Raw genomic sequence first — 56,399 nt, 5'->3', positions numbered from 1 at the left:
GATTCAAGGCGTATGAATCAGAAGCTGGAAAAAGCCTTTGTGATAATTTCTCCCATTGTTGGCACCATGCGTTTAAACGGCAGGGATGAAGACAAAAAAGAAGTGGCTTATGCTGAAGCAAAAGCCGTGTTTGACACCCACCCTGACCTTGAAAAAATCTATGAAAATGACGTTGCAGTTCTGTATGTCAGCCACGACATCAGGACTCAAGACACAGATTTTTCAAATAAAATTCAGCAACTCATTGCGAGTTTACAACAATAGGCTCCCTAATATACGGAGCAACTATGCAGAATCCTCACAAAAATTAAAACCGACCTGTAGCTGGTTGAATTGGGGGCGCACGTTGCCAATTCACCAGCCATATAGTCGTGCAGGGGCATACACTGCGGAAAACGGCCTTTTCCCCAACCACCATCACAAGGGAAGCCGTGTATCGCATTCAGACGGATCATGGCTACTCAGAGCGCCGGGGCGAACTGAGTGATTCAGTTTAACCGCTGTTCTGCCAGGCGATTGCAATCTGAAGACCGTGACCTTGTTTTACGGCGGGGATGCTGGAATCGACAGAAGATCTGCGGAGTTTCGGTTCTCCGGCCCGCATGAATTATTGCGCTGGGCAGGGCTGGTGCAGAACCACAAGCGGGCAGGACGGATTTATCAGGAGAAAAACCTTTCGTTGCGTACCCGCTACCGGGTGAAGCATCCGGATTTTGACAATTGCCGATCTGTGGGATCGTTCAAGCCCGGCGCGACATATAATAGCTTTCCCGACATCACCCATCTGAACAGACAGTAGAGAATTTATTCCCCCAACCTGGCTACACTTGAAGAAATAACCACAGAGGCATTGCGCGTACTTAGCCTTTCTTTAAGATTTTCCCTTACTCTCACGCGGCTCTGCAGCAGCCTCAATGCCGTTTAAAAACGCAAAGTACTTGCCGTCTTCCTTGACCATGTGGTTCAGCACGAGGTCGTGTATTATGCATTGCAGCATTTGCACGGGGGACACAGGAGTTTCCGCATCCTGCTTGAGCAGGCCCGAGCACTTTTGCAGCAATTCTTTGTGCCGGGCCACATGCTCGTCAACCTCCGGGTATCCACTGCCGCGCAGCACCGCTTCTTCGTCATTAAAATGCTTTTCTACAATATGGTACACATCGTTAAACCGGGAATTGAGATCAAGAAGATCTCCCTCAGCGAGCACACGATCAAGCAGGCTGTTCACAATGGAAACCAGTTCCATGTGCTGCTCGTCCAGCTCCACATTGCCGGAAGCATACTCGCTGTTCCATAGCACTTTCAGCCCCAAGCTGTTCCCGTTGTGCATCTGGGCATACATCCCGTCCTCATCTGACCGGAATTTAACGCAGTTACGGCCTTCATGCTTTGCCAGATAGAGCTGTTCATCCGCGTGTTGCACAATCAGCTCTGGAGTTGTGGATTCCTGACAGGTGCAGGACACGACCCCAACACTGACCGTCACCACCCTGGCTACCTGTGACGCCGCATGGGGAATTCCGCACTGCATGACAGCCTTGCGTATGCGTTCGGCCAGGCTCACTGCGCCAAGAATGTCGGTTTCGGGCAACAGGCAGACAAATTCCTCTCCACCATACCGCGCGGCCATATCTGTGGGGCGGTTAAGGCATTGCGCCACGGTCTGAGCAACAGTCTGAAGGCATTCATCACCCTTCACATGGCCGTATGTGTCATTGTAATTTTTGAAAAAATCTATGTCCAACATGATGAGCGAAAGCCTTGCCCCGGAACGGATGTGGCGATTTCGCTCATAAGCGAGCATGGCGTCAAAATGCCGCCTGTTGGAAATTTTTGTCAGACCATCCTCGTTGCTCATGAGTTCGAGCTTGCGGTTGGATTCCGCAAGGGCGATCTCTGCAAGCTTTCGCTCCGTAATGTCTTCGTGCGCCACTACAACCATGCGCGGGCCGTCTCCGCAAAAAGGGTTGACCCTGCCCAAAAACCAGCGCTTTTGCTCTGGCGAATGGCAGCCATATTCCATGGAGAACGTTTCAAGCTTACATTCAAGAACATCCCTTATGCCCTGAGCAAATGAATTGGCTTCCAGAGCATTATCAACACACACGCCTTTGCAGACACGCAGATAATTTACCCCTTCGGAAACAAACTCCTGCGACATGCCATTTGCAACAGCAAAGTTGCGCCAGGCCTGATTGACCAACACAATCTCACCTTCGGCGTTGATGAGGGCGATATTGGCGGAAAGTCCGTCGAGCGTGGACTCCAGAAACTGCTTGGAAGAACGCAACTGGTCGGACAACTTCTGGCTCACCAGCATAATGAGCCCTATTGTCCAAAAGGTGCTGGTGGTCATAAGAAGAAAATACGTTGCAGCCAGAGGGGATGGGCTTGTGAACAAGGCCATTCCCGGCCCTCCCCACCAGGGAAGAACTGCGAAAATAAAAAGCCACAGCGTATTAAAAATAAATACATACTTTAAAAATTTGGCAGGCAGCGTATGCTTACAGTTGCCGCCAGCAACTGTAATAGCTGAAAACAGCGAGAGAATGGAGCAGGAGAAAGAAAGGAGTGTTCGCCGTAAAAAGATGCTGCCTTCAATAAATGCCAAATAGCTCAGCGCAATCAGTGACACAATCACAATAATCAGCACAGGCCGCAGCAAATTTTTATTTTCCACAAATTCGGCAAGGCCAATATATATGCACAAAAAGCAAAGCAAAAACGAAGCGGTATAAATAAAGATTGCAATGCTGGCGACTAAGTCGACTTCTCTGAACGAATTCATGAAAAATCCAAAAACCATCAGCACGCTGCCCGCTATCCACCACTGAACCCCCTGCCCGCCTTTGTTGATCCGATACTGGAGTATAAAGGCGACAAGCTGGGTACAACAGCACAAACCATAGCAAACAACTAATGTTTTTATATCAATAAAATCACTCATCTTGCTGGCACTCGCAGTTGAGGGATCACCCACTTTGGCGTGCTTACATCAACACAGGGCCGACTGATTGTAAACAGCATTATATGACGTGCATATGTGACGCACATGATATGGAGCACCCCTAGCCGAAGGAGGTCGGATGGTGGAGTTCTTCTCAACGACGGCCAGCCCCTTGTGCGCCTCGGCACACTTTCTCATAGTGACTTTCAGGCTTCTTCATGTTTCTATAAAAAGAATTCACCGTTATAGTCAGCAACCGGCCTCCTCCCGTATCGTTTGTTCTTCAGACAATATGGGCGGGTTTTGTTGATATTCAATGAACAGCTATGGCAAAATATGATGAAACCTATCGCGTTCTATTTGCCGCAATTTCATGTCATTCCAGAAAATGACATCTACGGTAAAAATTTTACGGAATGGTGCAACGTCCGAGGGGCCGTTCCTCTGTATGAAGGGCATGCCCAGCCGCATATTCCGCACGATATTTTGGGCTACTATGATCTTACTGATGAAAAGATCCTGACAAAGCAGCATCACATCGCCTGGGATAACAACGTTACGTCATTCTGCTACTATTACTACAACATGGCGGGGCGCACACTTTTGGATGCACCGCTGCACATCATCAACAAAAGCCACCTGATACGGAACGAATTTTGCCTCTGCTGGGCGCACGAATGCTGGTACGACAATACCCAGCCCCAGAGGATAAAACCGTTCATCGCACAAGAATATTCGCTGGAAAATGCCAGAAAGATTATCCGCGACCTCGCGCAGTATTTTGACAATCCGCGCCATATCAGAATAGACGGCAAGCCCTTGCTGCTGGTCTTTGCACCGGAGCGTAATCCCCTGATGTCTGTGTACAGCGAGGTATGGCGCGAAGAAGCGTGGACCATGGGACACACGGAACTTTGTCTGGCTGGCGTGGAATGTCACGTGGGGCAGCATCCCGCCAATCTGGGGTTTGACGTGATGGTGGAATTTGCCCCGAACCTGAACCCCATGAACATGCTCTCCACTGCAGGAGAAGAACCCCGCCGTTTTGATTATGCTGCCACCGTGCAAGACATGCTGCTGAAAGAAACCCCCGATTATACACGGCTGCGTTGCACCTTCCCCGGTTGGGACAACACACCCCGGCGCGGCAGACACGGACTATCCTTTGAGCATACCTCAGTGGATGTATTCATCGCTGCCCTGCGCGCCATGGCGCAACATACCCGCGCGTATCTGCCAGAAAACCTGCAATATGTTTTTATCAACGCCTGGAACGAATGGGGCGAGGGTTGCCATCTGGAACCGGATCAAAAAGACGGTTTTGCGTATCTGCACGCGGTGCGCGACGTGATGAACGAATTCAACTCCTAGGCTGCCTTGCCCATTGGGGTGGCGTTTTGCGACAGCAAGGGGTTTTGCGCAGTTCAAACACCCGCCCTTTCTATTGCAAGGTAAACCTCACTTTCCCCCCTTGCCTCATCCTTTTGGAATAAAAAACTAAATGGCGCGCAGATCGCTTTGCTTTCTAACACCCCACCCACTTGCGAACCGATGCGTAACCATTTTTTCAGGACCATACTTTACAAATATTCGTGCGCTGGGCAAATTAAAGCCCGTCAAAGAGCCTAACTATCCCTTATTGCCGGGACACCTCATGAATACTTACACACCGCTACGTTATGCCGCGACTATTTCAATTTTACTTGCTGTTCTTGCGATACAAGGATGCGGCGTCAGATCTATTTCGGATTCCGGGTATCAGGCGGAGGCGGGCAGATTGCGGCAATCAGGCAATTCTCTTTACAAAGGCGAGTTGACGGAATTCGAAGTATTGGGGATCAATCCTACCGCTTCGGTCTCACAGGAAGAAATCCAGCGCACGCTGGAAAACAGGCAACAGTTTTCCCTGCCCAAAGGCTCCTCTGTCATGCTTATCCAGTCAGGGGCCATCATGCCGGATGACAGCATGATCCAGGCATTGGAAGCGCATTACCGGATTGTGCCCTTTTCCGGCATTCCTGCGGGCCAGGGCGATGCCAGCCATGCAGCAGCGTTGCGCTTGGTTGCGGCAAAGGGCAATTGCCCAACAATACTGATCTATTGGGGAATTCTGGAAACTGCGCAAAAAGATATGAGCACAAAAGCGGTTTCGTGGGTTCCCATAGTTGGCGGCATGATTCCGGATGAGTCGCAGGAGATGCGGATCCGTCTGAAAATTGCTCTCATTGATGTTGCCACGGGTCAGTGGGAAGTTTTTTCACCCAAACCTCTTCAGGATACATCTGCCAGTGCGCGATACACACGCGCAACTTCAGACCAGCAACAAGTGGCTGTCCTTAAAGCCCGGGCATATGCAGAACTGGCTCACGCCATCGTAAAAAAATACGCTGAATAGCCTGTAAGCAATGCAGAGCCGCGCAGCCCGGCCAATGTACTGACTCTGCCAGCTAACTGGCCGCTTCCGGCCTGTATTGTTTTCTGATGTTCTGCTGGCACTGCAAGACAATAGCGTTTATTTCATCCTTGTGCCCTTCTATGGCATCAAACATTTGATCAGATATCTTTGCAGAGATACTTTTTCTGATTATCTCAAAGGCCGTATCAATAGGCAGGCTTTTGCGATATGGACGATCTTCCATCAATGCTGCAATCACATCTGAAAACGCCAGTATTTTTGAACCCACATCCAGATTCTCATCTTGCAGGGAATACGGATATCCAGATCCATCGACCTTCTCGTGATGATTTTTGGCCCAGAGCACAATTTCAGAAAACCACTCAGAAATGCTGAGGCTGCTTAGTATCTGCCCCGTATAATACGTATGCAGCTTGACCTGATCAAATTCATCATCAGTGAGCGGGCCTCCCTTTTCAATAAGGCCGGGGTCGATTCCGATTTTACCTATGTCGTGCAGATAGCCGCTGATCTTCAGCTTCAGGCAACGCTCGCGGGAAAAACCAAATATTTTGCCGAGTTCGCAAGCAAGATTGGCTACAGTGTAGGAATGCGAGGCCGTAAAATGGATTCGAAAATCAATGATGCGCGAAATAGTCAGGGCAAAATCGAGAACATTTTCAAGTGTAAGATCGAAATTCATCGACGAATCGACCAGCCTGAAAAGCTGATCAAGCTCGAGATTATTGATTTCTATCCAGAAGATATCCGGGGCTGATGCCTGCACAAAGGCCGCGAAAACATCAGGATGAAACGTAGTGGAAACGTTGTCCCTGATTTTTTCTATGACAGAGGCCTTTTGCTTGAGCACAAAAACATCTGGATTGATCAGCACGTCAACCCGGTCCGCAAGGTGAAGTATGTGACTGTCCAGCAGCACCTCGCCCTCATCCATATTCAGCGATGCATCATAGTGGATATGATGATATCTGATGATCCTGGCAACGTCCTTGAACGGGCCGAATGACGACAGCATTCTGTATCCCATTTCACAGTGCGGCCTTGGATTATGCACGTCAGCCTGAATGAGCGCATTACGTTCCTGAACAGACAAGGCTCCAACGTCATGGACAGCAGCTGCAATGATCAGTCTGAAGAGCTGATCAGAGTCAAGATCCATTTTTTTGCCAATATGGTAGGCAATGACGGCTGTACGCCTATGGTGCGACTTTAACAGGTAATTGCAGCTATCGATGGATTTAATGATCGGAACGGCCAATTCTTTCAGAGAAATAGCTTCCATGACAGGCACCCTTGCGTTAGAGGAAAGCAAAGATAGCTTTTTTTACTAAACCAAACAACTTATAGCAAGACATTTGATATTAAACCCAAAAGAGTCCAATCATTGTAACATATAACTAAATAATATTTATAGAATATTCAGACTTCCACAAACTGAACACACATTTGACAATGCACAAGTCAGATACTCATGCTATCAATACCACAGCATCTATGGATGTTGACAATCAATAGCCACTTACCAGACCACGACTACATGCCTTTCACATCCCCGATTTCTAGAGCCTCAAGCCTGAAAAATCTGGATTGCCAGCAGCATGGTATTGATAGCGCCGCACGCTTGGCATACACATCAGACACCCCAAGAATCCAGAGCCGAGGCCTTGCACTGCAGATAGTGCCACTATGCCTTTCGGCCTTTCCATTTCCCAGATACCGCACCAGGAGACGCCATGTTCCGTTATGTGCACACAAATATCATTGCAAAGGATGCAGTCAGGCTCATTGCCTTTTACAAGCAGACGCTGCATTGCTTGAGCATAGGGCAAACGCGTGACCTGCGAGGGCCGTGGCTTGACCGGCTCACCGGTTTGCCCAAGGCCCACATTACTGGCGAGCATCTGCTGCTGCCCGGCTACGACGACAGCCATCCAACGCTTGAAATTTTTTCATACGACAGTCTGCGCGACACCCTGCCGCCGGAGGTCAATCGCCCCGGCTTTGCGCACATTGCATTTGAAGTGGACGACGTGCACACAACCCTGGCAGAGATCATTGCCGCAGGTGGTGGACAGGTTGGAGAGGTTGTTACAGCCGCCTACCCCAACGACATGGAAGCGGTTTTTGTGTACGCGCGCGACCCTGAGGGCAACATCATTGAACTGCAAAGCTGGCGCAAGGTGGAGACAAATTCCTAGTCAGCATTTCCGCAGTTCGCCCAGCCAGACAAAAGCCCCTGCTACCCGACAATTTGGGGCAGCAGGGGCTTTTGCAAAAACAGGGTACCCGGCGTTAACTGGAGCGTAAGGTCGCTATAAGCTGTTCAAGTTTTTTAGTCTGCACCACAAGAGCTTCGACCGCCTCTGTTGACTGAGCCATGGCATTGTCCGTTTCAGAGGCGATAACACTGATGGAACTGACCGCACGGTTTATCTCTTCAGACGTAGCGGATTGCTGCTCAGCGGCGGTGGCAATGGAACGCACCTGATCCCCAGCAGATTCAACCATACCCACAATTTCGGCCAGGGCCTCACCAGAACGTTGAGCTAGCCCTGTGGCCAGGGTTACGCGCTCCACGGCGGCATCCATCTGCGCGGCAGCGGTATTGGTACCGCTTTGTATGCCACCAATTGCCGTGCGCACCTCGGTGGTGGCGTGGGCGGTTTTTTCCGCCAGTTTGCGCACTTCGTCCGCCACCACGGCAAAACCGCGCCCGGCTTCGCCAGCGCGCGCTGCCTCAATGGCGGCATTGAGCGCCAGAAGGTTGGTTTGGTCTGCGATATCCGAAATAACGCCCATGATGGCCCCTATGCCCTGCGCCTGCTCGCCCAGGCTGCGCATGCTGTCGGTCATCTGCCCGGCTTCATTGCGGATGCTCAGTACTGCGGCGCTGACTTCCTCCACCAGCCGGGCGCCGTCCTGCGCCTTAAGCTTGGCCTTTTCGGCATTTTCCGATGTAGCCGAGGCGCTTCTGGCAACCTCAAGAATCGTGGCGTTCATCTCTTCCACGGCATTGGCAGTGTCGCTCACTCGGGCACTCTGCTCGCGCGCGCCCTCGCTTGAATGCGCAATCTGCTGCGAAAGCTGCTGCGAGGCTGTGGCGATATTTTCCGCCACTTGCGAAACCTCAACGGCAGTCTGGGCAATGGCCGCGTTCTGCGATTCAATGCGCGTTTTCTGACCGTAAATTTCCGTCAGATCCGTCCAGAATGTAATGGAACCCAGCATGCGGCCATCCAGATCATAAAATGGCGTTGTCTGCACGGAAACACGCAATTGCTTTCCTGACTGCGCCGTATAGTCGAACTCACGGCTCAGAGCCTTGCGTTCCTTGATGGCCCGGTCAGACAGCGTTTCATGGTTGGCATCCCCCCATGAGAAAAGGCCTGAACGCTGACCCAGATATGTATCCTTGGGATCCGGCTTATCCAGCAAGCTGCACGCCTGCTCATTCAGCCAGGTTATCTTGAAATCGCTGCCCACGATGTAGCATGGCGTGGGTATGCCGTTGAGCACCCCCTGGGCAAAACCAAGGCGTTTTTTCAGCTCGTCCACCATCACGCACAGATGTTCGGCAAAGCGCCGCATCTCTGCACGGTACTTGCCAGAAAGCGTAGCCTTAAAATCCCCTTGGGCAACGGCCTCGGTGAAGTCAGATATGCGCTGCAGGGGGCCAAATACCAATTTTTTGCTAATAACACCCAGAACTATGTTCAGCAGAATAGCCGCACCCAAACCAATTATATACAGCACCCACCGTTGGTCTGCAGCTGGAGCGGTGAGTTCTGCATCGTAGGCGCTCATGCACACAAGCCACCCCGTAGCCGGAACTGTGGCCACAGACATGAACTTGTCTTCGCCTTTCCAAACATAGCTGAAGGTTCCGCTGCCTTTGGCAAGCGCATCCTGAATAAACTTTTCTTTGGAATAATCCTGAAGCAGCAGTTTTTTGTCCATGCTGTGGGAGATAAAACGGCCACTCTGGTCGATGGTAAAGCCGTATCCACGCCGTCCCAGCCGGATGGGATCAATGGTTTTTTCCGTAAAGTCCGTCCAGCGGGGGCACACGGCCACGGCGCCGAGCAACGCGCCGTCCTTGCCGCGCACAGCTTTGGCCGCCACGTAGATCAACACATCGCCCGAGGTGGCTTTCATGACGCTTTCGCTCAGGGCGACATCCTTGCCGCTGAATATCTGGCGGGCATAATCCCGATCAGCTCTGTTGCCGCCGGTAATATCAACATTGTCGGCATTTATCCCGGCAACAATACGTCCGTTGAGGTCAAAAGCAAAAAAAGACCAGTAACCCGGCAGGGATTTGACATACCCGCTCAAGAGAGTCTGGGCTTCTTGCGGTTGCCCTTCAAAGGCCTTGATCACCGCATTCTGGCGGGCAAGAATGGTGGCGACATCTACAGATTGCTGGATGTACATTTCTGCCGAGCGCGCCACAATTTTGCTGGTTTGGTCCAGAGCCTCGGTTTGCACACCGGCTACCATACGGTATGACGAAGTGGACACGTAGAGAACAAGCACCGCAATGATGCCAACAACCGCTGCCGTGATGGACAAGGTGCAGATAGTACTGATGCTGATCTGGCGCATTGCAAACTCCAATGGGCAGAGGTGGCCGAATTTCCCGTTTGCAGGGATCAGGCTATAGTCAAAAAAACTTCTTCATGAGTATTTTCTACCATCTTCACCCCTTAACGACAATACTTACCCAAACATTAGGGCAAAAACATCCAGACACAGAGGTCTAAGCCTTGATGGCTTGCGCACAAACACATTGACACCGAAAGATATTTACTAATAGATACCAGCTACAGAAACGCATCTCGGGCTTTCAGCCCTTTCCTCTGACAGCATTGGCCAGGACTTTTACGAAATGCAACACACTGAATTAAATTCCGCCGCGCAGGCGGCTCAAAAATCCGCTCGTTTACGTCGCAATCGCTATATTTTCACAAGTCTGCTCATCTTGGGCATCATGTCATGGTTTTGCGCCATGTCTCCTTGGGTGAGCGATGATTATTCTTTCTCTAGTATCTTTCCTGGCTGCACGGGCATGTGGGATATGCAGGTACAGGAATACTTTGAATGGAGTGGAAAATTTATCGGGCATTTCACATCGCGCATACTTCTGCGCGGCCCGGTCTGGCTGCACCCCTTGCTCACTTCCATCGCATTTCTGCTGCTTGTTACAGGTGGCTCCCTGCTGGCCTTGGGCGCGCAGTGGCGTGAACGCCTGAGCGCATGGCACATCGCTGTCATGGCCGGGCTTGTGTGGATTGCCCTACCTGCTTTTGGAACCGTTTTTTTCTGGCGCACTGGTACGGGCGATTACGGCTACAGCCTCATGTGGGGTGTTCTTTTTTTGGTGCCGTACCGCATCTGGGCCGACAAAGCAGACTTCCGTATGCCGGGCGGCCTGCTTTATGCGCTTGTGGGTGTTTTTGCTGGCTGGAGCAACGAGAATGTCGGAATGCTGGTTCTGCTTGCATCTCTGGGCGTGACGCTGTTTCGCTGGCGCACATCCCGCAGCGCGCCAGCGTGGGCACTCTCGGGCATTACTGGGGCAGCCTTTGGCTGGGGCATGATGATGGCCGCACCGGGCAATGCCGTGCGCCTCGCAGCCGTTGGCGGAGCGGAAAAAATTCCGCTGCTGTCCCAGCCTGCTTTTCTGCACTTTTTGGAATTTTTTGGCACGCAACAACTTGAAATGCTGCCCTATTTTCTTTCAGCCATGGTGTTTGCATGGCTGTTGCACCGCCGGGGACTTTTAAAGCCTGCCGTGTGGGTCCCGTCAGTAATTTTCTTTCTCATGGCCCAGGCCAGCCTGGCAGCCTTTGCCGCCAGCCCCTCAACACCCTACCGGGCCATGAGCGCCACCTTTTTTTTCACTGCGCTCTGCCCTTTTTCACTGCTTGCGGCTCTGAACCCCTCCAGCATCAGGGCCAAGGCGCTTCTTACCATTTTCTGCGCCCTGCTGCTCTCAAGCGTACTACTTGAGGCCCGCGTTTTTCTCATGGCGCAGCCGTTTATTGCCGCGCGCAACAGTAACAACTTGCGCAGCCTGGACTACCCGGGAACAGACAAGTATTTCTTTCCCGGCTACGACATCCGCGAGGTAAACCTTTTTTCAACGGATTGGCGTGATCTTGTACCCTGGAACGAGTCGCATACGTTGCGCGTATTTGAAGCGCCCGATGCCCGAGCGTTCGTGGCATGCAACATTGCATTTTTTGACAACCTGCCCCAGGGCAAAGTCCATGTGGCAGCCAGGAGACGCACCGCCACCACTGTAAGCCTCTTGCAACAGGCCGCAAGGGCCTTGTTTGAGAGCCCTGACGAAGGACTTATTTCAGCCAGAACAGCTGCTCTGCGGTATTTTCCCGCCTCTGCCATGGTTACGGACGATGGCAAGGCCGCGGTGTTTATTCCCGGCATCAAATCTGTGGACGACATCGCCTATATCGCTGTAGAACAGCCAGACGCGCCCCTTGTGTGGCGCAGAGCAAGTGCGTCCCATTAATAAAACTGATCGCACCCAAGCTACTCTCCGCATGGAGGAATAAGCATTGTCCCGCACCGTCCCATTGTTGGCACTGGTTGTACCCTGCTATAATGAAGAGGAAACCCTGCCCCGCACCCTTGATGCCCTGGCCGGCCTGTTGGCAGACCTCAAAAAACAGGGCCGTGTGCATGCGGAGAGTTTTGCCCTCTATGTGAACGATGGCAGCCGTGACCGCACATGGGAGCTGCTTGAAGAACGGCACTCGATCGACCCCTTTTGCCGGGGCGCAAGCTTTGCCGCCAATGCAGGCCACCAAAACGCCGTATGGGCAGGCATGGTCACGGCGCGCGATATGGGCGTGGATTGTATCATCAGCCTTGATGCCGATTTGCAGGACGACATCGCCGCCATTCCCGACATGATCGCCAAGTACATGGAAGGCAACGACATTGTCTACGGCGTGCGCAACGACCGCAGTACTGATACGCCTTTCAAGCGGCGTACCGCGCATATGTTTTACGGATTCATGCGCTGGCTCAAGGTGCCGTTGATCCCCGACCATGCAGACTACCGCCTTGTGGCCCGCCCCGTGCTGGAAGCGCTGGATCAAATTCACGAGCATTCCCTTTTTCTGCGCGGGATTTTTCCGGCCATGGGCTTTAAGAGCGCACAGGTCTTCTACGTGCGCCAATGCCGCATTGCCGGTGAAAGCAAGTATCCTTTCTGGAAGATGGTGTCTTTTGCCTGGAAGGGCATTACGGCATGCAGCGTTGCGCCTCTGCGCATTGCGGGCCTTATGAGCATGCTCTGCATGCTGGCGGCGCTGGCCTTCAGCGGCGTTTCCCTGCTCAAATACGCCATGGGTGAAACCATTCAAGGTTGGACATCACTGATTATCGTAGTCTTGCTGCTGGGCTCTGTGCAGCTGTTCTGCCTGGCGCTGGTTGGTGAATACCTTGCCAAAATATTTACCGAAGTGCGCCACAGACCCCGCTACATCATCGCCAAAAAGCTGTAGGCCAAAGCTGTAAGGGAATCTTTGAGAAAACTGCGTAGCCATCACCGCCAAACTAAGTTGCCGAACTGCCATGAGTACTCTGGCAACATCTGCAACAAGCCCATATCTAGTATAAAAACAGCCCGCCGCTAGTGCCCCGGGCTGTTTTTATTTTTTGCATAGCCAATAGCCGCTTCAGGAATAATATTTGCCAGTGATTTCCTGAATCTTAATCTCAACCACTGCCGTCATTTTAAGCATATTTTCAGGGTAAGCCGCACCTGTGTGCTGGGGCGCGTGCTTGGCCACAATGGCGTCAAGGGCGGCGATTTTTACGGCCCGGTCATTCACTACAGCGGCGTTGCCTGTAATGATTACGCTCTGGTAGGCGGTATTGGTGTCACAGGGGACATCTGCCTGAATAAATGAATGCTGACCTTCTACTTCAAAACAGACTCTGGAGTCGGCACGCAGATTTTTCAACTTTTGCCCCGCTGCCAAGCCGTGAAAGTAGACATGTCCGTTCATAAACACAAAATGTACTGGTGTTATGTAGGGGAAACCATTTTCACCGAGAGTGGCCAGATGGCCAACCAGAACAGAGCCCAACAGCGAAGCTATCTGTTCAGTGGTCAGGGGGTGTTCTTTCATACGTGCCTGCATGGTTCCTCCAAGGTAAACAGATACAGAAAGCGCCGTGTAAGAAGCCTTGCCAGCATCGTGCTGCACGTGCTGAAAAAATGCGCTTGCTCAATGCACAATCAAAAATCCTTCTCTCCCTCACTCGCTCCAAAAAAAACTCTATTTCAGTTCTGTTACCTTTCAAAGTAAAATTACTGCGCACAGGTCAAGTATATTTATTCACGCACTGAGTTATCACAGGAAAAACCATAATTGTGCGCTGCTTGCACAATATGCATTGAGCTGTTGCGCTGCCACAAGAGTTACACGCCGTATTCCCTGAGTTTGCGCCACAGGGATGATCGGCTGATGCCCAGCATGTCTGCGGCCAGAGTGCGGTTGTCGCCCGCCAGTTCAAGGGCGTGCAGGATGTGCTGTTTTTCCATCTCTGCCAGCGGAACAAGCGGCGTTGATACGCCCGATGCTGGCGCGGCGGGCACCGATGCTCCTGGCGTTGTTGCCTGGGGGCAGACTGGGGTTGCAGCCTCGGCAGCCTCTTGCCGGGCGGCAAAAGCAGAAGAAAAGCCGGGATCGCGGGCTGGCAGGCGGGCCGCAGCCTCGGAAACTTCCGGGGGCAGATGCGCCAGACTTATGCTGCCGCCCGGCGGACAAAAAACCGCCGCCCGCTCGAGAATATTGGCAAGTTCGCGCACGTTGCCGGGGAAGGGATACTGCCGCAGCGCATCAAGGGCGTCATCTTCAATCTCCAGCGGCACGGCCCCGCCCTGCTCCGCCAGCCGCGCAAGAAAAAACCGCGCCAGCAGTGGGATGTCCTCTGCCCTGCTGCGCAGGGGCGGCAGCTCCTGCGTTACCACGGCCACGCGGTAATACAGATCGCGCCGGAAGCGCCCTGCCTCCACCTCTTCCTTAAGGTTGCGGTTGGTGGCGGCGATGATGCGCACGTCCACGGGTATATCCACGGTGCCGCCCACGCGGCGCAGGTTCTGCTCCTGCAGAACACGCAGCAGCTTGACCTGCATGCCCGCCGGCATTTCACCCATCTCGTCCAGAAACAGCGTACCGCCGCTGGCGGCTTCAAACAGGCCTTCTTTGCGCCGCACCGCGCCGGAAAAGGCCCCCTGCTCATGTCCAAAAAGTTCGCTCTCAAGCAGCTCCGGCGAGAGCGCGCCGCAGTTGATCGCCAAAAAACGCCGCCGCGCCCGCTGGCTCTGGGCGTGCATGGTGCGAGCAGCCAGCTCCTTGCCCGTACCTGTTTCACCTTGCAGCAGCACAGCCACATCTGTGGGCGCCAGACGCATGAGCGCCTGCCTCAGGCCACACATAGCTGGCGACATGCCCACCATTTCCGGCACAGAGCCGCTGGCCTCAAGCTGGGCCCGCATCTGGGCGACCTGCTGCCGCAGACGGCGCTTTTCCAGCGCCCGCGCCACCAGCATGCGCGCTTCTTCCAGCGAGTAGGGCTTTGCCAGATAATGAAATGCCCCAAGCCGCATGGCCTCCACGGCGCTTTCAATCATGGGGTAGCCCGTGACCATGATGACTTCCACATCCGGCTTGCGCGAGCGTACCGCCTTGAGCACCTCCATACCGTTCATGCCCGCCATGGCAATATCAGTAATGACCACGTCAAAATCCTGCTCGGCCAGCAGTTTCAGGCCTTCTTCGCCGCTGCCAGCCTGGGCCGATTCATGCCCTCCGCGCTCCAGGGCGCGCGCAAGGTTGGCGCGGGCCATGCGCTCATCGTCAATGATCAGCAACCGGCCACCGCCGCCAGCCCGCTGCGCGGCGTCAAGCCCGTGGCCGTGCCGGGCTTCGCCGGGGTTTGCCTGCGCAGGTGATTGCTCCGAAAGCCGGAACCGTTCCGTAGTCATGCCTCTGCTCCTGAACCGTCTGCGTCATGCCGTTCCGCAAGGGGCAGCCGCACGGTAAAACACGCCCCTTGCCCCGGTTGGCTCTGCACTTCGAGCGTCCCGTTGTGCTTGCCCACAATGCCAAAGGCTATGGACAGCCCAAGGCCCGTCCCTTCGCCCACGGGCTTGAGGCTGAAAAAGGGATCAAACACCCGACCAAGATTCTCGGGTTCAATACCCTTGCCAGAGTCGCGCACGCGCAGCTCTGCCATACCCGCCAGTTCGTCCACAGAGGCGGTGATATGCACTTCACCCTTGCCATTCATGGCCTGTGCCGCATTGAGCAGAAGGTTGATAAGCACCTCCTGCATGCGCTGGGCATCCACGGGCAGTTGCAGCCCTTCAGGCACGTCCACTGTGATCTGTACCGTTGCGCCCATGTCGTGCCGCACAAGGCCAACAGCCCTGCGCACAAGGCCGGAAAGATCATGCAGGGCAACGGTAAAGGGCCGATCGCGCGCAAAATCCAGCAGGCCGCGCACAATATCGCGGGCACGAACAACCTCGGCCTGGATTTCATCCAGCTGCGCTGTCACGTCTTCAACCGTGGGCATGGGCCGCAGCCCCTGCCGGGCATCGTTCACATCCTCGCCGAGCAGCTGACAGCCAACGGAAATATTGTTGAGGGGATTGTTCAGCTGGTGGGCCACGCCGGAGGTCAGCACACCAAGAGAAGCCAACTTTTTTTCCTGCAACAGCAGGGCGTGGCGCTTTTCCAGCTCCGCCGCCATGCCGTCAAGCGTCTGGAGCACATGCCGCGCTTCTTCCTCAAGCTGCGGCGGGGGCGGCGGCAAGGGCATGCCCGCGCCAACGCTGCGGGCGGCGCTTTCAATGGCCCCAAGGGCGCGCATGATCTGCCTGCCGATAAGCCATGCAAAAGCCACCCCGCAGGCCAGCAAGGCAGCAATGGCCCCCAGCAGCTGGGTGCGCAGATCTCCCACAGCGGCAAAAATGCCCTGACGCATGCGCCGCACCGCCGAATCAGCCAGCTCGCTCAGGCGCTGCCCTTGATCGGTGAGCGCTGCGCCGTCTGTGGGCTGATCTTCCAGCAGGGCCTCATAGGTGCCGAAGCCTTCCAGCAGCAGGTCAAGATTATGGTGCGCGCCATCGCCCACCCGGCGGCCCATGGCTGCGTTATAATCCTGCCCCACGGATGTGGCCCGCTCCCGCGCCAGCTCCACAAAACTGCGCAGGGCAAGCAGGTCGCCCTTTCTGCCGGGGAAAAGTTGCAGATTTTTTTCGTACCTGCGCATCTCGAGCACGTCGCTGCGCAGGTCGTCCACCATGTCGATCAGTCGGGCCGCCCTGTCGATGCGCCCCAGATCATAACAGGCGATGCCGCCCAAAAGCAGCAACATGACCAAGAACAGGCCCGTGCCCACGGCAATCTTGCCGCGAATGGTATGCCAGACAGATAAATGCGGAAGCATGCTTCACCCCCGCAGGCGCAAAAGTTTACACCTGCGCCCGTCGCCGTTTCAATTTGCAACAGCGTATAAAAATAAAACAAAGCTGACAAGCCCTGTCCTGCAACAACTTGCAGACCTTATCCGCTTGAACATGTCAGAATGAAACAGTCCATGGGCAGCGTGACGCGCAGCACACGATACATAAAATCATATAAATTCAGCATGTTATACATTGAACTTTTTGGCACAATAGTTGTAATCGCAAGCGCAGGAGGCCGACATGAACACCCTGCAAAAAACGATGGAAAACTGGTTTACCGCTGTGGCATATGCCGATGCCGGGCAATCCGGCTGGACAGACGATTTGTGGACTCTGAACGGCAAGCGCGAAAACACGGCGCTGAAGCAGACCCTGCTTTATGGCGCGGGCAGCATCCTCATTTACCTGCTGGCTTTTAGCAACGCCGATGCCTTTGCCGCCTTGTGCGCCAAGGGTGGCCTGTGGACAGCCCTGCCCATCGCCTCGGTGCTGCTGCTCTCATACGTGCATGGTCACTTTGCTGGCGCGCTCTGGGAATTGTGCGGTATTACCGGCGTGCAAAAAAAGAACGCGCAATCCACCGCAAAGGCTGCCCCCCGTCAGAGTGCCGCACCGGCTCCCCGGCTGGACACCACGGCCGTGGTTCACGGCTAACCGACCGTTTTTCACAAGTCCGGGCCGCGCCGCCCGGCTCAATTTTTTTGTTCAGCGGCGGCATGGCGGCGGCATGTTTGGCCTTACGCCAGCACACAACAGTACGCCCAGGTAATTCGCCAGCCGGAGGTAACATGGATCTGCTCAGTCTTGACCCGTCCCAGTTCATCGCACTCACGCCCGTTTCTGTGGCCTTTCTGCTGGCCGTGGGATTTGTGGGCGGGCTTGTAAGCGGCTTTATCGGTTCCGGCGGGGCCTTTATTCTCACGCCGGGCATGATGGGCCTGGGTGTGCCCGGCGCCGTGGCTGTTGCCAGCAATATGTGCCACAAGTTCCCCAAGGCCATGGTGGGCGCCATCAAGCGCTACCGCTTCGGTCAGGTGGATGTAAAACTGGGCATGGTTATCGCCGCCACAGCTGGCATAGGCGTACAGATTGGCATCCGCATTCAGCGTTTTATTCTGGAAAAGTGGGGCCAGGCCGGGTCTGATCTTTACGTCAGCGTTTCCTTTGTGGTGGTTCTTGTTGTGGTGGGCAGCTATATTCTCAAGGATGCCCTGCACTCCAGCCACTCCGGCAAGGAGGATGACGAAAGCACGCCGCCCCTTGCCCAAAAGTTGCAGGCCATCAACCTGCCCCCCATGATGTCCTTTCCCAAATCCGGCTTGCGCATTTCGCTGTGGTTTACCCTGCCCGTGGGCATCGCCACCGGCATGCTGGCTGCCACCATTGCCGTGGGCGGATTTGTGGGCGTACCGGGGCTTATCTATGTGATCGGCGTACCCGGACTCATTGCATCAGGCACGGAACTGGTCACGGCCTTTGTCATGGGCCTGTGCGGCTCGGTCAACTGGGCCATGCACGGCATGATAGACATCCGCCTCGTCTTTATCATCCTGGCTGGCTCCCTGCTCGGCGTGCAGCTTGGGGCCATCGGCACCACCTACGTCAAGCCCATCATGATCAAGTACGTTATGGCCGCCATCATGCTCATTGTTGCCGCAAGCCGCATAGTCGCCCTGCCGGGCTACCTCAACGCGCTGGGGCTTATCCAGATGGGCCCAGGGATTCTCTATCTGCTCAAGGTCGTGAGCTTCATAACCATGTGCGCCGGATTGCTTGTTGGCGCGGGCATGATCCTTGGCGGCATGTGGCGCGGGCAAAAGCGCAACCGCAAAGAAGCGGCGCTGGGCAACCCGGCCTAAGCGATCTCTCTCTTAAACAAACCCCAATAACATCTTCTCCTCAAACCCTATAGCAAAAGGGGGGTGCATTGCGTCTGCACCCCCCTTTTTAGTTTCCTGTCAAAGGCAGCGCGCGGACAATTGGCCATTGCCTATTTCCTGATTTTCTGTATGCTTTCATAATCATCATTATACCCTGTCAGCTTTTCTGCCATCCCTTCGCAGGAGGAGCCATGCGCATATTCACGCGCAGCCTCAAGACGCAGTTTATTGAGGCATTCACGCTGCTTATCCTGCTGTCATCATGCTTTCTTGCGGCCATAACCGGGCGCGAAGCCAGCAGCGAGGCCCGCTACGAACGCGGCCTGCTGCTGACCAACCGCGTGCAATCTCTTGCCAAGGCCCTTGATCAGTCCATGTGGTTCTGGATCAAGGAGGTTGGCACCCTGCGCCACACTGTGGGGCTGATCGGCGGCGATATGAAAAAACTATCCATCGCCGTGAACAGATTGCAGGACACCATGCCCGCCTTTGCCTGGATCGGACTCATGAATCCTCAGGGCAAGGTTCTGGCAGCCACCGATGGCGTGCTGGAAGGAACCGATCTTTCCATCTGCGCCATCTTCCGCCAGGGCAAAAACGGCCTCTTTGTGGGCGATGTACGCAAGGCATCCATGCTTGCCCAACTGTTGCCCCAGCCGGAAAACGGCCCGCTGAAATTTGTGGACATCAGCATGCCCATTGGCGAGGGGGAGCTGAAAGACTGGGTCCTGGTAGCCCATCTGAGTTGGGCATGGGCCAGAGAGGTGGAGGAATTCATCCTTTCGGGCGAAGGCTCGGATACCAACACCAAGATCATGGTTCTCGGTGCAGACGGCGGCGTCATCCTGGGCGGCGACAACAATGAACAACCGCTGGCCTTGCCCCTGCTGCAAGAACTTGAACACTCCACTTCGGCCTGGGCCGTGGAAACATGGCCCGATGGCATTGCTTACCTCACTGCGGCAGTAAGCTGCACGGGATTTAAAGACTACGATGGCTTGCAGTGGAGCGTGGTGGCGCGGCAATCGCTGGATGCCGCCTACGAACCCGTGCGTCGCCTTGTGGCGCGCATTCTTGTGGCTGGCCTCTTGCTTGCGGTGCTGTTTGCGCTGGTTGCCGGATACATCGCCCAGCGCACCATTGCCCCCCTCAAGGCGCTTACCGCCGCCGCAGACCGGCTCAGCCGGGGCGAACGCGTTACCATTCCGCGCAACCGGGGCATACGCGAAATTGAAGTGCTTTCAGCCTCCTTGTCCACCCTGGTTGAAAACCTCACCCGCACAGAAACAGACCGGAACCGCATTCAGTATGCCGCAGAGCGCGATGCCCTCACAGGCCTGCTGAACAGACACGGACTGGCCGCGCGCATTGACGAGGCCATGCCCAGCCTGACGCAAAGCCAGGGGCTGGTTGAGCTGCTGTACATGGATCTGGACGGCTTTAAACCAATCAACGATGCGCACGGACACCATGTGGGCGATGCCGTGCTGACCATTCTGGGGCAGCGCCTTACGCGCTGTCTGCGCAAGGATGATGTGCTGGTGCGGCTGGGGGGCGACGAGTTTCTGGCCCTGCTCGGCCATACCAGGGGCACGCCAGACATACTGCGCACCATCAGCCGCATCCGCGAGGATGTGGGAGCCCCCATTTCCATTGACGGCCTCATGCTGCGCATCGGCATCAGCATAGGGCACGCCACATGGCACTGCGCGAGCGAGACTGTTGAAGATGCGCTCAAACGGGCAGACAGCGAACTTTACATGGCCAAACGTGCATCAAAAGCCTCGCAGGAAGTGCTGTAGCCTGGCCTGCTGCGCATCACCCCCGTCTTTATCCCACAGACTGCCCCACCGGATATTTCTTTAGATCCGCTTAAAGGAGCAATACACCGTCAGGTCGATCAGACCCAGGCCTGCTCCTGCAAATGCCGCAGGCACTTGCCCGCTGTGGCAAAATCCTTGCGCAGATCGGCATAGTCCGGCACCGTGCGCGCGCCGCCCCGGTCATAGAGCACAAGCCCGCCCGCAAAGGTATCCACATCGTCAGGATCGTGGCTGATAATCACGGCAGGGATGGTCAGGTCATCCATCAGTTCGAGCAGTTCTTCGCGCAGGCGTTCGCGCAGCAGGGGATCAAGCGCAGAAAAAGGCTCGTCAAGCAGCAGGAGCAATGGGTCTGCATTAAGGGCGCGGGCCAGAGCTGCGCGCTGCCGCTGCCCGCCGGATATCTGCGAGGGCAGATGGGCCGCCAGATGCCCGATGCCCAAACGTTCCAGCATGGCCTGCGCCTTGTCACGCTCCTCGCCGCGCACCTTCCAGGGCCAGCAGCCCGTGCGCGGATAGGCCACGTTCTGCAACAGGCTCAGGTGCGGAAACAGGGCGTAATCCTGAAACATGTAGCCGATACGCCGCTTCTGCACAGAAACAAACACGCCCTGCGCAGCATCGTACAACGTGCAGTCGCCGATACGGATGTGGCCCGCGTCGGGCTTTGTCAGCCCCGCCAGACACTGCATGGTCAGCGATTTGCCCGAACCGGAAGGGCCAAAAAGCACCGCGCACTTGTGTTCGTCGCCGATGTCGTAGCGCACATCCAGATTGAAGGGCGTAACCCCGTTCCTGAAACTTTTTACCAGCCGCAACGAGATCATCTGCGCCGCCTCTTGAGTTTCACAAGCAGCTCCGCCGCCATCAGCAAGGTCACGCACACGGCGGAGGTAATGAACACAAGCCAGGAGGCCTGGAGGTCATTGCCCGCCTGAAAGGCATCGTAGATGGCAAGGGCCAGGGTCTGGGTCTTGCCGGGGATATTGCCCGCAATCATCAGGGTTGCGCCAAATTCGCCCATGCCGCGCGCAAAGGCCAGCATGATGCCCGCAAAAATACCTTTCCAGGCCAATGGCAGCGACACGCTGATAAACACCCGCCATTCCGAGGCCCCAAGCGTGCGGGCCGCGTCTTCCAGATGTTTGTCCACCTGCTCCAGCGCCGCGCGGGCTGACTTGTAGATAAGCGGGAACACCACAACAGTGGCTGCAACCACAGCCCCCTGCCAGGAAAAAATCAGGTTGATGCCCAGTTCCGCCAGTCCATGCCCAAAAACGCCGCGCCGCCCCACCAACAAGATGAGATAGTAGCCCAGCACAGTTGGGGGCAGCACCAGCGGCAACGAGCACAGGGCGTCCAGCAGGGCGGGCATGGGACCTTTTTTGCGGGCCAGCCGCCAGGCCGCCAGTGTTGCCACAACAAAGGAAACAGCCGTAGCCGCTCCTGCCACGCGCAACGAAAGCTCCAGCGGGCTCCAGATAAACGCTAGGTCAAAATCCATTTCCAACTCTGCCCCCTGCCGCCGACCGGATCCGTTGATGCGTAAAAAAATAATGAAGGCGGTTGCCGCTTCTGCCAAAACGGCAACCGCCAGTAAACACAATCCATCATTGCAGGCCGGTACGCAAGGGCACGGACCACGCCTTCATGCACTACGGCTTGGAGAAACCGTACTTGGCAAGCACGGCCTGACCTTCAGGCGAAAGCACAAAGTTCAGAAATTCCTGGCCCATCTTGGCATCCTTGCCAGTGGTGGCCACGGCGATAGGATAGCTCACGGGATCATGACCTTCCACAATCATGACCACTTCAACCTTTTCCGCCAGCTGTTTGGCATCGGTGCGGTAAACAAAACCTGCATCAACTTCGCCACGGGCCACATAGTCCAGCACCTGACGTACGCTGTTGCCCAGGATAAGCTGGGGCTGCACGGCTTCCCACAATTTGGCGGTGTTCAGCGCGTCCTTGGTGTAACGCCCGGCAGGCACGGAATCGGGATTACCGATGGCAACGCGCTTGAAGGCCTTGATGTCTTCAAGCTTGGCGGGCTTTTTGGAGCCAGCGGGCACGATAAGCACGAGGTCGTTGAGCGCAAAATCCTTGCGCGTAGCGGGGTCGACAACCTTGGCGGCCACGGCCTTGTCCATGGTGCCCTGGTCGGCAGAGGCAAAAACGTCTACGGGCGCGCCTTCCTGAATCTGTTTGAGCAGCGGATTGGAGGCAGCATAATTGGTGTGCACCTGCAAGCCCGTGTGCTTCTTTTCAAACACGCCTTTGATTTCGTTAAAGGCATTGGTAAGGCTGGCTGCGGCAGAAACGGTTATTTCCGCAGCCTGAACGGGAAGGCTGAGCAAGGCCACGCAACCCAGCGCCAAAGCTATGCGGCAAAAGGCCCCACGAGCGGATACAGTCTTTTTCATGAAATTCCTCCGTGCGCCAGAAGCGCGGTTTGTACGCCAACAGTACAGAACCCTTGAAGGCGAGCAATACAGTCACGTTTTTTAATGAAAGCGTGAACACTGTACAACAAAAGGGTTTTACTTGTATAAGGCAGGAAAACTGACGGGAATCAGCATGGAAAAAAACAAAAACCGTGAGGAAATGGCCGCGCTTTTGCGCTCCCTCTCTTCCGCAGACAGGGCATGGCTGCGCCAGCGCCTTATGCGGCGGGACTCTGCCGCTCTGCTGCAGGATACAGGGCGCATCAGCCCGCGCGAGCTTCTGGCCGTGGAAACATGGCTGTGGGAACGGGCCAGTGCCGCCCGTGGCCCGCGCGAAAAGCGCCCTCGCCTGCGCATGTGGCTGATTTTCATGCTGCTGCGCTACGCAGCCCTGCGGCTTGTGGAAATTTTTGAGATCATGCCTGCGCATCTTGATTTTCAGGACGGAGTTATCCATGTGCCGGGCAGCAACGATGCCCCAGGGCGCGAGGTCCCCTTGCCGCTTACCATCAGCCGCCGCCTCAAGCGCGTGCTGGAAGACCCGGCGCTGTTTCCTGAAACCCGCGAACTCATGCGCTGCGACGCCAGTTATGTGCGCCGCTGCCTGCAACAGTGCGGCGCGGCCTGCGGCCTGCCCAAGGGCCTTTTGAGCGCCCGCGCCCTGCGCCATACCCGCGCCCTCGAGCTGGGCAGGCAGGGCCTGCCCCTGCCTGTGGTGGATATTTTTCTTGGCCGGCGATCCGCGCCCGGTCAGAGCGGCATTGTCCGCTGCGACCCGCAGGAGGCCAAACGCCTGCTGCGCGAACAACTGCAAAGGGAGCGACCCATGAAAACCAGTGCGCGCAACGTCTTTCAGGGGCGCATAACCTCATTGCGCCAGAGCGGGCTGCTGGTCGAGGTGGTGCTGCGCACCGCAGGCGGCCTGCGTGTGGCCTCGCTCATTACGGACGAAAGCGCCAAGACCCTGGCTCTCAATGAGGGCAAACTGGTCAATGCCAGCATCAAGGCACCCTGGGTGCTGGTGCAGGGGGGCGAACTCTCGCCCAAAAGCTCCCCTCCGGCGGAAAACTGCTTTACCGGCGTGGTGGAACGGGTGCGGGAAGATGAAATGGTGGCCGAAATTCTGGTGGCGCTCGGCGAAGGCAGTCAGGTCTGCGCCCTACGCAACCGTGGGCCGGAAAACCCCATCAATCTTGTGGCCGGGCAAACTGTAACCGTATTTTTCAAGGCTTTTTCCGTCATTCTCACCGTAGATTAGCCAGCATACACGCAAACAAAGCCGCGCCGGCAGTCGTAATGACCATCGGCGCGGCTTTGTTTATTTTAGCGACAGTTTACAGGCAGGTTACTTCCACAGGGCGCGGTTTTCTTCCATAAAGCGCTCAAAGGCCTCAATGGCTCGCGCCATATCCTGACGCCCCACGCCATTGTAGGTTGTCAGCCGCAGGTGATCCTTGCCCATGCCTTTTGCCAGCAGCCCCAGAGGCGCAAGCTTCTGCTCGAACCATTCTGAAGACCTGCCGGAAGCGCTTATATCCAGCATCACAATATTGCTCTGCACAGGCGTGAGCACAAACTCGCCATAGGCCGCCAAGGCCGCGCCGAGGTGGCGGGCGTTTTCGTGGTCTTCCGCAAGGCGCTCAATACCCGTGCGCAGGGCAACCAGCCCGGCAGCCGCCATAATGCCCGCCTGCCGCATGCCGCCGCCAAGCAGTTTGCGCGTCTGACGCGCCTTGGCGATAAACTCGCGCGTTCCACACAGCACAGAACCGAACGGTGCGCCCAGCCCCTTGGAAAGACAGAACATCACGCTGTCCGCGCAGGCGGCCAGATGTGCGGCGTCCACCCCGAGGGCCACGGCAGCGTTGAACAGCCTCGCGCCGTCCATATGCACGGGAATCCCCGCCTTGCGGGCCGCAGCGGCCAGCGCCTGCTGCCGCGCCAGCGACACGCAGATGCCGCCGCCGAAGTTGTGACTGTTTTCCATACAGGCCAGCTTGACGCCCGGCGTTACGCAAGCTGACGCAAAGGAGGCGACTTCGGGCATGCCCTCTGCATCCCGCGAATAAAACACAGGTTGAATACCCAGGAACTTTTCCATGAAGGGCGACTTTTCGGTGCGGAACACATGCAGGTCCGGCTCCAGAGCCGCAGCATCACCACGGTCGCACCACGTAGCCAGCGCGACGAGATTGGCCATGGTTCCCGATGGGCAAAAAAGCGCGGCTTCCTTGCCCAGCAGTTCGGCAGCATGATCTTCCAGCCGATTGACTGTGGGGTCGCCGCCGCGCCCTTCCGCGTCAACACGGCCGTCATCGCCCACTTCGGCCTCACGCATGGCGGCGCGCATGGCCTTAGTGGGAACGGTCAAGGTATCACTGCGCAGATCGACTACAGGCATGAATTTCACCTTTTAGACTTCGGCGGTTTCTTCCGTCGGTTCATAGGCAATCCCCGCCCAGCGCATGACAAGCTTCACCGCGACAGTGTTGCTGACCACGTTGACGGCGGTACGGCCCATGTCCAGAAAAGCGTCCACGCCCGCGATGATGGCCAGAGCCTCCACAGGAATGCCAATGGTTGTCAGCACCATGGCAATGGCCACAAGGCCGCCTGAAGGCACGTTGGCGCTGCCCTTGCTGGCAAGCGTGGTCACCACGATGATGGAAAGCAGGGTGCTGGGATCCAGCGGGATGTTATAGGCATCAGCCAGAAAGCCAACGGCCAGCGCAAAATACATGATGGAGCCGTCGCGGTTGAAGGCGTAGCCCAGAGGCAGCACCACCGAGGCCACGGCCTTGGGAACGCCCATTTCCACCAGTTTTTCCATGTGCAGGGGCAGTGTCGCCTCTGACGAACGCGTGGCAAAAGCCAGAATCACAGGCTCGCTCACGGCTTTGGCGGTCTTGAGGGGGTGTTCGCCGATGCAGAGCATCAAGATGGCGAACAGCACCAGCAAGACGCCAAGCCCCAGGTACATGACCAACACCAATTTGAGCAGGGCCAGAATGGTGTGCATGCCCTGCGTGGAAAACAGCCAGGCTATGATGGCAAAAATGGCAATGGGCGACAGGGCGATGATCCAGCCCGTGAGCTTGAAGACAGCGCCCATCAGAGCGTCCAGCACGTCAACGAGAGGCTTTGCCCTGCTGCCGGTGGAAGCCAGAGCAAGGCCCAGCAGCACTGCAAAAACCAGCACAGGCAGGAGGTTGGTGCCCGACATGGCCGCAAACACGTTGGAGGGGATCATGTCGAGAAAAAACTTTGTCCAGTTGACCGTGGTATTGATGTTCTTGGGCAGTTCTGCGGTGTGCGACAGGTTGACGCCCACGCCGGGGTGGAACATGCCGTTGAGGGCAAGGCCAATGATGATTGCCACCACAGTGGCAATGAAAAAATAGAGCAGGCTGATAACGGAAACCTTGCCCAACTGCTTGGCGCTGTTGCCCATCTGGTAGATGCCAAGGGTGATGGCCGTGAACACCAGCGGCACCACGATCATTTTGATGGCCTGCACAAAGGCCGTGCCCACCGGGGCCAGGGCCTGGGAAAAGTGCGGCGCAAGAAAGCCGAACACAATGCCCAGAACAAGGCCGAGCACCATCTGAATTGGCAGCGGAATGGGCCGCTTTTTGCTGGTTTTTGTCATTTCCATCGCCTCTCTTCCCCCTCTGATCCTTGCACGTAAAACGTCTTGTGATGCCGACGGCCAGGTTTAGCCGAGAACTGCAAGCAGTGAGCGCAGTTTCGTTTCCATGGCCTTTTGCAGATGATCCCAGACAAGCTGGTGAGCCAGTGTTTGATTGCGATCCAGAATGGCATTGCCAATGGCGATATGTTCCTTGATCACCACGCGTGTCCGTTCTGCATCGTAATTTTTGACGCGCTGCATGGCCAAGGAGTTCTGTACGCGCACGTCTGCATAGAGTTTTGCCAGCCGCTTGTTGCCAGCGGCCTGAAATATGGCTTTGTGGAAGTCCCAGCCGATGCGCTGCGCTTCAAAGGTATCAAGCTCCGGCCCATCGGGCAGGGCCTGAAGCTCGGCAAGGCAGGCGCGCAGTTCAGGGCTGCCGCCTTTTTCTGCCGCCAGCTTGGCGGCCATGCCTTCGAGCGCCAGGCGCACCTCGTGGATTTCTTTCAGGTCTTCCACAGACAGGCGCTGCACAAAGGTACCCCGCAGAGGAACGCTCATGAGAACGCCCTCCCTGCACAGATCCTTGATGGCCTCGCGCACTGGCGTACGCCCAAGTTGCAGGCTTTCAGCCAGGCTGCGTTCCGACAGTTCTTCGCCGGGGCTGAGCTGCCCTTGCGCGATCATGGAACGGATGGCCTCATACGCTGTGGATGATGCCTTGGTGTTTATCTGCTTCATGTCTGGTATACCAGCATAAAGCCAAATAAATGTCCATACGCCGCAGGACAGCATCAGCATGGTAACCTTATAATATTGCAGCAGTGTGGATTTTTTTGACCAGAAAAAAACGAGAAAATTTGCTGGCTATGCTGCGCGGAGCCAGCAGGACATTCATGGTATTTTAGGGGCAAAACTGCGCCTACCGCAGAAGACACACCAACCCAAGATACCAATGTGTCCGGCGAGGATTTTTCGCTTCTGGCAAGGAAGGGATGTTTTTTGCGAAGGAAGTGTACCCGCTTTAGCCGTTGCTTTAGGCGTTGCGACACAGGAAGTTACGCCTAAAGACAGCATGCGCAACGACATAGTCGTTCCATGCAATCGCTGTCGCCATCCGTAAGCCCTTTGGGCAACGGCTGCCGCGCGACAAAGGAAGCTACGGATAAAGACAGCAGCGCTACGGTACTCGACCTGAACAAAAATCATCCCTGACGCAGCCAACACGAAAGAAATCTAAGAAACAGCGATAGTGTCCGGCGAGGATTTTTGGGCGCTGGCAAGGAAGGAGTTATTTTTGCGAGGGGAGTGTACTCTGATAGTACTCGACCCGAGCAAAATCACTCCTGACGCAGCCAGCACTCAAAAAGACCGCCGGACACACCTCGGGGGAGTCGCAGAACTTCCCTTGCCACAACTCCCTCGCCCCCATCGCCCGCCGCAAATCCCCCAGCAGGCCGCGCTTTTCTGTGGTCCAGGCGGGAGCCAGCAGTTCACCGGGGGCGGGGTCGCTCTGGAGGCGGTGGATGACGATGTGTGAAGGGATGCGCGGCAGGGCGGCGCAGAGAAGGTCGACATATTCATCGCGCCAGAGGGGGTGATACTGGCCTGCGTTGTACTGGCGGGCAAGTTCCGTCCCCTTGGGCACGTAGACGTTGTGCAGCTTGAGGCCACTTATGGGCAGGGAGAGCGCCCAGCCGAGACTTTGCAGAAAATGGTCTTCGCCTTCACCGGGCAGCCCGGCCATGAGGTGAGCGCATACGGCAATACCGCGCGCGGCGGCCATGCGCACGGCATTTTCAGCTCTGGCTGCGGTATGGCCCCGGTTAATGCGGGCCAGTGTGGCATCATGGGCTGTTTGCAGGCCCAGCTCCAGCCAGAGGTCGCAATCAAGGCCTGCAAGCAGGTCTAGCTTTTCGTCATCAAGGCAGTCGGGGCGGGTTCCCACGGCAATTCCAAAACAGCCGGGCAGTTGGCGAACCGTTTGGAGCAGTTGTTGCAGGCGTTCTGATGGCCCATACGTGTTAGAGAAGGATTGCAGGTATGCAATAAAGCGCGTATTGGGGTCGTCCCGCAGATATATGGAACGCCAAAAATTCCACTGTTGCAGTAGGGAATAGCCCTGTTTTGCACGGCCCGAGCCGGACCCATCGGCATTGCAAAACGTGCAGCCGGAAAATGAAAGCGTACCGTCGCGGTTGGGGCAGGAGGCCCCGGCGTCAAGTGGAATTTTTTGCACCCGGCTGCCGTAGCGTCGATGATAATAAGCGGCCAGAGTATGCCAGCGCTGCATGTTTGCGTCCCTTGGAGGCTTATTTCCGCGCCTTCCGGCGGGACAAATATTTTAACCCTGCGTCCACCGTCTTGACTTCATGCCAGTTTTAGCAGAACAGTTTTCAGCCTGACGTTACCAATTCCAACAGCGCCCCCACTCCAGGCCTCTTCGCCTCGCCGGGTGCGGGAGTTGTTTCAACATGACGGTAAGGTAGCACACCAGCACAGCGAGGCAAGTTAGAGTAATGTCCAAAATTCTGGATTTCGCACTAGGATTGTTTTCCAATGACCTGGCCATTGACCTTGGCACAGCCAACACCTGCGTTTATGTCAAGGGGCAGGGAATTGTGTTGCGGGAGCCTTCGGTGGTCGCGGTCAAAAAAGACCCGCGCGGCAACAATGTAGTTCTTGCCGTTGGGCACGATGCCAAGCGCATGCTGGGCAGAACCCCTGGCAACATCTGGGCTATCCGCCCCATGAAAGACGGCGTTATCGCCGACTTTGAAGTTACCGAGGCCATGCTGCGCCACTTTATCGCCAAGGTTCACAATTCGCGGCGTCTTGTGCGCCCGCGTATCATGATTTGCGTACCTACGGGCATCACCCAGGTGGAAAAGCGCGCCGTGAAAGAGTCGGCCCAGTCCGCTGGCGCACGTGAAGTGTACCTCATCGAGGAACCCATGGCAGCGGCCATTGGCGCGGATCTGCCCATTCAGGAACCCACTTCCAACATGGTGGTGGATATCGGCGGCGGCACTACTGAAGTGGCGGTCATCTCCCTTTCGGGCATTGTGTATTCGCGCTCTGTGCGCGTGGGCGGCGACAAGATGGACGAAGCCATCATGACCCACGTCAAGCGCAAGTATAACATGCTCATTGGTGAATCTTCCGCTGAAGAAATCAAGATCAAGATCGCATCCGCCTACCCGCTCGATCCGGAACAACAGATCGAAGTCAAGGGCCGCGACCTTGTGACGGGTATTCCGCAGAATATTATCATCACCTCTGAAGAAGTGCGCAAAGCCATTTCTGAACAGGTGGACAGCATTGTTCAGGCTGTGCGCATCGCTCTGGAACAGACCCCGCCGGAACTGGCGGCGGATATTGTTGACAGGGGCATTGTGCTCACGGGCGGCGGCGCGCTGCTCAAGGGCCTTGACCAGCTGCTGCGCGAAGAAACATCGTTGCCCATTACGGTTGTGGACGATCCCTTGTCCACGGTTGTGGTGGGTACCGGCAAAGCGCTGGACAACCTGCACATTCTTAAAGAAGTGTGCATCGACTAGAACCGACCTTGTCCTCGCGCCCCTGTGCGGCTGACGCAATGCCGGAACACAAGCTTCCGGTTCTGCGTCTCCGGTACAGGGGCGCGATTTATTCCGCACCGGCTTTCAGGAGCTTCCGCCTGTGACACTGCGGCGTCTTCTCCTCCTCGCGGGCATTTTGCTCATCCTGTTTCTGGGCATGTACTCCTGGAATCAGCGCACGCGCGTTCTGGACGATCTGGCCGCGAAACTGGGGCTTGAAATCACCGGCGCGGTGCTCACGCCTGTTCGTTCCGCGCAGGACGCTGCGGAAAACATGTGGGACCGCTATTTTGACCTTGTGGGCGTGCGTGAAGAAAATGAAGCCCTCAAGCAAAAGGTGGACGAGCTTGAAGCGCGCCTGCTTGCCAATGGTGAAGACCTGGCCGAGCTCAAGCGCCTGCGCGCGCTGGTGCAACTGCCGGTAGACCAGACATGGCGTCCCCTTGGGGCCCGCGTTCTTTCCGGCCGCATGGGTCCCAACGCCGTCCTTGACAGCATCACCATCAGCCGGGGGTACAGCACGGGGGGACGTCCGGGCACGCCGCTGGTTACCCACCTTGGGCTGGTTGGCCGCGTTCTTAAGGCCAGCGCCCACAGTTCCATTGTGTTGCTGCTTACTGATCCCAGCAGCCGCATAGCCGTTTTTTCGCAAGAAAGCCGCGCTCCCGGCATCCTCATGGGCATGGGCACGGGCCAGAAGCTTGAAGTCAACTTTGTGCAGCGCGATGCCAAGGTCAAGCCCGGCGAAATAATCATCACCTCCGGCCTGGACGGCAAGTACCCCAAGGGCATACCTGTGGCGCGCGTACTGCGCGTGGCTCCTTCGGATTACACCCAGTTCATGGCCATCAAGGCAGAACCGCTGGTTGACCTGCAACATCTTGAAGAAGTGCTGCTGCTCGAATCCACCGGCGCGCCCCGCCCGCTGGAACCCAGCGAAGCTCCCAAAGAATTCGTGGGCCCGCCCGCGCCCAAAAGCGCCACGCCATGAGAACGCTCCGCAGCATTGCATGGTGGGCCTTTTTCATGGCCTGCGCCATTGTTTTGCAGGCGGCGGTGCCGGGGCTTGATGTGCTCACGGTGGGCCTGATCATCCTGTTGCAGGAACGGGATTATAAAAATATGCTCTGGCTGCTGCCCGTGTTCATCCTGTTGCAGGAAGGCATGGGCACGCGCCCCTTCGGGGCCGTCATTGTCTGGTATGCCGCAGTCATTTTGCTGTTCAAGATGGGCCGCTGGCTGTTTGAAGTGGAAAATTTCATTTTTGTTTTTTTGCTGTCAGCCTGCCTGGGCGCCGCATACTACGCCATTGCGTGGCTCATGGCCCCTTTGCAGAACCTGCCTTTCGATGTGCAGGGAACCCTGGACACAAGCCTGATTCAGGCCATCTTTGTGCCCTTCGCCTGGCGGCTGTTGGTGGCCACCCGCCACTGGAACCCCAATGATCAGGAAAACTGACAATACCTCGCTGCTGGCGCACAACGACAAGGCGCAGCATAAGGGCATTCGCTCCTGGCTCAAGATTCAGGTCGAGAGCGAGGGCTATCAGCCGCCGCGCGCTGGCGCAATCCTGCTTCAGGTTCTGGTGGGTCTGATGTTTTTTGTGCTCGTGGTGCGCTTCTGGTATCTGCAAGTGCACAGAGGCGAAGAATTTGCACGTCAGGCTCAGGACAACCGTCTGCGTATCGAGCGCATCTTTGCCCCGCGCGGGCGCATCATGGACGACAAGGGCAAGGTACTGGCCGATAACCGCACCGCCTACGGTCTTTCCATCGTGCGCGAAGACTGCCACGACATCCCCGCCACCCTGGCCCAGATAAGCGAATGGTCGGGCATCCCCCTCCAGCAGGTCTGGGACAAGTTCCGTCAGGACCGATTCAAGGTTAAACCCTTTGAGCCCCTGCTGCTCATCACCGATATCGACTTTGACCTTGTGGCCCGCATTGAATCCGAGATTCACGAATGGCCGGGGCTTGAAATTGTGGTGCGCACCAAGCGCAGCTACCCCGAGAAGGAACTTTTCGCCCATATTCTTGGTTACGTGGCGGAAGCCAACGAGCAGGAAATGACCGCAGACAGCGCCCTTGCCATGGGCGACCTGGTGGGCAAGCAGGGGCTGGAACTGGAGCTGGAAAAGCAGTTGCGGGGCCGCAAGGGCTTATACGATGTAGAGGTTGACGCCCACGCCCGAGTGCTTGGCAAAACTCTGCGCGATGAACCGCGCGGCGGGCACGAAATACATCTTTCACTCGATGCGGGTTTGCAAAAGGCTGCCTGGGACGCCCTCGGCGGCGAGGCTGGCTGCATCGTGGTCATGGAACCGGACAGCGGCAAGCTGCGCGCGCTTGTGACATCCCCGGCCTACGACAACAATCTTTTTGCTGCGGGCATTTCGCAACGCGACTGGGACGCCCTGCGCACCAACAACCGCTTTCCCTTGCAGAACCGCGTTATCCAGAGCGTGTACCCCCCAGGTTCCGTATGGAAGCTGGTTATGGCCACCATGTTGCTTGAAAAGGGCGTCAACCCGCGTGAAAGCGTGTTCTGCCCCGGACAGGTCAAACTGGGCAACCAGATTTTCCGCTGCTGGAAGCGCGGCGGGCACGGCTCCGAAGACCTCGTGCACGCGCTCATAGACTCCTGCGACGTCTATTTCTACCTCATGGGCGACCGCCTGGGCATTGACAAGTTGGAAGAATTCGCCAAGGCTTGTGGATTCGGGCGGCCTACAGGCATTGACCTACCGCATGAAAAATCGGGCCTTGTCCCTTCGCGCGACTGGAAACGGCGGCGTTTTGGCCGTCCGTGGACACGCGGTGAAACCTACAACGTGTCCATCGGCCAGGGCTACACCCTGGTGACGCCGGTGCAGGTGGCAGTATTTGTTTCGGCTCTGCTCAATGGCGGCGATCTGCTCAAGCCCCAGCTTGTGGATGACGCCACACGCGAAGTGCGCGGCCGTGTACCCGCCAAGCCAGAGACGCTCAAGTTTGTGGTGGAGGCCATGCGCCGCACTGCCAACGGCGGCACAGCCAAGGTTGTGGGCCGCAAGGATGCCGACATGGGCGGCAAAACAGGTACAGCGCAGGTGGTCAAGCTCAAGATGGCCGCAGGCGACCGCCGCCTGAAAATGTCAGAAATGGAATACGCCCAGCGCGACCACGCCTGGATTGCCACCTGGGGTATTAAAGACGGCAAAACCTATGTGGTTATTGTCATGGTGGAACACGGCGGCGGCGGTTCAAGTGTGGCTGGCCCTGTGGCCCGCAAGGTTTACGACTATCTTTTCGGGCCTGACCCCAACGCGCCCATGATCGTGTTGCCCGCCCCAACCGCAGCCGTAGAGCCCACGGACTAGGCAACATGCGCAAAGAGCCAGCACCGCGCACAGGCGCAAACAACGTTTGCCCCGGTGGCAACACCGCAGCCAACAATCGTTGCGAGGCCCGCCACGGGCAAGGAGTGTTGCGGTGCGGTGCGACGGCACATGGGCAAGCCTTTTCAGACCACCCTGCAACCACGCATTCCTGACAAGAGCGGACAAGCGGCATGGATAATCGCCTTTTCAGCTATATCAACTGGGGCCTTCTGGCCTGTATGCTGCTGCTCTATCTTGTGGGCGTGGGCAACCTGTATTCCGCCAGCGGTACGCGCGTGGAATCTGGCCTGGCATTCAATTCCTTTTATCAGCGCCAGCTGATCTGGGGCCTGTGCGGCGTGGTATGCATGCTGCTGGCAATGGTTTTTGACTACCGCCAGTTGCGCAACCTTGCCTGGCCTTTCTTTCTCATAACCGTCTTTCTTCTGCTGCTGGTGCCCATTGCGGGCAAGACAGTCTACGGTGCCAAGCGCTGGATTTCGCTGGGTTTCATGAGTTTGCAGCCTTCAGAAATGGCCAAGCTCTCCGTGCTGGTTCTGGTGGCGCGCCTGCTGGCGCGCGACAGCCGCCCCCTGGGCTGGAAAAATTTTTGCAGCGTGCTTTGCGTGGGGCTTGTGCCTTGCGGGCTTATCATCGTTCAGCCCGATCTGGGCACTACCCTGTTGATATTGCTGATCATGGGCGGCATGATTTTGTTCCACGGGCTTAAGGGCTACGTGCTCAAAACGTGCCTTCTGGTCGCGCCAGCCGCTGTGGCCTTCATGTGGTTTGTGGGCATGCACGATTACCAGCGCCAGCGCATCCTGACGTTTCTGGACCCCGGCAACGACCCGCGCGGCACCGGGTATCACATCATCCAGTCGCGCATTGCCATTGGCTCAGGCGAATTGTGGGGCAAGGGCTTTCGCGAAGGTACGCAGAGCCAGTTGCGCTTTTTGCCCGAACGCCACTCCGACTTTGCCGTGGCTGTTTTTGGCGAGGAATGGGGCTTTGTAGGCTGCGTGGCGCTGGTCACGCTGTTCTGCCTGTTTTTGCTTTCCATCTTCTCAACCGCAGTTCAGGCCAAGGATCGCTTTGGCAGTACCCTCGTGGTTGGGGTGTTTTTTTACTTTTTCTGGCAGATTTTTATCAACATGGGCATGGTCATAGGCCTCATGCCGGTGGTGGGCATTCCCTTGCCCTTCATCAGCTACGGCGGCAGCGCCACAGTGGTCAACTTCACCCTGCTTGGCATTGTGCTCAACGTGTCCATGCGACGTTTCATGTTTAAAAGCTAACTGTAAAGCCAAAGGGGATACACGTGGCAAAGGACGAAATAGCGTACCTCGGCTCCGATACCGTTTATGAAGGCAAGCTCAACTTCAAGGGCACTGTGCGCATTGAAGGCCGCTATACTGGCGAAATTGTCAGTGACGGTACGCTCAACGTGGGCAAGGATGCTCAGGTTCAGGGCACCCTTGATGTGGGCGAACTGCTGCTTTCCGGCCACTTCACCGGCGATGTGACGGCCAAACGGCGCATCGTGGTTTACAGCTCCGGGGTGCTTGAAGGCCAGGTTGTCACGCCCAATCTGCTTACAGAAGAAGGCGGCATCATTGAAGGTCAGATCAGCATGAAGGCCCCGGTCAAGCCAAAGGCATAGGGGGGGCAAAACAAGAACACCTGAGAGTGCGCACAGACGCGTTTTCAGAATGTTTGGCGCTCCTGTGCAGATTGATCCTTAAAACTCTGCAGCGGTTCTGTTGCGGTGCCGGATTCCGCGCATGCAGCATAACTCCTGCCAATGCAATGACTCGGGCCAGCAGCCCGCTGAAATCGCTTTACATTGGTGCTCTCTTGCCTGTTTGCGACGCATTCGCCGGGCCATGTCTGACCGCATTTGCCTGATGCAGAAAAATAGCGCATAGTTGGAACTGGAAAACGTGTTACAAACCAGATCAACAATTCATGCGCGGCAGGTTTTACTGCCTGTCGAAACGCTTTCCTCAGGAGGCACCTATGGCACACGATTATTTCCGTGCGCTCAGGGATGTGGCGCTGGTTATCAACTCCAGCCTTGAGCCCCGCGAAGTTCTGCACAAAATCACCGAGCAAACCGCCGTTACCATGGGCTGCAAAGCAAGCACCATCCGTCTGCTGGACAGCACCGGACGCTTTTTGCTGCCCAGCGCCGCCCACGGCCTTTCTTCCACCTACATGCGTAAAGGCCCGGTGGAAGTGAAACGGAGCGGCCTTGACGGCGAAGTGCTTTCCGGCAAGACCATCCACCTCAAGGACGCCACCGCCGACGGACGCTTCCAGTACCCGGAATCGGCCAAGGCCGAAGGCCTTGTTTCCGTGCTGTCCTCTCCCCTTATGGCTGATGGCAAAGCCATTGGCCTCATCCGCGTGTATTCCGACGTGGAGCGCGAATTCAGCGCCGACGAAGAAACCTTCATGGAAGCCGTGGCTGCCATTTCGGCGCTGGCTATTGAAAACTCCCGTCTGCACGAGGCCCTGCGCAACAATTACGAGCTGATGGCAAAACACGCTTACTCTCTCTACGAGGACTAGGCCGCGCACAGACGATTTAGTCCCGGCTGCAAGGCAGACTTTCGACTGCTCGTGCAGCGAAGGTACCGCCAAAAGATGGCGGGGCCCCCTTTCGGGAAACAACCGGACGCAGTGCATGCACTTTTGCAAATTTGAGCCGTTGCATTCCGGCGGCAGCGCACGATAACGATTTTCCCTCAACGCTATGAGGAACTTGCATATGAGCAGAATCAAAGTAGGCATCAACGGCTTTGGTCGTATTGGGCGGCAGGTTTTCCGCGCCCTGCACCAAAGCTACCGCGACCAAGTGGAAGTAGTTGCCATCAACGACCTGTTTGACGCGGAATCCAATTTCCATCTGCTGGAATACGATTCCGTCTATGGCCGCGCCAACCTTGACGCCAAGGTCAACGGGCAGGACGCCACAGTAGGCGACTGGAACATCCACTGCTTTGCAGAACGCGATCCCAAGCAGCTGACCTGGGGCGCGCATGATGTTGACATCGTAGTGGAAAGCACAGGCATTTTCCGCTCTGCCACACAGGCGGCCGTGCACATTGAAAACGGCGCCAAAAAGGTTATCATCACCGCCCCGGCCAAGGACGAAGACATCACCATCGTCATGGGCGTGAACCACGAGCAGTACGACCCCGCCAAGCACCACGTTGTGTCCAATGCCTCGTGCACCACCAACTGCCTCGCTCCGGTGGCTCTTGTGTTGCAACGCAAATTCGGCATCCAGATGGGCAATATGACCACCATCCATGCCTACACCAACGACCAGCGCATTCTCGACATGGCCCACAAGGACCCGCGTCGCGCCCGCGCTGCCGCCTGCAACATCATCCCCACCTCCACCGGCGCGGCTCAGGCCGTGGCCAAGGTCATTCCCGAACTCAAGGGCAAGTTCACGGGCTATTCGCTACGTGTTCCCACGCCCACGGTTTCCGTTGTGGACTTTTCGGGCATTCTGGAAAAATCCACGGATACCGAAAGCCTGCTCGGCGAACTCAAGGAAGCATCGGAAACCTACCTCAAGGGCATTCTGGCTTACAACGAAAAGCCCCTGGTTTCCATGGACTTCAAGGGCGACCCGCATTCTTCCATTCTTGAAGCCCCCTACACCACCGTGCAGGAAGGCCGCCTGGTCAAGATTGTGGCCTGGTACGACAACGAATGGGGCTATTCCAACCGCGTGTGCGACCTCGCCTGCCTCATGGGGGCCAAGGGCTTCTAGCACAGCACCGTATAACGGCACAGAACGGCCCCCGGTCAGCCGCTCCGCAAGGAGTGGGCCGGGGGCCGTTTTTCGTGCAGGGAGGAGCGCCCCGTGGACAGTACAGCACAAAATGAACCGTCTGTTCTTGATCTTCCTGTGGGCATAGATGCCGCTGGAGAACGCGAAGAGTTTGACAGCATGGGGCAGGTCATGGTGCCTGCCAACCGCTACTGGGGGGCGCAGACGCAGCGCTCGCTCGAACATTTTTCCATTGGCGACGACAAAATGCCGCTGGAAATCTGCCGCGCCCTCTGCCTCATCAAAAAAGCCAGCGCACAGGTCAACGCCCGCATGGGACGGCTGCCCGGCTGGAAGGCGCAGGCCATTGACCGCGCCGCGCAGGAAGGCATGGACGGACTGCTGGACGAACATTTTCCGCTCTATGTGTGGCAGACTGGCTCTGGCACCCAGACCAACATGAATGTGAACGAGGTGCTGTCCAACCGCGCCATCCAGTTGCTTGGCGGCGTCATGGGAAGTCAGAAACCCGTTGGCCCCAATGATGACGTGAACATGAGCCAGTCGTCCAATGATGCCTTTCCTACAGCCATGCATCTGGCCGCTGTGCAGAGCTGCGATGCGCGCCTGCTGCCGGAGGTGGAAGCCCTGGCCGAAGCCGTGGAACGCAAGGCAGTGCAGTGGATGGATGTGGTCAAGATTGGCCGCACCCACTTGCAGGATGCCGTGCCCCTCAGCGTGGGGCAGGAATGGTCTGGCTATGCCGCCCAGCTGCGGGCCTGTATTGGGGACATCCAGACCGCCCGCGTGGGCCTCTACCCACTGGCTCTGGGCGGCACCGCCGTGGGCACCGGGCTGAACGCGCCAAAGGGCTTCAGCATGGCTGTGGCAGAAGAACTGGCGAGCATCACGGGTAAGCCCTTTGTCACCGCGCCCAACAAGTTCATGGCTCTTGCCTCGCAGGATGCCATAGTGCGCTTCAGTGCCGCCCTGCGCGGCCTCGCCGTGGCCCTTGTCAAAATAGCCAACGACATGCGCTGGCTGGCGGCTGGCCCCCGCTGCGGCCTGGGCGAGCTGCAACTGCCGGAAAACGAACCCGGCTCGTCCATCATGCCCGGCAAGATCAACCCCACCCAGTGTGAATCCCTGATCATGATCGCCATCCAGGTCATGGGCAACGACAGCGCCGTGGCCCTAGCGGGCAGCCAAGGCAATTTTGAACTCAATGTCATGCGCCCTGTAGCCATCAAAAACGTGCTGCAATCCATAAATATTCTGGGCGATGGTTGCCGCAAGTTCCGGGAGCATTCCGTTGAAGGCACCACCCTCAACAGGGCAAAAATAGATTCGTTCGTCAATAATTCCCTGATGCTGGTCACGGCACTTTCACCCGTCATCGGCTACCAGCAGGCGGCAAAAATTGCGGAAAAGGCCTCGGCGGAAGGGCTCACGCTCCGGCAGGCCGCGCTGGCGCTGGGAAGCGTAACGGAGGAACAGTTTGACAGCATCGTGCGGCCCGAAACCATGATCGGCAACGGCCTGGCGGGCGCGTAAGAGCTTAGTTAGCCTGTTTCAAAATTTCTGCGAATAGCTCCCCGCATAGAGATGATTGGGGGGTGTACTGTCCCCGCCGGGCCTGCGGCAAATCCCCCTCAAAAAATGGTTACGGAATAACTTCAACAAAAAAATATAAGAAAACAAATCAAGCTTCTGGGCCTACATGATTACAGTCAAAAGCAGAATCGTCCATCTGACCAGCTTTGTAATTATCAAACAACATGCTCATATCATCGCATAGTAAGTGTAAAAAACTTGTTTTTTCAATCAGTTCTTGATACTTAGATTTATTTGCACCGTTACGTTTATCTTCAGATGTTATCGCCCGATAGTAAAGAAGTGCAGCTTCATGTATAGAAAGTTGTGCCCTCAACATTCGTATATATATGCGCTTATCTTTAACTGCACTCGCATTATCACACACATACTTTAAGGTATGATATATGTGCCTTGCATAGTTTGAATAATATGGATCAGTATACTGTGTGTATATATCATATGTTAACCTAAATAGATCTTTATCATTTAATTTTACAACCATATTTTCATCTCTGCTATGATCTAAGTTATCATTTACTTCTTCTAACACCTCTTGCCCTATCCCTGAGCACTGCACATCATTATTCACTGATGCCCTAAACACATAGCTATATATATTTTTTAACAATCTATAATATCTTAAAAATGCTTCATCTCCAATTATATTTTTTTCAGAGTCGATCCCCTCCAAAGGTAATGGAAATCTTAAATTGCGCTTATTTTCATTATGGATATTAAGTAAATTAAAGAAAACACTTTCAAACTGCTGCCTATTCGTCATTACAGTTTGAATATATATTGTGTATATCGCACCCCACACTGCGACACCTGAAAATAGCGCTCCCACAGGCGAAAATACATTTTGCAAATCAGCTGTTGGCCCAAACATACCGGCAAAAGGCCACAACGAAAATTGAAAAGCCAATCCTCCTACACACCACAAGACAATAACAACAATTAACAGCACAAATGGAAGTCTTGTCATCTGGGAAGTACTATTTAGACCTGACCGACTCACATTCCCCCCTCTGGAACTGCTTGCGCATTTGCCTCTTCAGAATTATATGTTTAAACAAACGTCGGAGGGAAGATTATGCCGACCTCAAATAACAGGCAATACTCAAAGCAAGAAATTGCTGCTATGGCTAGCCAAATAAGAGAAAAATATTTTTCTTCTGAAAATCCTATGGATGGTCTCCTAAATATCATTGGCAAAAATCACGGAACGTTAGAAGTATCTTTTGGGGTTCCTGAAGAGACCTTAAAAATTAGGGAAGATGGAAGTTTCGTTATCACGATTCCTGCAAACACATCTCCACTTAGGGATGTGTTTACTGTTGCACATGAACTCGGACACTATTTTTTGCACTCAGACCGAATTTCTCCAGCTTCTTTCAATCGTAGCGGAACAAACCAAAAAGAAACGGAAGCGAATTGGTTTGCAGCCGAACTACTGATGCCAGCACATCTTTTCAGAAAAGCTTCTGAAGAACTGCAATATGATCCCCAGAGAGTCGCAGCAAGGTTTGGAGTATCGGGCGCAGCTGCTCGAGTCCGAATGACTGTTCTTGGGCTAGTCTAGAAATACAGTATATAAACTAAAAAACTCTGCCTCCAATTCAAAGTTGGAGACAGAGTTTTTTAGTTTATATACTGTTAAAGGACTTTTTCGTCTCTCACCCTATGAAGTTGTAACCCTGCTCCAGCGCCTTGGCGTTGGCGGAGATCAGTTTGGCATAGTGCGCGCTGACCACGCGGTTCAACGCTTCCTGCACCACATTGAGGGGCAGCGCGCCTGTAGCCTTGAGCCATGCGCCCAAAGCCACCATGTTGGCCATCTTTACATTGCCCAGTTCGTGGGCCATGTCGTTCACGGGAATATAGACCGTGCGCTTCGCTGTATCGAGCAGATTCTCCGCCACCAGCGAGGCATTGACGATCTGCACGCCGTCCGCGCTCAGCCGGGGCTGGAACTTGGAAAGCGAAGGCTCGTTGAGAATGATGGTGGACATGGGCTCGCGCACCAGGGGCGAACCGATGGGATGCTCGTCAAGCACCACCGTACAGTTGGCCGTGCCGCCGCGCATTTCAGCCCCGTAAACGGGGATAAAGCTCACTTCAAGCCCGTGCTCCATGCCGGCCTGCGCCAGCAGGTTGCCAATGAGCATGACGCCCTGACCGCCAAAACCGGCAATAATCACATCCTGATATGCATTAGGCATGATCCGCCTCCACGCTGGCCGTCACGTCCTTGTATACCCCAAGGGGGAATACGGGCATCATGGCCTCGGCAATCCGCTTGTTGGCGGCAATGGGATCCAGATGCCAGTTGGTGGGGCAGCCGGAAAGCAGTTCGATGAAGCCAAAGCCAAGGCCCTGCAACTGCACTTCAAAGGCTTTGCGCATGGCCTTTTTGGAGGCGCGTACATTTTTGACCGAATCCAGCGAGCAGCGGGCGGAATAGGCCACGCCGTCCAGCTGGGCCATGATTTCGGCCATACGGATGGGGCCGCCCTCGTTGCTGATGGAGCGTCCCTGCCGCGATGTGGTGGTCTTTTGTCCCACCAGGGTGGTGGGGGCCATCTGCCCGCCGGTCATGCCGTACACCGTATTGTTGATGAAGATGCCGGTGATCTTTTCGCCACGGTTGGCGGCGTGCATGGATTCGGCCATGCCGATGGCGGCCATGTCGCCATCGCCCTGATAGGTGAAGACCACGGAATCCGGGCGGGCGCGGCGCACGCCGGTGGCCACGGCGCAGGCGCGGCCATGCGGGGCCTCGAGGCCGTCCACGTTAAAGTAATCGTAGGTAAAGGTGGCGCAGCCCACCGAAGCCACCAGAATGGTGCGTTCGGCCACGCCCAGTTCGTGCAGCACCTCGCTCACCAGCCTGTGGGCAATGCCGTGGTGGCAGCCGGGGCAATAGTGGGTGGGGCGCTCGTTGAGCACGGGATTGGTATCAAAAACCAGGCTTTCGCCCTCGGCGGGACGCAATGCGTCCAGTTCCTGAGCTTGCATGATTAGTTCTCCTTGAGGGCCTGAAGCATGGGTTCGCGCAGGGCATCGGCGCCGATGAACAGCCCCGGCATGACGCCGTGCCACAGTACGGATGCGGGCGCAACACCCGGCTGGCCAAAGAGGGCCAGGCGGACATCTTCCACCATCTGCCCCGTATTCTGCTCCATAACCAGAAAACGCCGACCGGGCGCAAGAGCGCGCAGGGCTTCATCCGGGAAGGGGAACAGGGTAATGGGCCGGAACAGGCCGATTTTATGCCCCTGAGCGCGCAACTGACGGATGGCGCTGCGGGCAATGCGGGCAATGGAGCCAAAGGCCACCACGATCAGTTCCGCATCGTCAGTATCAACGCATTCAAAGGCGCAGTCGGCCTTCATGGATTCGTATTTGCGCATGAGCATACGGTTGCGCTCGGCCAGCGCCCCTTCGGCCAGATAGACCGACTTGAGCAGGCGCGGCTGCGCGCCGGGGCCACGGCGACCATAACCCTCCATGCGCCAGGGCGCTGCAAGGGCGGCAAGCTCCTCGGCGGGCACGGCGTCCTTGGGCGGCACACGGCGCACGGGTTCCTTGATCTGGCCCACGATGGCGTCGCCCAGCACCATGACCGGGTTGGCGTATTTGAATGCCAGGGCAAAGGCCCTGAACATGAAGTCATAGCATTCCTGAGCGGTGGAGGGGGCCAGCACCAGATTACGGTGATCGCCATGCCCGCCGCCCTTGACGGCCTGAAAATAATCGCCCTGCGAGGGGCCGATATCGCCAAGGCCGGGGCCGCCGCGCTGCATGTTGACGATCACGCCGGGGATCTGGCTGCCCGCCATGTAGGAAATACCTTCCTGCATGAGCGAAATACCGCAGCTGGAGGATGACGTCAGCGCAGGAATACCGCTGGCAGCCGCACCCAGCACCATGTTGATGGCGCCGACTTCACTTTCGGCCTGCACAAACTGGCCGCCGACTTCGGGCAAAAGGCTGGAGAGGGATTCCGGCACTTCATTCTGCGGGGTGATGGGGTAGCCGAAATAGCAGCGGCAGCCCGCATCTATAGCGCCAAAGGCCACGGCCTCGTTGCCCTTGATGAGCACACGTTCGGTTGCAGCGCTCATGCCTTGCCCCCCTTGGTTTTCGCGCTTTTGAACACGCGTATGGCCACATCGGGACACATGACCGCGCACGAGGCACAGCCCGTGCATTGGCCTTCCATTTCCATCACTTCGTAACCGTGGCGGTTAAAACGGCCCGAAGGCCTGAGGATGTGCACCGGGCAGACTTCCACACACAGGCGGCAGCCCTTGCAGCGCTCTTCCATGAATACAACTCTTGACATTTCAGCTCCTTGGGATTCCACACCCGCTTCTTGAAACAATCAGCGAATAAGCATGGCATCGCCATATGAGAAGAACCGATACCCCCTGCTCACAGCCTCGGCATAAGCGGCAAGCACGCGCTCGCGCCCAGCCAGGGCAGAAACCAGCATGATCAGGGAGGACTCAGGCAGATGAAAGTTTGTCAGCAGGCCGTCAACCACACGAAAGGGCCTGCCGGGGTACAAAAAGATGTCCGTCCAACCGGTAAAGGGCTGCACCCTGCCGCACAATTCGGCCACGCCCTCCATGGAGCGCAGGCTGGTGGTGCCAACGGCAATCACAGGCCGCCCTTCACGCTTGGCCTCGGCAATGGCAAGCGCCGTTGCCTCGGGCATTTCCACATATTCCCTGTGCATGCGGTGGCCGCGAATGTCGGCGCTGCGCACAGGGCTGAAGGTGCCGTAACCCACATACAGGGTTACGTCCGCCCACTGAAAGCCACGGGCCTTCAGGGTTTCTCGCATCTCGGGGGTAAAATGCAGCCCCGCCGTGGGCGCAGCCACAGAACCCGTCTTATCCTCGCGGGAATAGATGGTCTGGTAGCGGCTCAGATCTTCTTCCGCATCTGTCCGCTTGATGTAGGGCGGCAGGGGAATGTGCCCGGTGGCGGCAAAGGCCTTGGAGAGGTCGCCGTCCCAGGCCAGGCGCACACGCCGATGCCCGAATTCGCCGGATTCCAGCACGGTCACGCTGATGCCCGCGCCAAATTCAAGTTTTTCACCGTCACGAATACTGCCGCCGGAGCGTATGAGCCCCTCAACCTCGGCGTTTGTGCCGCCAAGCTTGTCGGGCCGCGCCCTTTCAAGCACCAGCGGCAGGGGCGTGAGCAGCAGAAACTCCACCTTGCCGCCGGTGGAGCGTGTTCCCAGCAGGCGCGCCTGCAGTACGCGGGAATTGTTGGCGACCAGCAACGCCCCCTCGGGCAGGCAGTCCGGCAGATCGCTGAACTGGTGGTGCTCAAGCTCAAGCGCGCCCTGGCGCGGCATGACCAGCAGACGCGAGTTCCCGCGCTCTTCGGGCGGGAACTGGGCTATCTGCGCTTCAGGCAATGCAAAATTATAACTTTCGAGAAAAAAATCCGCTTCCTCAGTGGGCATGATACGTGGGCCTCGTTAATGAACCTCTCGCGCCGTGGGCTTGTCAGCATGCGGCTGAGGGGCTAGTGTACTTGGGTTGCTCCCGGAGCATTTCACGCCGGAAGGAGGAGATTATAGCCATGCGACGCCCGCTTGTCATCCTTGCAGTCACCCTGCTTGCCGCTCTGATGGCGGGCTGCTCGACAATGGAAATCAACAATCCCTTTAGCAATGACCCCCTTACGGGCGGCGTTGATACTGGCACAAGCCAACTTTTGGGGGTTCCCACTCCTGCCGGAATGCAGCGTTTTCCCACCCATGGCTACCAGACCGCCGGGGCCGGAGGCGCGCAAGGGCTTGAAATATTTCGCGGTGATGCCGACATGGGCTTTGTAGCCCAGATCATGTTCACCGGCTTGCAGGGTCAGGGCTGGCATTTGCGCATGGCCCAACGCAAGGGCATACGTAGCGTATACGTGTACGAACGAGGCTCAACCGTGGCTACGCTGACAATTGAACGGGAAACCATGGGCACAGTGCTTGCCATCTGGGTTGCCGACCGCATGCCCGATGGCGCAACCCTGCCCATGCAGGAAAATACAGGCACCAGCGGCTACGGCGGGGGCAACAGTGGCAGCGGCTCCTCGTCTGGTTACAGCGAAAGCTCTGGCGGTGGCGGCGGAATGAACTCCTCTCCCAAGCCTGGCTTTACTGAAAGCTGGGGCGGCAACAAGGGCGGCCTCCAGGAGCGAAACCTATGAGCGAAAGCAAAAGTGGCCTGAAAACTCCCTTTGACCAGAGCACCCGATACGAACGCAAACGTCTGCACCTTGGCGTGTGCGGTTCTGTGGCCTGCTACAAGGCCGCTGATCTGCTGCGCGCATGGACAGGTATGGGCATGCATGTTTCCGCCACGCTCACTCCGGGCGCGCGCCGCTTTGTGGCTCCCCTGCTCTTTGAATCGCTGGGCGCTGCCCCAGTGTACGAAGACATGTTTTCGCCGGGTCAGGATGTTTTTTCTCATCTTGAACCGGGGCAACACGCGCAGGCGCTGGTGGTGGCTCCGGCATCGGCCGATGCACTGTTCCGTCTGGCGCACGGCGCGGCGGGCGACATGCTTGCCGCGCAGGCACTGGCCTTTGACGGGCCAATGGTGATCGCCCCGGCCATGAACCCGCGCATGTGGGCCAACCCTGCCACGCAGGCCAACATTGACATCTTGCGGCAACGCGGGGCGCACATTGTACTCCCTGCATGCGGCGGCACGGCCTGCGGCGAACTGGGCGAAGGCCGTCTTGCCCCTCTGCACGATATTTTTCTGGCTGCCCTGCGCGCACTTTCACCGCAAGACATGGCGGGCAAGCGCGTTATGGTCACGCTTGGCCCCACCCGCGAGGCATGGGACGGCGTACGCTTCTGGTCAAATCCTTCCAGCGGCCTCATGGGCGCGGCGCTGGCAGTAGCCGCATGGCTGCGCGGCGCAGAGGTTACTGCCGTCTGCGGCCCCGGCGTACGCGTGCGTTTGCCGCGTGAAATCGTCCGGCACGATGTTGTGAGCGCACGCGACATGTTTCAGGCCGCCGCCGATGTCTGGCCCGGCATGGACATGGGCATGTTCACTGCGGCTGTGGCGGATTTTTCGCCCCAACCCTTTGGTTCCCGCAAATTCAAAAAGGCGGACGCTCCGGACGGCCTCACCGTGGCCTTTACGCCCAACCCCGATATTCTGCGCACCCTTTCCGAGGGCCGCAAGCCCGGCCAGAAGGTGCTGGGCTTTGCCGCAGAAACCGCCGCAGACATGCAGGCCCTGCTGCCTCTGGCCCATACCAAGCTGCGAGGCAAAAAGGCCGATGTGCTGGCCGCCAACCGCGTCAACGCCACAGACAGCGGCTTTGGCACCGCCACCAATTCCATGGTGGTTGTGGACGCTGCCGGACACGAAGAAATCTGGCCCAACCAAAGCAAGGCTGATGTGGCCTGGGAACTGTGTTCATGGCTTTTGCGCTCGTAAACCCCGTCAGCGCGCTCTGGCAGCGCCGGGGGCTTACCACTCTGCTCATGCCCGAAGGCTACGATGCCTTCGCCGCCCCACAACAGGAGGCGTCTCGCGCAGCATCCGTCAACGCCCACGTCCAGACGCACGCGGGCCAGCCCGCACGGGAACGCCAGTCATGGCAACAAAGTGGTCAGCAGCAAAGTCCGCGACCGCCAAGCCCCGCGCCAAATCGTGAAGCGCAAGCCCAACGGCGGTCCCGCATGCCTCAAGGACAGGATACTGCCCAGGCTGCCAACAGAACAGCCCCCCAAGCCGAAGCCGCTCCTTCCGCAGAGCAGGGCAAGGCCGCCGCGTGGCTGCCCTTGCCTCCCCACGTGTGGCCCGCCCCATGGCAGGCCCGACTGGAACAGACCCGCCCCGGCCCCATATTGTGGACATACTGGAATCTTGGCCCCGACCTCTGCGACCCGCAGACTCCGGGGCGTCTGGAACGCCGCCAGTTTTTACAGCGCCTGCTGAAAGATCTGGGGCATCCCGCTGGTACGCATACCTTCTGGCCCTCGTGCCTGCCGCCTGATCCTGCGGCATTGCCGCCAGCCGTGCCGCCCATGTCGGACAATGGATTTGCGGCCAATGCGGACGTGTTCTGGTCTGGTGCTGCCCAACTCCGCGCCAGAGGCGTGGTGGTCATGGGTTCGGCGGCTGCCAATGCCGTAGCGCTCCCCGGCGGGCTACGGCCCCCGCAGCAGATACGCCACAGAGGCAAGCTGGTATGGGTTCTCTGGGACGTGGACAACCTGCTCCAGTTTGACCAACGTTACGCATCCATGCTGGCCCTGCTGCGCGAAGCCCTGCGCCACATTTTGCGGTAAAACCCGCAAACAGGCTGCGTGGGTGCGCCCCGCGCAACGGCCTGCCCTTCATTGTCGCTCATGGGCGACCGAGAGGAGATTTTCTTTCCATGTTTATCGCGCTTGGACTCACCTTTCTTGGCATGGCCCTTGGTTTTCTGCTGCGCGGCCAGCCCTGGATTACCTCGCTGACACGCTGCGTCACACCTGCCATCATGTTGCTGCTTTTTGCTCTGGGCATATCCGTGGGCAGCAACGAATTGCTCATGCAGTCCCTGCCCCGGCTTGGCGGCGCTGCCCTGGCCCTCACGGTTGCGGGCATTTTGGGTTCCTTTGCCTGCGTGACGCTGATCCGCCGATTTTTCACCAAAACGCCCACTCCCACAGGGATTTCTCCCCAACAAAAAACGTCCGATGCCGAGGCACCCAACCATGAAGGGTAGCCTTATCATCCTTTTTTTCTTTTGTTCCGGAGTGTTGCTGGCCCGCGTGGGGCTGATACCCGCCTATCTGGTGGAGCACGACTTCACAGTCTATGCCCTGTGGCTGCTCATGCTGCTGGTGGGCATTTCCATCGGTTCTGATCGCAGGCTGGGCGAAATTTTGCGCACCCTGCGCCCGCGCGTCTTGCTGCTGCCGCTGGCAACCACTGTGGGAACTTTTGCTGGCACGGCCCTCATGAGCCTGTTTCTGGCCTACAGCGTGAGCGAATGCATGGCTGTGGGCGCAGGCTTTGCCTATTATTCGCTCTCGTCCATCTTCATTTCGCAATACAAAGGGCCGGAGCTGGGCACCATTGCGCTTATCAGCAATATTGCCCGTGAACTCATCACGTTGCTGCTCACGCCCTTGCTGGCGAAGTATTTTGGTCCACTCATGCCCATCAGTTGCGGCGGGGCGTCTACCATGGATACGACGCTGCCTGTTATTACACGGTATTGCGGCAAGGACTGGATTTTTGTTTCCATCGTGCATGCCATGATACTTGACTTCAGCGTGCCGTTCTGGGTGATTTTCTTTTGTACCCTTTAGAATAGTCATCCCAATGCGGGAGGGCATTGAGCCTGTCAGGCTGATTTACGCAAACCCGACTTTTACGCTCTGAATATCTCAGCGCCGGGATTTTGATGCTCACGTACATGAGTACGCTGCGCTCAAAATCCCGGCGCTTTCTTTTCAGCCCGCAAAAAGCGTATTTTGCAAATTCGCCCAACACCAACCATCGCCTCTGCTCCGCTCCGGCGAGTATAAGGAAGGCGACGCCACGACCTGCTTCTGATCACGGGCAATGGGAAAAGGCAATTAAAGGCAAAAGAGACAGGAAAGCAGAGGAGGGGTTGGTAGTGGATAAGGCTAGCGTGACGCAAAAATTTTTAATAAGTAATGCGGACAGTGCTTGTTGGCTGAAGCGGAATCTCATCCAAAGCGAAAACGGGCGCTGGCATTTACGCGTCGCAGAGGGAGATCACCTGAGCGAACGCAGCGAGAGAAGGAAGCTCCCGCAGCACCAGACGCGTGCCCTCGCAATCCCACGGTAATTGAAACCCCAAGGGGGGTGCTCCGGGGGGAGTGCAGAGGGGGGCGCAGCCCCATACGGAGTATTGGCTTGGCCAATACGACCGGAAATCAGGAGCAGGTCGCGGCTTTGCCGCGCCGTCAGCGACTGATAGCCGTGCCTTACCGCTCGGCGGCAACGCCGCCGAAAGCGGCCCAAAAACCGCAGAGCGGGGTTTGGCATCAGAATGGCGGGGCGCAGCCCCATAACCGGTCCCCTTTGCCCCGCGCCGGGCAGGCGTCCCAAACTTCGCCTGGTGGCGAAACTTCCGCGCCCAAAGGGCAAAAAATACGCTCTATCCAGCTAAATCCCCTCACTTGCCCCGACTTCGAAGTAAATAGAAGTCACCTAAAACAACGGCAATCTATGGTCGCAGATTGAAGCGGCCCCTCGCAAGCCAACGGCAATTGCCCCCCCCACGCCGGGCAGGCGTCCCAAACTTCGCCTGGTGGCGAAACTCCCGTGCCCGAAGGGCAACAATCCCGCCGCAAGGCGAAACAACTTACCAGATTCCTGCCTTGCCAGATCGCTCAAAAGCGCTCAGTATAAACGCAAGCCTGAAAACAGACCGTGGAGGAACTGCTCATGGCCCGCATGCGATCTACAAAACAAAAGCTCAAAGAATGCCTCGTCAGCCCGCAGTGGCGCGAACACCTGGACGAAATCGCCCAAGGCGGCCTCGAAAACGTAGGGCCGCTCTTTTCCTTTCTTCTGCTCGGCCCCCAGACCATGCACCGCGCCGCAGTGGCGCTGGGGCAGGTAACGACGCGCCTGATGCAGGAACAGCCGGAATCGGCCAAGAATATCATCCGCCGTCTCATGTGGCACCTCAACGAAGAATCCGGCAACATCGGCTGGGGCATCCCCGAGGCCTTTGCAGAAATCCTCGTTGCCAGCGAATCCCTGGCCAAGGATTTTCACCGCATTCTTATCAGCTACATCATTGATCTTGGCCGCGACGACAATTATTGCGACAACGACACCCTGCGCCGCTCCTGCTACTGGGCCATCGGCCGTCTAGCCCAGGCACGCCCGCAATTGTGCCTGACCGCCCGCCCCTGGCTGCTGAAAGGGTTGGAAGACGTTGACACGGTATGCCAGGGCATGGCCGCATGGGCGCTCAGCCAGCTGCCGCCCGACCTCATGGACGCCCCGGCCCTGCGCCGCCTGGCTGAAGCGGGCAACACAGCCCCCTGCGAACTTTTTGACGGCGAAGATGTTTACGAAAAAACCGCCAGCCAGATTGCTGCCGAGGCCCTTGAGGGCAAGCTGAAGTAACGTTCTTCTTACGCGCGGCCTGCAAGCCATAGCTTGCACTTGATAAATACAAAGCTCCCCCGGAACCGCGAGATTCCGGGGGAGCTTTGTTATGCCAGCCGCCAGCGGCGGCTTTCAGTTATTCTTCGGTTACTCTTCGGCCAGGGCGCGCACGGGTTCGCCGTAAGCGTCGTTAACCGTGCCAGTGGTGTTCATGAGCGCGATCCAGCGGCGAATGGTGCCCACAAGCACAAAGACCATCAGCACCATGACCAGGCAGGCCAGGAAGGCAAGCAGATACTTGCCGCCGGGGATGTAGGTCTTGGTGACCTGCAAGTAGCCAGCCCAGAAGGTCACGGCGGTCAGGAAGATGCCGGGGATGGCCGTCACAAGGCTGAGCTTGCCACGGTTCATGCGCAGCAGCATGGAGGTGCACACGATCAGGGCGCAGCCAGCAAGCAGCTGGTTGCTCAGACCGAACAGGGGCCAGATGTTGCTGATGTTGCCGGTGTACATCAGGTAGCCCCACATGGACGTGAAGATAAAGCTGGTGATGTAGACGCCGGGCATCCAGTTCTTGTCGCCAAAGGGCGCGTACACCTTGCCCAGCATTTCCTGCAGGAAGAAGCGGCCCACGCGGGTACCGGCGTCAATGGCGGTCAGGATGAAGACGGCTTCAAACATGACGGCAAAGTTGTACCAGTAGGCCATCAGGTGATCCATGTAGGGGATCTTGTGGAAAATGTGGGCCATGCCCACGGCCAGAGAAACTGCGCCGCCGGGGCGGGCATGCAGGTTCAGGCCGATCTTTTCTTCAAAGAAGCCCAGGTCAACAGTATTCAACGCGGGGTGCGCGGCAATCAGCGAGCTGAACTTGTCAGGGGTGGAGTTGATGGCAAAATAGTCGCCGGGCATCAGGGTGCAGGCGGCGATCAGGGCCATGATGGCAACAAAACCTTCGGTCAGCATGGCGCCGTAACCCACAAAGAGGATGTCGCGCTCGTTGCCGATCATTTTGGGCGTTGTGCCTGTGCCGATGATGGCGTGGAAGCCGGACATGGCGCCGCAAGCGATGGTGATGAAGATAAAGGGCAATGCAGGCCCGCCGATCACGGGGCCACCGCCGTTAATAAAGGGGGTAACGGTGGGCATGAGCAGGGTGGGCTGCACAAAGATGATGCCCACGGCCAGCATAAGAATGGTGCCGATCTTGAGATAGGTGGAAAGATAGTCGCGCGGCACCAGCAGGAACCACACGGGCAGCACTGAAGCCAGGAAACCGTAGCCAGCAATGGCCAGAGCCACGGTGTCGCGGTTCCAGTCGAAGGCCCAGCCCAGAACATCCTTCTGCATGAGGTCATGACCGCTCAGAATACCCACAACCAGCAGCACCAGACCCACAAGGCTGGCAAGCAGAACGCTGTTCTGCTTGAAGCGCATGATCAGGCCCATGAGCATGGCGATAGGCATGGTGATAACCACAATAAACAGCGACCAGGGCGCGTTGTGCATGGCGCTGATGCAGGCCAGCGAAAGACCGGCCAGGGTCAGAATAAGAATACACAGCACGGCGATACCCGCCACGGTACCCGTAACGGGGCCGACCTCGCGCTGGGCGATGGCCGAAAGGCTCTGGCCTTTGTGCCGCACAGAGGCGAACAGCACCACCATATCGTGCACCGCGCCGCCAAGCACGCAGCCAATCAGAATCCACAGCGCGCCGGGCAGATAGCCAAACTGCGCGGCGAGCACAGGGCCAACCAGCGGGCCAGCAGCCGCGATGGCGGCAAAATGATGGCCGTAGAGAACAAATTCGTTGGTTTTGACGTAGTCGTGACCATCAGCAAAACGAACCGCTGGCGTAATACGGCCCGCGTCCAGTTTCAGCACCTTGTTTGCCAGAAAAATGCCATACACCCGATAGGCAATGGCAAATATGCACAATGCCGCAAACACTAGCGTGATGGCATTAATGTGCTCCAAGCTTTCCATCGTGTCTCTCCCTGTTTTGTTCTTCTGGTCGCAGCCTGCAAATCATTCCAAAGCACACAGCCGCTACCCCAAAAAAACGCTACTGAATCCTGCGGAACAATGCACAGTCTGCTTTCTCCTTGCCAATGCGTCGGGCATCACAACCGCGACAAACCAGAACCCCCAGTTAACTGGTCAGCATTGCTAATCATAAACTTTCCTGCTTTTCGACCTACCCCCAATACCAATTTCTGTCCATACAAATTGTCCGCTCAATGCATTTACCGCAAACGCTGTTCAAAGCAAATCAGCATACATCCTGCATGGTTTTAAGGAACCGACACCATACGTGCGCCATTTTTGCAGTGCTTTACTACTGTTTCAGAAGGTAGGTTGCTTATAATCGAATATCCCAAACAGCGATGTGAAAATTTTCACTCTTTTCATAAATCCATGCAAGCACTTTGTTGGCGGTCTTCCTGTCCAGCGCAAACCTGTCCCAAGTTGGCAATTGCAGTGCATTGATTCCGGGTTGCTGCCTATCATGGGTGCGTTTTGCTTGCATTCCTCCCTGCCTGGGCCTAGACTCAAAAAACCGGCTGGGGGAGCCTCAAAGGCTGAGAAAGGGTGATAGCGCCCTGACCCCTAGAATCGCGCAAAACAACGCGGTTCTGCACCTGACGCGGATAGTGCCGACGAAGGGAAGCTGGCCAACCTGCATCTATTTGCAGGATTGTGCTCGCCCGCAGCCGTAATGGTTTTTGCGGGCATTTCTGTTTTATGCCATCCGGCATCAACTGTCCCGCAGAACCATTACAACCTCAACCTCGGAAGCAGCCCAGCGGCTGTTTTCCTCTGGAGGCGCGTATGGATGTCACAGTCAACGGGGCAACCGAAGCCATAGCCGAACCATGCAGCGTTGCCGAACTTCTGGCAACACGCGGGCATGATACGGCACGGGTTGTCGTTGAACGCAACGGAGAAATCCTACCCCGCGAGCGGTTTGCCCAAACCCTGCTCTGCGGGGGCGACAGTCTGGAGATCGTGCACTTTGTGGGCGGCGGATAACAGGCCAGACCTGTTCCCGGCCCAGAACACCATCCTTTTACCAGCACATTCCAGACGGAGAGCACAATGAACGATCCCTTCATCATCGGCGGCGTCACCCTTACCAGCCGTCTTTTCATCGGTACCGGCAAATACGGAGCCGACAGCCTCATCCCTTCAGTGGCCGAAGCCAGCGGCGCGCAAGTCATCACCGTGGCCATGCGCCGTGTGGACAAACAGGCCGAGAATCAGGCCTCCAGCCAGGGCATCATGGGGCATATCCCCGCGAATATGCGCCTTTTGCCCAACACCTCGGGCGCGCGAAGCGCCGAGGAAGCCGTGCGCCTGGCCCGGCTCGCCCGCGCTGCGGGATGCGGCGACTGGATAAAAATTGAAGTCATTTCCGACACCCGCCATCTGCTGCCCGACGGCTACGAAACCGCCAAGGCCACGGAAATACTTGCCAAAGAAGGCTTTACCGTGCTGCCCTACATCAATCCAGATCTTTACGTGGCGCGGGCCTGCGTCAACGCTGGCGCGGCAGCCGTCATGCCGCTGGGTGCGCCCATCGGCACCAACCGGGGTCTGCGCACAAAGGAAATGGTGGGCATCCTGATTGAAGAAATCGACCTGCCCATTGTAGTGGATGCGGGCATTGGCCGCCCTTCGCAAGCTTGCGAGGCCATGGAAATGGGAGCGGCGGCCTGTTTGGTCAACACGGCCATTGCCTCGTCCAGCGATCCCGTCAGCATGGCCCGCGCATTCGGCGCGGCAGTCCAGGCCGGGCGCGATGCATGGCTGGCTGGCCCCGGCGCGGTCAAGGCGCAGGGTCAGGGCGCGGAAGCGTCTTCACCGCTCACAGGATTTCTCCGCTAACGCTTGCAATACACACCATGTTGACCGCCAGCCAAAACGCTGGCAGCCGACCGCTTATAAGGATCACACATGGAAACTTTTCAGGAATATCTGCAGGCGTGGCCCTCAGCCCGCCGGGCAGAGGGAGCCGCTCGCGCCACAGAAGCGGATGTGCTGGCCGTGCTGCAAAAAGAAACCTTGCAGCCAGCCGATTTCCTTACCCTGCTTTCTCCTGCGGCTGCTCCGCACCTTGAGGCCATGGCCCGCCGTGCGCGCGATCTGACCCTGCGTTTTTTTGGCAAGGCTGTGAACATCTTCACGCCGCTCTACATCTCCGATGTCTGCACCAACCAGTGCCGCTACTGCGGATTCAATGCAAAAAACAAGCAGCCACGCCGTCATCTGAGCATTGATGAGGCCGCTGCGGAGGCGGACGTTATCGCCGACAAGGGCTTTCAGCACATTTTGCTGCTGACGGGTGATGCGCGTCATTTGTCCTCGCCGCAATATATCGCGGATGCGGCCCGCCGCATCAAACCCCGCTTTGCCTCAGTGGGTGTGGAAGTCTATTCCCTCACCACTGAAGAATACGAGCTGCTGGTGGACGCAGGCGTGGACAGCATGACCATGTTTCAGGAGACGTATAATCCGGAACTTTACGCATGGCTGCACCCCGTTGGCCCCAAGCATGATTATGGTTTCAGGCTCAATGCGCCGCAACGTGCGGCAGAGGGCGGCATCCGCTCCATCGGCGTGGGCGCCTTGCTGGGGCTGGAATCTTTTGAGCAGGATGCCTTTGCCACAGGCTTGCACGCATGGTGGCTGCAAAGGCGCTATCCCGGCGTGGACGTAAGTGTTTCCATCCCGCGTATCTGCCCGCATGAAGGCAATTTTGACGTGCAGCACGGTGTGGACGACCGCCATCTAGTACAATATGTTACGGCCATGCGCTGCTTCTTGCCGCGTGCGGGCATCACTTGCTCCAGCCGCGAAAGCGCCTTTATGCGCGATCATCTGGTGCCCATCGGCGTGACCCGTGTTTCCGCCGGTGTTTCCACCGCCGTGGGCGGCCGCGCAACCGAGGATTTGCACAATCCCGGCCAGTTTGAGATCACCGACCGCCGTAGCCTTGAAGAAATGACGGCTTCCCTTGCAGGCATTGGCTACCAGGCTGTGCTTAAAGACTGGGAAGATCCGGTGGCCGTATAAAAACTGCTTGCAGCTATGGTGCGGCGGCCTGGTGCACACCGGGCCGCCGTGTGAAACAGGCTGACAACTCCCCGCCCAACAACCAACTTACGGATCCACGCCATGCACAATGCACTTCACAACGGTCTTGCCCGCTACCTCCGCCCCGACCAACTGGAGGCCCTGCGTGCCGCCCGCGTGGGCATTGCCGGGGCGGGAGGGCTTGGCTCCAACGCAGCCCTGATGCTGGCCCGAAGCGGCGTGGGAAATCTGGTGCTGGTGGATGATGACGTGGTGGACGCCTCCAATCTCAACCGCCAGCAATACTGGCCCCGCCATGTGGGCCGCCCCAAGGTGGAAGCCCTGGCAGAACTGCTGCTGGAGCTGAACCCCGAAATGGGCGTGGAAGCACGGCGTATGCGCCTTGACCAGAACAACATGGCTGAGGTGCTGCCCGCATGCCCCATCTGGGTGGAAGCCTTTGACGGGCCAGACGACAAAACCCTGCTGGTGGAAACGGCCCTGCTCGGCGGCTACCGCATAGCCAGCGCTTCGGGTATGGGCGGCTGGGGCGGCAAAGCCATGGGCAAACGCTATCTTGGCCATCTGGTGCTCGTGGGCGACTTCAGCACGGATATCTTGCTGGCCCCGCCCCTTGCCCCCCGAGTGACAGAAGCTGCCGCCCTGCTGGCTGACGCCGTGCTTGAGATGGTGCTGGGCGTGAACGAGCAGCTTTAGAACCATACCTTTTACCGCAAAAAGACCCGTTGCAGGAGATATTGCGCGTTTATCGCGCTATCCGGCTGCAACGGGTCTTATACTGCCTTGAGGCAAAAAACAGCGCTACACTTTGAGTTGCGCTGTCAGGTCTTCCAGCTTGTCGGTCAGTTCCTGAAGCTTGTCGGTTTCCATGCTGGCCTGGCCCATGGATTGGGACGTGTCGGCCACCATGTGGTTCACCTGATCGATGGTGTGGGTGATCTGCTCGCTGGCGGCTGACTGCTCTTCACTGGCAGCGGCGATGGCCTTGACCTGCCCTACGGTGTTTTCCACCGTGCCCACGATGGCGTCCAGCGCCTCACCAGACTGCTTGGCATAGTCTGTGGCCTGCTCCACCTGCTGTACGGCATTGTCCATGGACGACATGCTCTTGGCGGCGCTTTGCTGAATGGCCTCAATGGCACGGCCCACATCTGTTGTGGAAGCCATGGTTTTTTCTGCCAGTTTACGCACT

The 56,399-nt window shown here is 57.1% G+C and carries 54 protein-coding genes (2 of these 54 cut by a window edge); 32 read left to right on the top strand and 22 right to left on the bottom strand.

The window, feature by feature from the left end; genetic code table 11:
• Positions 1–264: the 3' portion of a DUF2079 domain-containing protein gene (locus ACUZ79_RS03000; RefSeq protein WP_449250676.1), read on the top strand. 1,251 nt of this gene lie to the left of the window's left edge; only the last 264 of its 1,515 coding nucleotides appear in the window; its start codon lies beyond the left edge, outside the window; the stop codon is at positions 262–264.
• 364 nt (positions 265–628) lie between these two features.
• A complete protein-coding gene (locus tag ACUZ79_RS02995) occupies positions 629–799 on the top strand; it encodes a hypothetical protein (protein WP_449250675.1) in 171 nt (56 codons plus the stop codon).
• A gap of 72 nt (positions 800–871) precedes the next feature.
• Here the strand turns inward: ACUZ79_RS02995 and ACUZ79_RS02990 are convergent, their stop codons facing one another.
• Positions 872–2,407, bottom strand: a complete 1,536-nt coding sequence (locus ACUZ79_RS02990; protein WP_449250674.1) for a diguanylate cyclase — start codon at positions 2,405–2,407, stop codon at positions 872–874.
• Between ACUZ79_RS02990 and ACUZ79_RS02985 the strand changes: the two genes are divergently transcribed.
• From ACUZ79_RS02985 to ACUZ79_RS02975, 3 genes are all read left to right on the top strand, one after another.
• The gene (locus tag ACUZ79_RS02985) at positions 2,394–2,615 is read left to right on the top strand and encodes a hypothetical protein (protein WP_240823527.1); all 222 of its coding nucleotides are present in this window, start codon (positions 2,394–2,396) and stop codon (positions 2,613–2,615) included. The two genes, ACUZ79_RS02990 and ACUZ79_RS02985, sit on opposite strands and share 14 nt — an antisense overlap.
• Positions 2,616–3,283: 668 nt before the next feature.
• Positions 3,284–4,318: a glycosyltransferase WbsX family protein gene (locus ACUZ79_RS02980; protein WP_449250673.1), complete on the top strand. Its 1,035-nt coding sequence runs from the start codon at positions 3,284–3,286 to the stop codon at positions 4,316–4,318.
• Between the two features lie 283 nt (positions 4,319–4,601).
• Positions 4,602–5,342 carry a hypothetical protein gene (locus ACUZ79_RS02975; protein ID WP_449250672.1) on the top strand — a complete coding sequence of 247 codons (741 nt, stop codon included), beginning with the start codon at positions 4,602–4,604 and terminating at the stop codon, positions 5,340–5,342.
• Positions 5,343–5,394: 52 nt separating this feature from the next.
• Here ACUZ79_RS02975 and ACUZ79_RS02970 read toward each other — a convergent pair whose 3' ends face one another.
• Positions 5,395–6,645, bottom strand: a complete 1,251-nt coding sequence (locus ACUZ79_RS02970) for an HD-GYP domain-containing protein (RefSeq protein ID WP_449250671.1) — start codon at positions 6,643–6,645, stop codon at positions 5,395–5,397.
• Between the two features lie 451 nt (positions 6,646–7,096).
• Between ACUZ79_RS02970 and ACUZ79_RS02965 the strand changes: the two genes are divergently transcribed.
• A complete protein-coding gene (locus ACUZ79_RS02965; protein ID WP_449250670.1) occupies positions 7,097–7,561 on the top strand; it encodes a VOC family protein in 465 nt (154 codons plus the stop codon).
• A gap of 94 nt (positions 7,562–7,655) precedes the next feature.
• Here the strand turns inward: ACUZ79_RS02965 and ACUZ79_RS02960 are convergent, their stop codons facing one another.
• Positions 7,656–9,968: a methyl-accepting chemotaxis protein gene (locus tag ACUZ79_RS02960; RefSeq protein ID WP_449250669.1), complete on the bottom strand. Its 2,313-nt coding sequence runs from the start codon at positions 9,966–9,968 to the stop codon at positions 7,656–7,658.
• Positions 9,969–10,251: 283 nt separating this feature from the next.
• Here ACUZ79_RS02960 and ACUZ79_RS02955 point away from each other — a divergent pair, with 283 nt between their 5' ends.
• Together ACUZ79_RS02955 and ACUZ79_RS02950 are read left to right on the top strand one after the other, a co-directional pair.
• Positions 10,252–11,898 (top strand): DUF6056 family protein, encoded by a 1,647-nt coding sequence (locus tag ACUZ79_RS02955; RefSeq protein ID WP_449250668.1) that lies wholly within the window; start codon positions 10,252–10,254, stop codon positions 11,896–11,898.
• 46 nt (positions 11,899–11,944) lie between these two features.
• Positions 11,945–12,898 (top strand): glycosyltransferase family 2 protein, encoded by a 954-nt coding sequence (locus ACUZ79_RS02950; RefSeq protein ID WP_449250667.1) that lies wholly within the window; start codon positions 11,945–11,947, stop codon positions 12,896–12,898.
• Between the two features lie 174 nt (positions 12,899–13,072).
• Here ACUZ79_RS02950 and ACUZ79_RS02945 read toward each other — a convergent pair whose 3' ends face one another.
• The 3 genes from ACUZ79_RS02945 to ACUZ79_RS02935 form a co-directional block, all read right to left on the bottom strand.
• A complete protein-coding gene (locus ACUZ79_RS02945; protein ID WP_449250666.1) occupies positions 13,073–13,540 on the bottom strand; it encodes a pyridoxamine 5'-phosphate oxidase family protein in 468 nt (155 codons plus the stop codon).
• Positions 13,541–13,821: 281 nt separating this feature from the next.
• On the bottom strand, positions 13,822–15,390 hold the full coding sequence (locus ACUZ79_RS02940) for a sigma-54-dependent transcriptional regulator (protein ID WP_449250665.1): 1,569 nt from the start codon (positions 15,388–15,390) through the stop codon (positions 13,822–13,824).
• A complete protein-coding gene (locus ACUZ79_RS02935; protein ID WP_449250664.1) occupies positions 15,387–16,859 on the bottom strand; it encodes a sensor histidine kinase in 1,473 nt (490 codons plus the stop codon). Before ACUZ79_RS02935 ends, ACUZ79_RS02940 begins: the two co-directional genes overlap by 4 nt.
• Positions 16,860–17,118: 259 nt before the next feature.
• Here ACUZ79_RS02935 and ACUZ79_RS02930 point away from each other — a divergent pair, with 259 nt between their 5' ends.
• From ACUZ79_RS02930 to ACUZ79_RS02920, 3 genes are all read left to right on the top strand, one after another.
• Positions 17,119–17,532, top strand: a complete 414-nt coding sequence (locus ACUZ79_RS02930) for a hypothetical protein (protein WP_240823506.1) — start codon at positions 17,119–17,121, stop codon at positions 17,530–17,532.
• Between the two features lie 134 nt (positions 17,533–17,666).
• Positions 17,667–18,737: a sulfite exporter TauE/SafE family protein gene (locus ACUZ79_RS02925; protein ID WP_240823505.1), complete on the top strand. Its 1,071-nt coding sequence runs from the start codon at positions 17,667–17,669 to the stop codon at positions 18,735–18,737.
• A gap of 212 nt (positions 18,738–18,949) precedes the next feature.
• The gene (locus tag ACUZ79_RS02920) at positions 18,950–20,560 is read left to right on the top strand and encodes a GGDEF domain-containing protein (RefSeq protein ID WP_449250663.1); all 1,611 of its coding nucleotides are present in this window, start codon (positions 18,950–18,952) and stop codon (positions 20,558–20,560) included.
• Positions 20,561–20,658: 98 nt separating this feature from the next.
• Here the strand turns inward: ACUZ79_RS02920 and ACUZ79_RS02915 are convergent, their stop codons facing one another.
• The 3 genes from ACUZ79_RS02915 to modA all read right to left on the bottom strand — a co-directional run bounded on the left by ACUZ79_RS02915 (position 20,659) and on the right by modA (position 23,004).
• Complete coding sequence (locus tag ACUZ79_RS02915) at positions 20,659–21,408, bottom strand: ATP-binding cassette domain-containing protein (RefSeq protein WP_449250662.1); 750 nt, start codon at positions 21,406–21,408, stop codon at positions 20,659–20,661.
• On the bottom strand, positions 21,405–22,085 hold the full coding sequence (modB, locus tag ACUZ79_RS02910; protein WP_240823502.1) for a molybdate ABC transporter permease subunit: 681 nt from the start codon (positions 22,083–22,085) through the stop codon (positions 21,405–21,407). Before modB ends, ACUZ79_RS02915 begins: the two co-directional genes overlap by 4 nt.
• A gap of 151 nt (positions 22,086–22,236) precedes the next feature.
• The gene (gene modA, locus ACUZ79_RS02905; RefSeq protein ID WP_240823501.1) at positions 22,237–23,004 is read right to left on the bottom strand and encodes a molybdate ABC transporter substrate-binding protein; all 768 of its coding nucleotides are present in this window, start codon (positions 23,002–23,004) and stop codon (positions 22,237–22,239) included.
• A gap of 154 nt (positions 23,005–23,158) precedes the next feature.
• Between modA and ACUZ79_RS02900 the strand changes: the two genes are divergently transcribed.
• Positions 23,159–24,283: a TOBE domain-containing protein gene (locus ACUZ79_RS02900; protein ID WP_022659873.1), complete on the top strand. Its 1,125-nt coding sequence runs from the start codon at positions 23,159–23,161 to the stop codon at positions 24,281–24,283.
• An 87-nt stretch (positions 24,284–24,370) separates the two neighbouring features.
• On the opposite strand, the gene ACUZ79_RS02895 is transcribed toward ACUZ79_RS02900, so the two are convergent.
• The 4 genes from ACUZ79_RS02895 to ACUZ79_RS02880 all read right to left on the bottom strand — a co-directional run bounded on the left by ACUZ79_RS02895 (position 24,371) and on the right by ACUZ79_RS02880 (position 28,949).
• Complete coding sequence (locus tag ACUZ79_RS02895) at positions 24,371–25,426, bottom strand: GntG family PLP-dependent aldolase (protein ID WP_449250661.1); 1,056 nt, start codon at positions 25,424–25,426, stop codon at positions 24,371–24,373.
• Between the two features lie 12 nt (positions 25,427–25,438).
• Entirely contained in the window at positions 25,439–26,674 is a 1,236-nt protein-coding gene (locus ACUZ79_RS02890; protein WP_240823498.1) for a dicarboxylate/amino acid:cation symporter, read from the bottom strand.
• 66 nt (positions 26,675–26,740) lie between these two features.
• Positions 26,741–27,397: a GntR family transcriptional regulator gene (locus ACUZ79_RS02885; RefSeq protein ID WP_449250660.1), complete on the bottom strand. Its 657-nt coding sequence runs from the start codon at positions 27,395–27,397 to the stop codon at positions 26,741–26,743.
• A 550-nt stretch (positions 27,398–27,947) separates the two neighbouring features.
• The gene (locus ACUZ79_RS02880; RefSeq protein WP_449250659.1) at positions 27,948–28,949 is read right to left on the bottom strand and encodes a TIGR01212 family radical SAM protein; all 1,002 of its coding nucleotides are present in this window, start codon (positions 28,947–28,949) and stop codon (positions 27,948–27,950) included.
• A 226-nt stretch (positions 28,950–29,175) separates the two neighbouring features.
• Here ACUZ79_RS02880 and ACUZ79_RS02875 point away from each other — a divergent pair, with 226 nt between their 5' ends.
• From ACUZ79_RS02875 to fumC, 9 genes are all read left to right on the top strand, one after another.
• A complete protein-coding gene (locus tag ACUZ79_RS02875; protein ID WP_022659878.1) occupies positions 29,176–30,216 on the top strand; it encodes a rod shape-determining protein in 1,041 nt (346 codons plus the stop codon).
• Positions 30,217–30,337: 121 nt separating this feature from the next.
• The gene (mreC, locus tag ACUZ79_RS02870) at positions 30,338–31,228 is read left to right on the top strand and encodes a rod shape-determining protein MreC (protein WP_192113541.1); all 891 of its coding nucleotides are present in this window, start codon (positions 30,338–30,340) and stop codon (positions 31,226–31,228) included.
• Complete coding sequence (locus tag ACUZ79_RS02865; RefSeq protein ID WP_022659880.1) at positions 31,225–31,695, top strand: hypothetical protein; 471 nt, start codon at positions 31,225–31,227, stop codon at positions 31,693–31,695. Before mreC ends, ACUZ79_RS02865 begins: the two co-directional genes overlap by 4 nt.
• A complete protein-coding gene (gene mrdA / locus ACUZ79_RS02860) occupies positions 31,679–33,595 on the top strand; it encodes a penicillin-binding protein 2 (protein WP_449250658.1) in 1,917 nt (638 codons plus the stop codon). Before ACUZ79_RS02865 ends, mrdA begins: the two co-directional genes overlap by 17 nt.
• Before the next feature lie 191 nt (positions 33,596–33,786).
• On the top strand, positions 33,787–34,893 hold the full coding sequence (gene rodA / locus ACUZ79_RS02855) for a rod shape-determining protein RodA (RefSeq protein ID WP_240823495.1): 1,107 nt from the start codon (positions 33,787–33,789) through the stop codon (positions 34,891–34,893).
• 23 nt (positions 34,894–34,916) lie between these two features.
• The gene (locus ACUZ79_RS02850; RefSeq protein WP_192113538.1) at positions 34,917–35,258 is read left to right on the top strand and encodes a bactofilin family protein; all 342 of its coding nucleotides are present in this window, start codon (positions 34,917–34,919) and stop codon (positions 35,256–35,258) included.
• A 356-nt stretch (positions 35,259–35,614) separates the two neighbouring features.
• Positions 35,615–36,169: a GAF domain-containing protein gene (locus ACUZ79_RS02845; RefSeq protein WP_022659885.1), complete on the top strand. Its 555-nt coding sequence runs from the start codon at positions 35,615–35,617 to the stop codon at positions 36,167–36,169.
• Positions 36,170–36,368: 199 nt separating this feature from the next.
• A complete protein-coding gene (gap, locus tag ACUZ79_RS02840) occupies positions 36,369–37,385 on the top strand; it encodes a type I glyceraldehyde-3-phosphate dehydrogenase (RefSeq protein ID WP_240823494.1) in 1,017 nt (338 codons plus the stop codon).
• Positions 37,386–37,478: 93 nt separating this feature from the next.
• The gene (gene fumC, locus ACUZ79_RS02835) at positions 37,479–38,939 is read left to right on the top strand and encodes a class II fumarate hydratase (RefSeq protein ID WP_449250657.1); all 1,461 of its coding nucleotides are present in this window, start codon (positions 37,479–37,481) and stop codon (positions 38,937–38,939) included.
• 148 nt (positions 38,940–39,087) lie between these two features.
• On the opposite strand, the gene ACUZ79_RS02830 is transcribed toward fumC, so the two are convergent.
• Positions 39,088–39,999, bottom strand: a complete 912-nt coding sequence (locus ACUZ79_RS02830) for a putative phage abortive infection protein (protein ID WP_449250656.1) — start codon at positions 39,997–39,999, stop codon at positions 39,088–39,090.
• Positions 40,000–40,074: 75 nt separating this feature from the next.
• On the opposite strand from ACUZ79_RS02830, the gene ACUZ79_RS02825 reads away from it, so the two are divergent.
• Entirely contained in the window at positions 40,075–40,563 is a 489-nt protein-coding gene (locus ACUZ79_RS02825; RefSeq protein WP_449250655.1) for an ImmA/IrrE family metallo-endopeptidase, read from the top strand.
• Between the two features lie 94 nt (positions 40,564–40,657).
• On the opposite strand, the gene ACUZ79_RS02820 is transcribed toward ACUZ79_RS02825, so the two are convergent.
• From ACUZ79_RS02820 to queA, 5 genes are read right to left on the bottom strand one after another with little or no spacing between them, the layout of a single operon-like run.
• Entirely contained in the window at positions 40,658–41,203 is a 546-nt protein-coding gene (locus ACUZ79_RS02820; protein ID WP_449250654.1) for a 2-oxoacid:acceptor oxidoreductase family protein, read from the bottom strand.
• Positions 41,196–41,999: a thiamine pyrophosphate-dependent enzyme gene (locus tag ACUZ79_RS02815; RefSeq protein ID WP_240823492.1), complete on the bottom strand. Its 804-nt coding sequence runs from the start codon at positions 41,997–41,999 to the stop codon at positions 41,196–41,198. Before ACUZ79_RS02815 ends, ACUZ79_RS02820 begins: the two co-directional genes overlap by 8 nt.
• Before the next feature lie 2 nt (positions 42,000–42,001).
• A complete protein-coding gene (vorB, locus tag ACUZ79_RS02810) occupies positions 42,002–43,108 on the bottom strand; it encodes a 3-methyl-2-oxobutanoate dehydrogenase subunit VorB (protein WP_192113535.1) in 1,107 nt (368 codons plus the stop codon).
• A complete protein-coding gene (locus ACUZ79_RS02805; RefSeq protein ID WP_192113534.1) occupies positions 43,105–43,329 on the bottom strand; it encodes an indolepyruvate ferredoxin oxidoreductase subunit alpha in 225 nt (74 codons plus the stop codon). Before ACUZ79_RS02805 ends, vorB begins: the two co-directional genes overlap by 4 nt.
• Before the next feature lie 39 nt (positions 43,330–43,368).
• Complete coding sequence (gene queA / locus ACUZ79_RS02800; protein ID WP_449250653.1) at positions 43,369–44,466, bottom strand: tRNA preQ1(34) S-adenosylmethionine ribosyltransferase-isomerase QueA; 1,098 nt, start codon at positions 44,464–44,466, stop codon at positions 43,369–43,371.
• Between the two features lie 119 nt (positions 44,467–44,585).
• On the opposite strand from queA, the gene ACUZ79_RS02795 reads away from it, so the two are divergent.
• From ACUZ79_RS02795 to ACUZ79_RS02770, 6 genes are all read left to right on the top strand, one after another.
• Positions 44,586–45,206 (top strand): hypothetical protein, encoded by a 621-nt coding sequence (locus ACUZ79_RS02795; protein WP_240823489.1) that lies wholly within the window; start codon positions 44,586–44,588, stop codon positions 45,204–45,206.
• Positions 45,203–46,456, top strand: coding sequence for a bifunctional phosphopantothenoylcysteine decarboxylase/phosphopantothenate--cysteine ligase CoaBC (coaBC, locus tag ACUZ79_RS02790; RefSeq protein ID WP_449250652.1), 1,254 nt, complete (start codon positions 45,203–45,205; stop codon positions 46,454–46,456). Before ACUZ79_RS02795 ends, coaBC begins: the two co-directional genes overlap by 4 nt.
• Complete coding sequence (locus ACUZ79_RS02785; RefSeq protein WP_240823487.1) at positions 46,438–47,313, top strand: hypothetical protein; 876 nt, start codon at positions 46,438–46,440, stop codon at positions 47,311–47,313. Before coaBC ends, ACUZ79_RS02785 begins: the two co-directional genes overlap by 19 nt.
• 89 nt (positions 47,314–47,402) lie before the next feature.
• Positions 47,403–47,735, top strand: coding sequence for a LysO family transporter (locus ACUZ79_RS02780; protein ID WP_240823486.1), 333 nt, complete (start codon positions 47,403–47,405; stop codon positions 47,733–47,735).
• Positions 47,725–48,324 (top strand): lysine exporter LysO family protein, encoded by a 600-nt coding sequence (locus ACUZ79_RS02775; protein ID WP_449250651.1) that lies wholly within the window; start codon positions 47,725–47,727, stop codon positions 48,322–48,324. The genes ACUZ79_RS02780 and ACUZ79_RS02775 overlap by 11 nt, the downstream gene beginning before the upstream one ends.
• Positions 48,325–49,432: 1,108 nt before the next feature.
• Complete coding sequence (locus ACUZ79_RS02770; RefSeq protein ID WP_449250650.1) at positions 49,433–50,125, top strand: DVU0298 family protein; 693 nt, start codon at positions 49,433–49,435, stop codon at positions 50,123–50,125.
• A 129-nt stretch (positions 50,126–50,254) separates the two neighbouring features.
• Here ACUZ79_RS02770 and ACUZ79_RS02765 read toward each other — a convergent pair whose 3' ends face one another.
• Positions 50,255–52,096, bottom strand: coding sequence for a carbon starvation CstA family protein (locus ACUZ79_RS02765; protein ID WP_449250649.1), 1,842 nt, complete (start codon positions 52,094–52,096; stop codon positions 50,255–50,257).
• Positions 52,097–52,472: 376 nt separating this feature from the next.
• A complete protein-coding gene (locus ACUZ79_RS02760; RefSeq protein ID WP_449250648.1) occupies positions 52,473–52,640 on the bottom strand; it encodes a hypothetical protein in 168 nt (55 codons plus the stop codon).
• A gap of 302 nt (positions 52,641–52,942) precedes the next feature.
• Here ACUZ79_RS02760 and thiS point away from each other — a divergent pair, with 302 nt between their 5' ends.
• From thiS to thiF, 4 genes are all read left to right on the top strand, one after another.
• Complete coding sequence (gene thiS / locus ACUZ79_RS02755; protein WP_240823480.1) at positions 52,943–53,143, top strand: sulfur carrier protein ThiS; 201 nt, start codon at positions 52,943–52,945, stop codon at positions 53,141–53,143.
• Between the two features lie 66 nt (positions 53,144–53,209).
• On the top strand, positions 53,210–53,998 hold the full coding sequence (locus ACUZ79_RS02750) for a thiazole synthase (protein ID WP_449250647.1): 789 nt from the start codon (positions 53,210–53,212) through the stop codon (positions 53,996–53,998).
• 69 nt (positions 53,999–54,067) lie between these two features.
• Complete coding sequence (gene thiH, locus ACUZ79_RS02745; RefSeq protein ID WP_240823478.1) at positions 54,068–55,186, top strand: 2-iminoacetate synthase ThiH; 1,119 nt, start codon at positions 54,068–54,070, stop codon at positions 55,184–55,186.
• A gap of 102 nt (positions 55,187–55,288) precedes the next feature.
• Positions 55,289–55,903, top strand: a complete 615-nt coding sequence (gene thiF, locus ACUZ79_RS02740) for a sulfur carrier protein ThiS adenylyltransferase ThiF (protein WP_449250646.1) — start codon at positions 55,289–55,291, stop codon at positions 55,901–55,903.
• Between the two features lie 105 nt (positions 55,904–56,008).
• Here the strand turns inward: thiF and ACUZ79_RS02735 are convergent, their stop codons facing one another.
• Positions 56,009–56,399 carry the 3' end of a methyl-accepting chemotaxis protein gene (locus ACUZ79_RS02735; RefSeq protein WP_449250645.1) on the bottom strand. It continues 1,148 nt past the right edge of the window, so the window shows 391 of its 1,539 coding nt (coding positions 1,149–1,539); the start codon falls outside the window, past its right edge; the stop codon is at positions 56,009–56,011.

The sequence above is a fragment of the Desulfovibrio faecalis genome (genome assembly GCF_053570625.1).
This window is presented reverse-complemented; position numbering and strand designations above follow the sequence as displayed.

What these genes read in the sequence shown, in the direction of transcription:
- ACUZ79_RS02990 (WP_449250674.1), bottom strand. Translation starts at nt 2,407, where the DNA reads ATGGCCTTGTTCACAAGCCCATCCCCTCTGGCTGCAACGTATTTTCTT.
- ACUZ79_RS02980 (WP_449250673.1), top strand. Translation starts at nt 3,284, where the DNA reads ATGATGAAACCTATCGCGTTCTATTTGCCGCAATTTCATGTCATTCCA.
- ACUZ79_RS02975 (WP_449250672.1), top strand. Translation starts at nt 4,602, where the DNA reads ATGAATACTTACACACCGCTACGTTATGCCGCGACTATTTCAATTTTA.
- ACUZ79_RS02970 (WP_449250671.1), bottom strand. Translation starts at nt 6,645, where the DNA reads ATGGAAGCTATTTCTCTGAAAGAATTGGCCGTTCCGATCATTAAATCC.
- ACUZ79_RS02965 (WP_449250670.1), top strand. Translation starts at nt 7,097, where the DNA reads ATGTTCCGTTATGTGCACACAAATATCATTGCAAAGGATGCAGTCAGG.
- ACUZ79_RS02960 (WP_449250669.1), bottom strand. Translation starts at nt 9,968, where the DNA reads ATGCGCCAGATCAGCATCAGTACTATCTGCACCTTGTCCATCACGGCA.
- ACUZ79_RS02955 (WP_449250668.1), top strand. Translation starts at nt 10,252, where the DNA reads ATGCAACACACTGAATTAAATTCCGCCGCGCAGGCGGCTCAAAAATCC.
- ACUZ79_RS02945 (WP_449250666.1), bottom strand. Translation starts at nt 13,540, where the DNA reads ATGCAGGCACGTATGAAAGAACACCCCCTGACCACTGAACAGATAGCT.
- ACUZ79_RS02940 (WP_449250665.1), bottom strand. Translation starts at nt 15,390, where the DNA reads ATGACTACGGAACGGTTCCGGCTTTCGGAGCAATCACCTGCGCAGGCA.
- ACUZ79_RS02935 (WP_449250664.1), bottom strand. Translation starts at nt 16,859, where the DNA reads ATGCTTCCGCATTTATCTGTCTGGCATACCATTCGCGGCAAGATTGCC.
- ACUZ79_RS02930 (WP_240823506.1), top strand. Translation starts at nt 17,119, where the DNA reads ATGAACACCCTGCAAAAAACGATGGAAAACTGGTTTACCGCTGTGGCA.
- ACUZ79_RS02925 (WP_240823505.1), top strand. Translation starts at nt 17,667, where the DNA reads ATGGATCTGCTCAGTCTTGACCCGTCCCAGTTCATCGCACTCACGCCC.
- ACUZ79_RS02920 (WP_449250663.1), top strand. Translation starts at nt 18,950, where the DNA reads ATGCGCATATTCACGCGCAGCCTCAAGACGCAGTTTATTGAGGCATTC.
- ACUZ79_RS02915 (WP_449250662.1), bottom strand. Translation starts at nt 21,408, where the DNA reads ATGATCTCGTTGCGGCTGGTAAAAAGTTTCAGGAACGGGGTTACGCCC.
- modB (WP_240823502.1), bottom strand. Translation starts at nt 22,085, where the DNA reads ATGGATTTTGACCTAGCGTTTATCTGGAGCCCGCTGGAGCTTTCGTTG.
- modA (WP_240823501.1), bottom strand. Translation starts at nt 23,004, where the DNA reads ATGAAAAAGACTGTATCCGCTCGTGGGGCCTTTTGCCGCATAGCTTTG.
- ACUZ79_RS02900 (WP_022659873.1), top strand. Translation starts at nt 23,159, where the DNA reads ATGGAAAAAAACAAAAACCGTGAGGAAATGGCCGCGCTTTTGCGCTCC.
- ACUZ79_RS02895 (WP_449250661.1), bottom strand. Translation starts at nt 25,426, where the DNA reads ATGCCTGTAGTCGATCTGCGCAGTGATACCTTGACCGTTCCCACTAAG.
- ACUZ79_RS02890 (WP_240823498.1), bottom strand. Translation starts at nt 26,674, where the DNA reads ATGACAAAAACCAGCAAAAAGCGGCCCATTCCGCTGCCAATTCAGATG.
- ACUZ79_RS02885 (WP_449250660.1), bottom strand. Translation starts at nt 27,397, where the DNA reads ATGAAGCAGATAAACACCAAGGCATCATCCACAGCGTATGAGGCCATC.
- ACUZ79_RS02880 (WP_449250659.1), bottom strand. Translation starts at nt 28,949, where the DNA reads ATGCAGCGCTGGCATACTCTGGCCGCTTATTATCATCGACGCTACGGC.
- ACUZ79_RS02875 (WP_022659878.1), top strand. Translation starts at nt 29,176, where the DNA reads ATGTCCAAAATTCTGGATTTCGCACTAGGATTGTTTTCCAATGACCTG.
- ACUZ79_RS02865 (WP_022659880.1), top strand. Translation starts at nt 31,225, where the DNA reads ATGAGAACGCTCCGCAGCATTGCATGGTGGGCCTTTTTCATGGCCTGC.
- mrdA (WP_449250658.1), top strand. Translation starts at nt 31,679, where the DNA reads ATGATCAGGAAAACTGACAATACCTCGCTGCTGGCGCACAACGACAAG.
- rodA (WP_240823495.1), top strand. Translation starts at nt 33,787, where the DNA reads ATGGATAATCGCCTTTTCAGCTATATCAACTGGGGCCTTCTGGCCTGT.
- ACUZ79_RS02845 (WP_022659885.1), top strand. Translation starts at nt 35,615, where the DNA reads ATGGCACACGATTATTTCCGTGCGCTCAGGGATGTGGCGCTGGTTATC.
- gap (WP_240823494.1), top strand. Translation starts at nt 36,369, where the DNA reads ATGAGCAGAATCAAAGTAGGCATCAACGGCTTTGGTCGTATTGGGCGG.
- ACUZ79_RS02825 (WP_449250655.1), top strand. Translation starts at nt 40,075, where the DNA reads ATGCCGACCTCAAATAACAGGCAATACTCAAAGCAAGAAATTGCTGCT.
- ACUZ79_RS02820 (WP_449250654.1), bottom strand. Translation starts at nt 41,203, where the DNA reads ATGCCTAATGCATATCAGGATGTGATTATTGCCGGTTTTGGCGGTCAG.
- ACUZ79_RS02815 (WP_240823492.1), bottom strand. Translation starts at nt 41,999, where the DNA reads ATGCAAGCTCAGGAACTGGACGCATTGCGTCCCGCCGAGGGCGAAAGC.
- vorB (WP_192113535.1), bottom strand. Translation starts at nt 43,108, where the DNA reads ATGAGCGCTGCAACCGAACGTGTGCTCATCAAGGGCAACGAGGCCGTG.
- ACUZ79_RS02805 (WP_192113534.1), bottom strand. Translation starts at nt 43,329, where the DNA reads ATGTCAAGAGTTGTATTCATGGAAGAGCGCTGCAAGGGCTGCCGCCTG.
- queA (WP_449250653.1), bottom strand. Translation starts at nt 44,466, where the DNA reads ATGCCCACTGAGGAAGCGGATTTTTTTCTCGAAAGTTATAATTTTGCA.
- ACUZ79_RS02795 (WP_240823489.1), top strand. Translation starts at nt 44,586, where the DNA reads ATGCGACGCCCGCTTGTCATCCTTGCAGTCACCCTGCTTGCCGCTCTG.
- coaBC (WP_449250652.1), top strand. Translation starts at nt 45,203, where the DNA reads ATGAGCGAAAGCAAAAGTGGCCTGAAAACTCCCTTTGACCAGAGCACC.
- ACUZ79_RS02785 (WP_240823487.1), top strand. Translation starts at nt 46,438, where the DNA reads ATGGCTTTTGCGCTCGTAAACCCCGTCAGCGCGCTCTGGCAGCGCCGG.
- ACUZ79_RS02780 (WP_240823486.1), top strand. Translation starts at nt 47,403, where the DNA reads ATGTTTATCGCGCTTGGACTCACCTTTCTTGGCATGGCCCTTGGTTTT.
- ACUZ79_RS02775 (WP_449250651.1), top strand. Translation starts at nt 47,725, where the DNA reads ATGAAGGGTAGCCTTATCATCCTTTTTTTCTTTTGTTCCGGAGTGTTG.
- ACUZ79_RS02770 (WP_449250650.1), top strand. Translation starts at nt 49,433, where the DNA reads ATGGCCCGCATGCGATCTACAAAACAAAAGCTCAAAGAATGCCTCGTC.
- ACUZ79_RS02765 (WP_449250649.1), bottom strand. Translation starts at nt 52,096, where the DNA reads ATGGAAAGCTTGGAGCACATTAATGCCATCACGCTAGTGTTTGCGGCA.
- ACUZ79_RS02760 (WP_449250648.1), bottom strand. Translation starts at nt 52,640, where the DNA reads ATGCAAGCAAAACGCACCCATGATAGGCAGCAACCCGGAATCAATGCA.
- thiS (WP_240823480.1), top strand. Translation starts at nt 52,943, where the DNA reads ATGGATGTCACAGTCAACGGGGCAACCGAAGCCATAGCCGAACCATGC.
- ACUZ79_RS02750 (WP_449250647.1), top strand. Translation starts at nt 53,210, where the DNA reads ATGAACGATCCCTTCATCATCGGCGGCGTCACCCTTACCAGCCGTCTT.
- thiH (WP_240823478.1), top strand. Translation starts at nt 54,068, where the DNA reads ATGGAAACTTTTCAGGAATATCTGCAGGCGTGGCCCTCAGCCCGCCGG.
- thiF (WP_449250646.1), top strand. Translation starts at nt 55,289, where the DNA reads ATGCACAATGCACTTCACAACGGTCTTGCCCGCTACCTCCGCCCCGAC.